General features: G+C 62.7%; 52 protein-coding genes, 1 tRNA gene and 1 pseudogene (2 of these 54 running past the window's edge). 33 read left to right on the top strand and 21 right to left on the bottom strand.

The genetic code is table 11. The features are described from left to right. The 4 genes from AC15MQ_RS06965 to AC15MQ_RS06950 all read right to left on the bottom strand — a co-directional run. Positions 1–550: the 5' portion of a hydrolase 1, exosortase A system-associated gene (locus AC15MQ_RS06965; RefSeq protein WP_483079735.1), read on the bottom strand. The gene continues 410 nt to the left of window position 1, outside the view; the window shows 550 of its 960 coding nt (coding positions 1–550); its start codon is at positions 548–550; its stop codon lies off the left edge, out of view. Further along, positions 547–1,368, bottom strand: a complete 822-nt coding sequence (locus AC15MQ_RS06960; RefSeq protein WP_483079734.1) for a hydrolase 2, exosortase A system-associated — start codon at positions 1,366–1,368, stop codon at positions 547–549. The genes AC15MQ_RS06965 and AC15MQ_RS06960 overlap by 4 nt, the downstream gene beginning before the upstream one ends. 14 nt (positions 1,369–1,382) lie before the next feature. Next, positions 1,383–1,634: an acyl carrier protein gene (locus AC15MQ_RS06955; protein WP_287667206.1), complete on the bottom strand. Its 252-nt coding sequence runs from the start codon at positions 1,632–1,634 to the stop codon at positions 1,383–1,385. 197 nt (positions 1,635–1,831) lie between these two features. Continuing rightward, on the bottom strand, positions 1,832–2,719 hold the full coding sequence (locus tag AC15MQ_RS06950; RefSeq protein WP_483079733.1) for an NHL repeat-containing protein: 888 nt from the start codon (positions 2,717–2,719) through the stop codon (positions 1,832–1,834). A gap of 232 nt (positions 2,720–2,951) precedes the next feature. Between AC15MQ_RS06950 and AC15MQ_RS06945 the strand changes: the two genes are divergently transcribed. Then, entirely contained in the window at positions 2,952–3,137 is a 186-nt protein-coding gene (locus AC15MQ_RS06945) for a hypothetical protein (RefSeq protein ID WP_483079732.1), read from the top strand. 14 nt (positions 3,138–3,151) lie between these two features. After that, a complete protein-coding gene (locus AC15MQ_RS06940; RefSeq protein WP_287652303.1) occupies positions 3,152–4,429 on the top strand; it encodes a glycerate kinase type-2 family protein in 1,278 nt (425 codons plus the stop codon). 38 nt (positions 4,430–4,467) lie between these two features. Here AC15MQ_RS06940 and rng read toward each other — a convergent pair whose 3' ends face one another. Next, complete coding sequence (gene rng / locus AC15MQ_RS06935) at positions 4,468–5,922, bottom strand: ribonuclease G (RefSeq protein WP_483079731.1); 1,455 nt, start codon at positions 5,920–5,922, stop codon at positions 4,468–4,470. Between the two features lie 18 nt (positions 5,923–5,940). Here rng and trhP point away from each other — a divergent pair, with 18 nt between their 5' ends. Together trhP and AC15MQ_RS06925 are read left to right on the top strand one after the other, a co-directional pair. Next, entirely contained in the window at positions 5,941–7,302 is a 1,362-nt protein-coding gene (trhP, locus tag AC15MQ_RS06930; RefSeq protein ID WP_483079730.1) for a prephenate-dependent tRNA uridine(34) hydroxylase TrhP, read from the top strand. Positions 7,303–7,316: 14 nt separating this feature from the next. Beyond that, positions 7,317–8,450 (top strand): hypothetical protein, encoded by a 1,134-nt coding sequence (locus tag AC15MQ_RS06925; RefSeq protein WP_483079729.1) that lies wholly within the window; start codon positions 7,317–7,319, stop codon positions 8,448–8,450. Positions 8,451–8,493: 43 nt separating this feature from the next. Here the strand turns inward: AC15MQ_RS06925 and AC15MQ_RS06920 are convergent, their stop codons facing one another. From AC15MQ_RS06920 to AC15MQ_RS06895, 6 genes are all read right to left on the bottom strand, one after another. Further along, on the bottom strand, positions 8,494–9,045 hold the full coding sequence (locus AC15MQ_RS06920; RefSeq protein WP_350497275.1) for a cache domain-containing protein: 552 nt from the start codon (positions 9,043–9,045) through the stop codon (positions 8,494–8,496). 92 nt (positions 9,046–9,137) lie between these two features. Continuing rightward, complete coding sequence (locus tag AC15MQ_RS06915) at positions 9,138–9,701, bottom strand: acetate uptake transporter (protein ID WP_287652307.1); 564 nt, start codon at positions 9,699–9,701, stop codon at positions 9,138–9,140. Between the two features lie 278 nt (positions 9,702–9,979). Beyond that, positions 9,980–11,323 (bottom strand): fused MFS/spermidine synthase, encoded by a 1,344-nt coding sequence (locus AC15MQ_RS06910; RefSeq protein ID WP_287667192.1) that lies wholly within the window; start codon positions 11,321–11,323, stop codon positions 9,980–9,982. A gap of 90 nt (positions 11,324–11,413) precedes the next feature. Then, entirely contained in the window at positions 11,414–12,244 is an 831-nt protein-coding gene (locus AC15MQ_RS06905; RefSeq protein WP_287654963.1) for an HDOD domain-containing protein, read from the bottom strand. Between the two features lie 403 nt (positions 12,245–12,647). Beyond that, the gene (locus AC15MQ_RS06900; RefSeq protein ID WP_483079728.1) at positions 12,648–13,790 is read right to left on the bottom strand and encodes a pseudouridine synthase; all 1,143 of its coding nucleotides are present in this window, start codon (positions 13,788–13,790) and stop codon (positions 12,648–12,650) included. A gap of 461 nt (positions 13,791–14,251) precedes the next feature. Further along, complete coding sequence (locus AC15MQ_RS06895; protein WP_332337752.1) at positions 14,252–14,722, bottom strand: glycine zipper family protein; 471 nt, start codon at positions 14,720–14,722, stop codon at positions 14,252–14,254. Between the two features lie 43 nt (positions 14,723–14,765). Here AC15MQ_RS06895 and AC15MQ_RS06890 point away from each other — a divergent pair, with 43 nt between their 5' ends. Both AC15MQ_RS06890 and AC15MQ_RS06885 read left to right on the top strand, forming a co-directional pair. Continuing rightward, positions 14,766–14,930: a hypothetical protein gene (locus AC15MQ_RS06890; protein WP_287667188.1), complete on the top strand. Its 165-nt coding sequence runs from the start codon at positions 14,766–14,768 to the stop codon at positions 14,928–14,930. A 377-nt stretch (positions 14,931–15,307) separates the two neighbouring features. After that, the gene (locus AC15MQ_RS06885) at positions 15,308–17,263 is read left to right on the top strand and encodes a flagellar assembly protein A (RefSeq protein ID WP_483079727.1); all 1,956 of its coding nucleotides are present in this window, start codon (positions 15,308–15,310) and stop codon (positions 17,261–17,263) included. Between the two features lie 42 nt (positions 17,264–17,305). Here the strand turns inward: AC15MQ_RS06885 and cphA are convergent, their stop codons facing one another. The 5 genes from cphA to AC15MQ_RS06860 all read right to left on the bottom strand — a co-directional run bounded on the left by cphA (position 17,306) and on the right by AC15MQ_RS06860 (position 26,023). Next, a complete protein-coding gene (gene cphA, locus AC15MQ_RS06880) occupies positions 17,306–19,888 on the bottom strand; it encodes a cyanophycin synthetase (protein ID WP_287654960.1) in 2,583 nt (860 codons plus the stop codon). Between the two features lie 68 nt (positions 19,889–19,956). Continuing rightward, positions 19,957–22,128 (bottom strand): cyanophycin synthetase, encoded by a 2,172-nt coding sequence (locus AC15MQ_RS06875; RefSeq protein WP_483079726.1) that lies wholly within the window; start codon positions 22,126–22,128, stop codon positions 19,957–19,959. A 151-nt stretch (positions 22,129–22,279) separates the two neighbouring features. After that, positions 22,280–22,753, bottom strand: a complete 474-nt coding sequence (locus AC15MQ_RS06870; protein ID WP_287654957.1) for a cyanophycin metabolism-associated DUF1854 family protein — start codon at positions 22,751–22,753, stop codon at positions 22,280–22,282. Next, positions 22,750–25,068 (bottom strand): cyanophycin metabolism-associated ABC transporter, encoded by a 2,319-nt coding sequence (locus tag AC15MQ_RS06865; protein ID WP_483079725.1) that lies wholly within the window; start codon positions 25,066–25,068, stop codon positions 22,750–22,752. Before AC15MQ_RS06865 ends, AC15MQ_RS06870 begins: the two co-directional genes overlap by 4 nt. Positions 25,069–25,267: 199 nt before the next feature. Then, the gene (locus AC15MQ_RS06860) at positions 25,268–26,023 is read right to left on the bottom strand and encodes a fused MFS/spermidine synthase (protein ID WP_287654955.1); all 756 of its coding nucleotides are present in this window, start codon (positions 26,021–26,023) and stop codon (positions 25,268–25,270) included. Positions 26,024–26,434: 411 nt separating this feature from the next. Between AC15MQ_RS06860 and secG the strand changes: the two genes are divergently transcribed. From secG to AC15MQ_RS06775, 17 genes are all read left to right on the top strand, one after another. Continuing rightward, a complete protein-coding gene (secG, locus tag AC15MQ_RS06855; protein WP_350497231.1) occupies positions 26,435–26,806 on the top strand; it encodes a preprotein translocase subunit SecG in 372 nt (123 codons plus the stop codon). A 67-nt stretch (positions 26,807–26,873) separates the two neighbouring features. Beyond that, positions 26,874–26,958, top strand: a tRNA-Leu gene (locus AC15MQ_RS06850). Positions 26,959–27,023: 65 nt separating this feature from the next. After that, on the top strand, positions 27,024–27,398 hold the full coding sequence (ndhC, locus tag AC15MQ_RS06845; RefSeq protein WP_287654954.1) for an NADH-quinone oxidoreductase subunit A: 375 nt from the start codon (positions 27,024–27,026) through the stop codon (positions 27,396–27,398). 3 nt (positions 27,399–27,401) lie between these two features. Next, positions 27,402–27,878 (top strand): NuoB/complex I 20 kDa subunit family protein, encoded by a 477-nt coding sequence (locus AC15MQ_RS06840; protein ID WP_287654953.1) that lies wholly within the window; start codon positions 27,402–27,404, stop codon positions 27,876–27,878. Between the two features lie 23 nt (positions 27,879–27,901). Then, positions 27,902–28,498 (top strand): NADH-quinone oxidoreductase subunit C, encoded by a 597-nt coding sequence (locus AC15MQ_RS06835; RefSeq protein ID WP_287654952.1) that lies wholly within the window; start codon positions 27,902–27,904, stop codon positions 28,496–28,498. Between the two features lies 1 nt (position 28,499). After that, positions 28,500–29,753, top strand: coding sequence for an NADH-quinone oxidoreductase subunit D (locus AC15MQ_RS06830; protein WP_483079724.1), 1,254 nt, complete (start codon positions 28,500–28,502; stop codon positions 29,751–29,753). Then, entirely contained in the window at positions 29,753–30,226 is a 474-nt protein-coding gene (gene nuoE, locus AC15MQ_RS06825) for an NADH-quinone oxidoreductase subunit NuoE (RefSeq protein ID WP_287654950.1), read from the top strand. The genes AC15MQ_RS06830 and nuoE overlap by 1 nt, the downstream gene beginning before the upstream one ends. A 26-nt stretch (positions 30,227–30,252) precedes the next feature. Continuing rightward, a complete protein-coding gene (nuoF, locus tag AC15MQ_RS06820; RefSeq protein ID WP_483080624.1) occupies positions 30,253–31,554 on the top strand; it encodes an NADH-quinone oxidoreductase subunit NuoF in 1,302 nt (433 codons plus the stop codon). Positions 31,555–31,565: 11 nt separating this feature from the next. Then, entirely contained in the window at positions 31,566–33,893 is a 2,328-nt protein-coding gene (nuoG, locus tag AC15MQ_RS06815) for an NADH-quinone oxidoreductase subunit NuoG (RefSeq protein ID WP_483079723.1), read from the top strand. After that, positions 33,893–34,942: an NADH-quinone oxidoreductase subunit NuoH gene (gene nuoH, locus AC15MQ_RS06810; RefSeq protein ID WP_434735626.1), complete on the top strand. Its 1,050-nt coding sequence runs from the start codon at positions 33,893–33,895 to the stop codon at positions 34,940–34,942. Before nuoG ends, nuoH begins: the two co-directional genes overlap by 1 nt. 10 nt (positions 34,943–34,952) lie before the next feature. Next, on the top strand, positions 34,953–35,441 hold the full coding sequence (gene nuoI / locus AC15MQ_RS06805) for an NADH-quinone oxidoreductase subunit NuoI (protein ID WP_287667174.1): 489 nt from the start codon (positions 34,953–34,955) through the stop codon (positions 35,439–35,441). Between the two features lie 12 nt (positions 35,442–35,453). Beyond that, the gene (locus AC15MQ_RS06800) at positions 35,454–36,056 is read left to right on the top strand and encodes an NADH-quinone oxidoreductase subunit J (protein WP_287654946.1); all 603 of its coding nucleotides are present in this window, start codon (positions 35,454–35,456) and stop codon (positions 36,054–36,056) included. Positions 36,057–36,147: 91 nt separating this feature from the next. Next, positions 36,148–36,453 carry an NADH-quinone oxidoreductase subunit NuoK gene (gene nuoK / locus AC15MQ_RS06795; RefSeq protein WP_015768187.1) on the top strand — a complete coding sequence of 102 codons (306 nt, stop codon included), beginning with the start codon at positions 36,148–36,150 and terminating at the stop codon, positions 36,451–36,453. Between the two features lie 2 nt (positions 36,454–36,455). Further along, positions 36,456–38,540 (top strand): NADH-quinone oxidoreductase subunit L, encoded by a 2,085-nt coding sequence (nuoL, locus tag AC15MQ_RS06790; protein WP_483079722.1) that lies wholly within the window; start codon positions 36,456–36,458, stop codon positions 38,538–38,540. Positions 38,541–38,563: 23 nt separating this feature from the next. After that, complete coding sequence (locus AC15MQ_RS06785) at positions 38,564–40,048, top strand: NADH-quinone oxidoreductase subunit M (RefSeq protein WP_287654942.1); 1,485 nt, start codon at positions 38,564–38,566, stop codon at positions 40,046–40,048. Positions 40,049–40,075: 27 nt separating this feature from the next. Beyond that, on the top strand, positions 40,076–41,548 hold the full coding sequence (gene nuoN, locus AC15MQ_RS06780; RefSeq protein ID WP_332337753.1) for an NADH-quinone oxidoreductase subunit NuoN: 1,473 nt from the start codon (positions 40,076–40,078) through the stop codon (positions 41,546–41,548). A 62-nt stretch (positions 41,549–41,610) separates the two neighbouring features. Further along, complete coding sequence (locus tag AC15MQ_RS06775; RefSeq protein WP_350496191.1) at positions 41,611–42,171, top strand: NUDIX domain-containing protein; 561 nt, start codon at positions 41,611–41,613, stop codon at positions 42,169–42,171. A gap of 56 nt (positions 42,172–42,227) precedes the next feature. On the opposite strand, the gene AC15MQ_RS06770 is transcribed toward AC15MQ_RS06775, so the two are convergent. Both AC15MQ_RS06770 and AC15MQ_RS06765 read right to left on the bottom strand, forming a co-directional pair. After that, the gene (locus AC15MQ_RS06770; RefSeq protein WP_483079721.1) at positions 42,228–42,878 is read right to left on the bottom strand and encodes a YceH family protein; all 651 of its coding nucleotides are present in this window, start codon (positions 42,876–42,878) and stop codon (positions 42,228–42,230) included. An 82-nt stretch (positions 42,879–42,960) separates the two neighbouring features. Then, a complete protein-coding gene (locus AC15MQ_RS06765; RefSeq protein WP_483079720.1) occupies positions 42,961–44,583 on the bottom strand; it encodes a peptide chain release factor 3 in 1,623 nt (540 codons plus the stop codon). 311 nt (positions 44,584–44,894) lie between these two features. Here AC15MQ_RS06765 and AC15MQ_RS06760 point away from each other — a divergent pair, with 311 nt between their 5' ends. The 6 genes and pseudogenes from AC15MQ_RS06760 (at position 44,895) to AC15MQ_RS06735 (ending at position 50,536) form a co-directional block, all read left to right on the top strand. Continuing rightward, a complete protein-coding gene (locus AC15MQ_RS06760) occupies positions 44,895–46,172 on the top strand; it encodes an adenylate/guanylate cyclase domain-containing protein (RefSeq protein WP_483079719.1) in 1,278 nt (425 codons plus the stop codon). A 316-nt stretch (positions 46,173–46,488) separates the two neighbouring features. Beyond that, positions 46,489–46,959, top strand: a complete 471-nt coding sequence (locus AC15MQ_RS06755) for a hypothetical protein (RefSeq protein ID WP_483079718.1) — start codon at positions 46,489–46,491, stop codon at positions 46,957–46,959. A 15-nt stretch (positions 46,960–46,974) separates the two neighbouring features. Continuing rightward, a pseudogene (locus tag AC15MQ_RS06750) lies at positions 46,975–47,082 on the top strand (Tudor-knot domain-containing protein); the annotation flags it as partial. Positions 47,083–47,161: 79 nt separating this feature from the next. Further along, positions 47,162–47,935, top strand: a complete 774-nt coding sequence (locus AC15MQ_RS06745) for a hypothetical protein (RefSeq protein ID WP_483079717.1) — start codon at positions 47,162–47,164, stop codon at positions 47,933–47,935. A gap of 40 nt (positions 47,936–47,975) precedes the next feature. After that, positions 47,976–48,476 carry a YkgJ family cysteine cluster protein gene (locus tag AC15MQ_RS06740; RefSeq protein WP_287654934.1) on the top strand — a complete coding sequence of 167 codons (501 nt, stop codon included), beginning with the start codon at positions 47,976–47,978 and terminating at the stop codon, positions 48,474–48,476. A 47-nt stretch (positions 48,477–48,523) separates the two neighbouring features. Further along, a complete protein-coding gene (locus AC15MQ_RS06735; RefSeq protein WP_483079716.1) occupies positions 48,524–50,536 on the top strand; it encodes a methyl-accepting chemotaxis protein in 2,013 nt (670 codons plus the stop codon). Positions 50,537–50,690: 154 nt separating this feature from the next. Here the strand turns inward: AC15MQ_RS06735 and AC15MQ_RS06730 are convergent, their stop codons facing one another. Together AC15MQ_RS06730 and glnK are read right to left on the bottom strand one after the other, a co-directional pair. Next, on the bottom strand, positions 50,691–52,172 hold the full coding sequence (locus tag AC15MQ_RS06730) for an ammonium transporter (protein ID WP_483079715.1): 1,482 nt from the start codon (positions 52,170–52,172) through the stop codon (positions 50,691–50,693). 10 nt (positions 52,173–52,182) lie between these two features. Further along, positions 52,183–52,521, bottom strand: coding sequence for a P-II family nitrogen regulator (gene glnK, locus AC15MQ_RS06725; protein WP_287654931.1), 339 nt, complete (start codon positions 52,519–52,521; stop codon positions 52,183–52,185). 449 nt (positions 52,522–52,970) lie between these two features. On the opposite strand from glnK, the gene AC15MQ_RS06720 reads away from it, so the two are divergent. The 4 genes from AC15MQ_RS06720 to AC15MQ_RS06705 all read left to right on the top strand — a co-directional run bounded on the left by AC15MQ_RS06720 (position 52,971) and on the right by AC15MQ_RS06705 (position 56,517). Beyond that, complete coding sequence (locus AC15MQ_RS06720) at positions 52,971–53,216, top strand: accessory factor UbiK family protein (RefSeq protein WP_287654929.1); 246 nt, start codon at positions 52,971–52,973, stop codon at positions 53,214–53,216. A 123-nt stretch (positions 53,217–53,339) separates the two neighbouring features. Next, on the top strand, positions 53,340–53,666 hold the full coding sequence (locus AC15MQ_RS06715; RefSeq protein ID WP_332337676.1) for a hypothetical protein: 327 nt from the start codon (positions 53,340–53,342) through the stop codon (positions 53,664–53,666). Positions 53,667–53,816: 150 nt separating this feature from the next. Then, a complete protein-coding gene (locus AC15MQ_RS06710; RefSeq protein ID WP_287667154.1) occupies positions 53,817–55,316 on the top strand; it encodes a YifB family Mg chelatase-like AAA ATPase in 1,500 nt (499 codons plus the stop codon). A gap of 1 nt (position 55,317) precedes the next feature. Continuing rightward, positions 55,318–56,517, top strand: a complete 1,200-nt coding sequence (locus AC15MQ_RS06705; RefSeq protein WP_483079714.1) for a multidrug effflux MFS transporter — start codon at positions 55,318–55,320, stop codon at positions 56,515–56,517. A gap of 3 nt (positions 56,518–56,520) precedes the next feature. Here the strand turns inward: AC15MQ_RS06705 and AC15MQ_RS06700 are convergent, their stop codons facing one another. Then, positions 56,521–57,244, bottom strand: partial view of an MFS transporter gene (locus AC15MQ_RS06700; protein ID WP_483079713.1) — the 3' portion only. It continues 557 nt past the right edge of the window; 724 of the gene's 1,281 nt are visible here — the last part of the coding sequence; its start codon lies off the right edge, out of view; its stop codon occupies positions 56,521–56,523.

The following is a 57,244-nucleotide window of genomic DNA, read 5'->3' as shown; positions in this document are numbered from 1 at the left end:
TGATGTGGGTCTGCGCCAGGCTCGCCTCCGAGCGTAGCCAGGGGTTCAGCAAGGCCAGACCCACGACCCGCCGGTCACGCGTCGCTTCGACGTACAGCAAGGTTGCAGAGGCCGCATCGCACAGCCCCCAGAGTACGATACGCTGCACCGACGGGCAGTGGTGCTGAAAGGCATCGATGGCGGCGCCGATGTCCGCGGAAACGTCCTCGAAGCTGCGCATCGTGCCGCCACCGTCACCCATGCCGCGATAGTCGAAGCGCATCACCGGGTAACCTGCGCTTGCCAATCGGCGCGAGAGCAACAGGAACTGCCGGTGGCTGCCGACACGATATTGCGGCCCGCCGACGACGATCAGGACGCCGCAACTGGACTCCTTTCCGGAGGTCACGGCGGCATCCGCCAATCTGGGGGGATGTTCCCGGCCGGCCTGCGCAGGGTTGGCACTGCCGACGGCAGTGCTTGCGGCGAGTAGGTGGGCGGGCCTGGCAATGATGCCCGGCAACACTTCGCCGGCGCAGGTAAACAGCAGTGCTTCCTCGACGATGTTCATGCCGGGACCGTTTCGGACAACGCCAGGAGACTGCTTTCAAGCAGCGCCGGGCTCTCGCTGATTTCGCTGGTCTGCCAGAAAGCCGGACCGTTGACGACCGTGCTGCGTGCCCGCTGGCCGGCAACCTGCCATTGTGTCAGGCGCGCCAGGGCGGCCGGCGACAGGCTGCCGTCGGGCCTGCCGGAGATCTCTATCCATTCCACCCGGCCTGAGCGGTGAGGCAGCAGAAGCTCTGCTTTCTCCAGACCGCCGGCGAGCGCCGGTGACAGCAGGTAGCCTGCCACTTCGACCGATTCTCCCTGTCGCAACTGGCCACGCACACGTTCCATCACACCCTTGGTCTCGTTGCCGAGGAGTTCGGCAGCCATCTTCAGTCGCAGGAACTGCTGCAGAAACTGTTTGCCCGCGAGGACTGGCTGCCAGAACAGCAGGTTGACCGGCAGCGCCATGCGGTTGGCGGCTTCATTGGCCAACAGGCAGCCGGTGCGCAGGCCCCACAGCCACAGCGGCGCGCCGAACCGCCGCTGCAGCCATTGACAGGCAAGCTCGACGTCGGCCAGCCAGACCTCCCAGGTGGCGTCGCCAAAATCGCCGGAACTGTCGCCACAACCCATGAGGTCGATCTGCAGCACCGCGTAGCCGGCCGTGGCCAGCGCGCGTGCCTGCAGGGCGGCCATGCGCCGGGATTTGTTGAGTTCTTCGGCAAAGGGATGGATGTACACCACCGCCCCTTGCAGCTTTACCGGGTCTTCAGGAGCATATAGCAGGGCAAAGCGCTGGCCTGGAGAGGCAGGCAGGAAAAAGGCTTCGATCGCCACCGGGGGAGGGCTGCTCAGGCGTCCAGTTTGCCCTGGACGAAGTCGATCAGGCTGCCCAGAGTGGTGAATACTGACCCGTCGATCTCGTCGTCGTCGACCGTAAATCCGAAGCGCTCTTCAATGGCCGTGATCAGGGCGACCACTGCCATCGAGTCGAGTTCTGGAATGGCGCCAAGCAAGGGGGTGTCCAATGCAAACCTGCTTGCCCGTCCTTTGAGGCTCAAGACCTCGTCAAGAACCGAAACCACCTCGCTGCTGATATCCATGTCGACTCCTGGTGATGGGATTTCCGCGCTGCAGCCTGCCCGACCGGCAGGGCTGAACGAATGAGCGGCGATTATACCGAGTCGTGTGACGGCGCTTCGTGTGATAGGTCACACCACTACCGTGTCGGCCAACCGTCGGCGACCTCGGCCCGATTGCCGTCGGCTCTGGCCTGGTACACGCGCCGGCGCTCCGATTGTCAGGGCTTGCTGTTGCGGGAGAAGAGCAACAAGCGCGAACGTCCCTGTTCAGCCAGCAGCAGCTCATGGTCGCTGCGGATCAGCACGGACTGCGGCGCATGCAGATGCTCGGCGATCACCTGTAGTCGTGCAAAATCCCAGAACAGCAGGCGCCCATCGTTGGTGCGGTCCTCGGTGATCCAGATGCCCTGGGACGTACAGAGCAGAAAACCGGGTGACTGCAAGCCACCGAACAGCGCCAGCTTGCCGCCCGCACGCGGGCCTTCGCCCGCCTGGTATTGGTACAGCGAGCTGTTGCGCTGCTTTTCGGTGAAGTAGATACGGCCGTCGGGCATCGCACACAAGCCTTCTCCCTTGTCCAGGCCGCTGAGCAAGATCCGGCTGCTGCCGGTATCGGGATTGAATTCGGTGAGTTCTCCATTCTTGCGGTCGGCGAGTATCACGATATTGCCATTGTTCAGCTTCGTGATGCCCTCCGCGTAGTCCGATCTGAACAGCGGGCGTGCCCCGGAAGGTGTCCAGTACATCACCCACATGTTCTGTTCTTCCTGGGCAATGAGTACGCCATCACGCCAGGGCAGCAGTCCTGCGGGCTTGGAGAGTCCGCTCAGCAGGGTCGTGACCTGCCAGTTGCGGTCGAAACGGACGAGTTCGCCCTTGCCGTGATTGTGTTGGGTCGTTCCCAGCAGTTCACCCGCAGGTGATACCGCCAGACTATCGATCATTTCGACGTCGTCGACCAGTACCGCGTACTGCCAGCCTGGGGCCGCCGCCACCGGTCGCCAGCGCAGATAGCCCAGCACAGCCATGGCCAGCACGGCCAACAGGCCGGTGGCCAGCAAACACCAGCGAAAGGCGCGGGCGGCAAGAAGTTCCTTGGCAGTCATGAGTATGGATCGTTGCGTGATCGAGGCCGCATGGTAACCCGCAAAATGGCCGCGCGCGAAGTCGCCGTCAAACCACCGAGCCGTCGTGCCGCAGTATCAGCAGAACCCTTCTGCCAGGCCGGAGAGCCGGGTGGGACAACGAACGGCCAGGAAGCGGCACGACAGGTCGGAACCGCATGTTGAATACTGGCTGAAGCCCTGCGCCGGCCAGGCTCCTGTCTCAGTTCGGACAGTGCATCCATTACACTATGGTGATCGCTCCCGCTGGGTCGGCCCGGTGGATCGGGAGCGTCTCGACCAGGTGCTCGACGGCAAGAGCGATCCTGAAGACCTGCAGGCCTTTTACCAGGGCGACGGCGCGGCCAGCAGCCCGGAAGAAACCGACTTGTTCACGCAGCGTCCGAAGCTGGCCGCCTGATCAGGAGACGAACGATGCAGACCCATGAAGCCCGCAGCCTGCTGCGCAAGATGTTCGAGGCGGCGATCGCCGCCGCTCAGCCGGCGCAATGCGTCCCGCAGCACCTGCCGGAACCACCGCGCGGACGACTGATCGTGATCGGCGCCGGCAAGGCCTCGGCGGCGATGGCCAGGGCCCTGGAGGAGACCTGGTCGGGCGAGCTGTCGGGAGTGGTGGTGACCCGCTATGGCTATGCCGTTCCCTGCCGGCGTATCGAGATCGTCGAGGCGGCCCACCCGGTACCGGACGCCGCCGGAGTCGCCGCAGCACAGCGCATCCACGCCCTGGTGCAGGGACTCGACGCCGACGATACCGTGCTCTGCCTGATCTCGGGCGGCGGCTCGTCGCTGCTCGCCCTGCCGCTCGCAGGGCTGACTCTGGCGGACAAGCAGGATGTAAACCGAGGCCTGCTCAAATCCGGCGCCTCGATCTCGGAGATGAACTGCGTTCGCCGCCACCTCTCGGCGATCAAGGGCGGGCGCCTGGCCGCGGCCTGCCATCCGGCGCGCGTGCTGAACCTGATGATCTCCGACGTACCGGGCGACAACCCGATCGACATCGCTTCCGGTCCGACGGTTGCCGACCCCAGCACCTGCGCCGACGCCCTGGCGATCATCCGCCGCTACGGCATCACCCTACCGCCGGCGGTACTCGACATCCTCGAAAGCGGCCGCGGCGAGTCGATCAAACCTGGCGACGCACATCTGGCCAGAGTGGAGACGCGCCTGATCGCGACACCCCAGCTGGCGCTCGAAGCCGCCGCCGGGGTGGCGCGCCAGGCCGGCGTGGCGGCGCACATTCTCGGCGACGCGATAGAAGGCGAGGCACGCGACGTCGGCAAGGTCATGGCCGGGATCGCAATGCAGGTCGCCGGCCGCGGCCAGCCGTTTACCACGCCCTGCGTCCTGCTCTCCGGCGGGGAAACGACCGTGACGGTGCGCGGCAACGGGCGTGGCGGACGCAACGTCGAGTTCCTGCTCGCACTCGCTGTCGCGCTGGGCGGCCATCGCGGCATTCACGCCATCGCCGGCGACACCGACGGCGTGGACGGGCAGGAGGAGATCGCGGGCGCCTGGCTCGCCCCGGACACCCTGGCTCGCGCCTGGGCCAAGGGCATCAGGCCGGTCGCCAGCCTGGACAACAACGACGGCCACGGTTTCTTCGAGGCCCTGGGCGATTCGGTCATCACCGGCCCGACGCTGACCAACGTTAACGACTTCCGGGCGATCCTGGTTACCAACGAACCTCCCTGATCGGCGTGCCGGAGGTCCGGCAATTCGCCGGTCACCGACTACATCAGCACGATGTCGTACTGCTCCTGCGAGTAGCTGGGCTCGGCCTGCAGCGAGATCGGTTTGCCGATGAAATCGGAGAGCATCGCCAGTCCTTGCGACTCCTCGTCGAGAAAGCGATCGATCACTGCCTGGTTGCCGAGCACGCGGTACTCGCGAGCGTTGAACTGACGCGCCTCGCGCAGGAGTTCGCGCAGGATCTCGTAGCATACCGTGCGCGCCGTCTTGACTTCGCCGCGGCCACCACAGGTCGGACATTCCTCGCACAGCACGTGTGCGAGCGACTCGCGCGTCCGCTTGCGGGTCATCTCGACCAGACCCAGCGCGGTGAAGCCGTTGACGGTCAGGCGCGTGTGGTCGCGTGCCAGCGCCTTGTTGAATTCGCTGAGAACGGCGCTGCGATGCTCTTCGTTCTCCATGTCGATGAAGTCGATGATGATGATGCCGCCGAGGTTGCGCAGGCGCAGTTGCCGGGCGATCGTCTGCGCGGCTTCGAGGTTGGTCTTGAAGATCGTGTCGTCGAAATTGCGTACCCCGACAAAGCCGCCGGTATTGACGTCGATGGTGGTCATCGCTTCGGTCTGGTCGATGATCAGGTAACCCCCGGACTTGAGATCGACCCGCCGGGCGAGCGCCTTCTGCAGTTCGTCTTCCACCCCATGCAGGTCGAATAGCGGGCGTTCACCGATATAGTGCTCAAGCAGAGGCGCGACTGTCGGCGTGTATTCGGCGGCGAAGACCGTCAGCCTCTGAAAGTTCTCGCGCGAATCGATGACGATGCGGGCGGTCTCGGGATTCACGAAATCGCGCAGCACACGCTGTGCCAACGACAGTTCCTGGTACAGCAGGGACGGTGGTGCGGCGGTGGTCGCCTGCGCCTGGATGTCGCGCCAGAGTTTGCGCAGGTACTCGATGTCCTTGGCCAACTCGGGTTCGGTGGCGCTCTCTGCCATCGTTCGCACGATGAAGCCGCCGGTTTCTTCACCGGGCACCAGCCGAGCGAGTTTTTCGCGCAGTGCTTCGCGATCGGACTCCCTCTCGATGCGCTGCGAAATGCCGATGTGTTTGTCCTGGGGCAGGTAGACCAGCATCCGTCCGGCGATCGAAACCTGCGTGGACAGGCGCGCGCCCTTGCTGCCCATCGGATCCTTGATCACCTGCACGAGGATGCTCTGTCCCTCGAACAGCAGTCGCTCGATCGGTCGCACCGGCTCGTCGCTGAGGCGTGGTTCGCGGATATCGGCAACATGCAGGAACGCGGTACGGCCCAGGCCGATGTCGATGAACGCCGATTGCATGCCCGGCAGGATGCGCACGATGCGTCCGATGTAGACGTTGCCGACGAAGCCGCGACTGGCGCTGCGTTCGATATGCAGTTCCTGCACGACGCCCTGATGCGTGACAGCGACGCGCGTTTCCTGTGGAGTAAAGTTGATCAGGATCTCTTCGGGCATGGCGGGGCGATCTGGAGAATGAGAGTAGAATTTCGCTTTACTGCATTCTACCCCGTCACGCCCCTTCCCCGGACTTCTGCCGCCTTGACCTGTGCCCCCGAGTTGCTCGCCCCCGCCGGTTCGCTGGCGATGTTGCGCACGGCTCTGGCGTTCGGTGCCGATGCGGTGTATGCCGGCCAGCCGCGCTACAGCCTGCGCGTGCGCAACAACGACTTCGGCGATCTCGAACTGCTAGCGCGCGCGGTCGACGAGGTGCATGCCGCTGGCCGCAAGCTCTACGTGGTCAGCAACGTCCTGCCGCACAACCGCAAGGTCCGCAGCTACCTGAACGACATGGCCCCGGTGGTCGCGCTGCAGCCTGACGCGCTGATCATGGCCGACCCCGGGCTGATCGACCTGGTTCGCGAAACCTGGCCGGAGATGCCCGTCCATCTGTCGGTGCAGGCCAACACGGTGAACTTTGCCGCGGTGCGTTTCTGGCGCAAGCTGGGCCTGACCCGGATCATCCTGTCACGCGAGCTGTCGCTGGACGAAGTTGCCGAGATGCGCCAGGAGTGCCCGGACACCGAACTCGAAGTCTTCGTGCACGGCGCGCTGTGCGTCGCCTATTCGGGACGTTGCCTGCTCTCCGGATACTTCAACCATCGGGACCCGAATCAGGGCACCTGCACCAACTCGTGTCGTTGGGAATACCAGCTGAAGGCGGCAGAGGCGGATGCGAGCGGCGATGTCCGTGCCGCCGCTCCATCGCCGGGCCGACCCGGCGACGTGTGGCTGCTCGAGGAAAAGGAGCGTCCCGGCGAACTGATGCCCATCGACGAGGACGAGCACGGCACCTACATCATGAATTCCAGGGATCTGCGCGCCGTCGAACACGTCCGGCGCCTGACCGAGATCGGTGTCGACTCGCTGAAGATCGAGGGGCGCACCAAGTCTCCCTACTACGTTGCGCGCACCGCGCAGGTCTATCGGCGCGCCATCGACGATGCGGTCGCCAGGCGTCCGTTCGACCCCGGCCTGCTTGGAGAACTCGAGGGACTGGCCAATCGCGGCTATACCGACGGTTTCTATCAGCGTCACCATGAACATGAAATGCAGAACTACCTGCGTGGCCATTCCGAATCGGGGCGCAGCCTCTACGTCGGCGACGTGCTGCAATGGGATGCGCCGCGCCGACGTGCGCTGATCGAGGTGAAGAATCGATTCGCGGTCGGCGATCGCCTCGAAGTGATCCATCCCTCGGGCAATCGTCGGTTGGCTCTCGCCGCCATGCAGAACCTCGACGGCGCTGAAATCCGCGTTGCCCCGGGCAATGGGCATCGGGTGTGGATTCCCCTGCCGGCAGAATTGCCTGGTGCGATGCTGGCGCGTTTTGTCTGAGCCGTCGCACGCCGATGCCAGAATCCTCCCCACGTCCGCACCTCTTCGTCGATATCTCGGCTCACGGTCTGGGTCATCTGGCACAGGTGGCGCCGGTGCTCAATGCGCTTTCCTGCCGTCTGGAAAATCTGCGGATGACCCTGCGCAGCGGTCTGCCGACAGCGACGCTGCAAGCGCGCATCAATGCGGAGTTTACCCATCTGGCGGCGAGCAGCGACTTCGGCTACGTGATGCACGATGCGATGCGCGTCGACCTGGAGGCTACCGCCCGCGCCTACCGCGCCCAGCATGCCGACTGGGATCTCCGGGTGGAGCATGAAGCGCGCCTGCTGGCCGGCCAGGCGCCGGACCTTCTGCTCAGTGATGTTGCCTACCTGCCGCTGGCCGGTGCGGCGCGCGCCGGCATTCCCGCAGTGGCGATGTGCTCGCTCAACTGGGCCGGTCTCCTGGGCCACTTCTTCGCCGCCGAGGGTTGGGCGACGGAGATTCGTCGCCAGATGCTGGCCGCCTACAACAGCGCGACTTGTTTCCTGCGACTGACCCCCGGAATGGCCATGGCCGAGCTGTCAGGGCGCCGAGACATCGGCCTGGTTGCCGCCCTGGGCCAGGACTGCCGCCAGGCGATCCGAGCGCGGTTGCGTTGTGCCGATGACGAGCGCCTGGTTTTGATCGCCTTTGGCGGCGTCAGCAAGCAACTGCCGCTGGCTGCCTGGCCACGTGTCGCGCGGGTGCGCTGGCTGGTGCCGCAAGCCTGGCAGCTTGCCCATCCGTGTGCCAGCGATTTCGAGTCGCTGGGCCGATCGTTTACCGACCTCATGTGCTCCGTCGATGCGGTGATTGCCAAACCCGGCTACGGCACCTTTGCCGAAGCCGCCTGCAACGGCACACCGGTTCTCTACGTGCGCCGCCAGGACTGGCCGGAACAGCACTGCCTGATCGACTGGCTGGAAAGGCATGGTCAGTGCCGGGAAATCAGCGAGGTCGAGCTGCTCGCTGGCCAGCTGGAGGCCGCTCTGGAAGCCTTGTGGCAGCAACCGGTGCCGCCGAGGCCGTTGCCCGTCGGCGCCGCAGAAGCGGCGGCGCACCTGTTGCCGTGGCTGCGGCGCGCTGGTCACCCGCTTGCCTTGCCCGGCAAGCACTCCCGATGATCTCGAAGAGGTCTTGCCGTCAGCACGGTAGCGGGGGGGGGGGTTACAGCGCCGGATACTTGGCGGGATCGGACATCCTTTCGAGAACCTTGCCCAGTTCGGCGATGGGTATCGATTCATCGTAGACCCCGGCGCTGACCTGGATGCCGGCGGCAAACGAAACGTCCGCCGCCAGGGCGTACGACACCTTGCGAGACAGTCGCCCGGCGCCCGGTTTCTGCCACATGTACTCGACCCAGCCGCCACGGGCTTCGTTGCCGGCCTTGCACAAATCCTTGAAGATCGGCTTGCCGGTGTTGTCGGTAATCTGCATGATCGGCTTGCCGACCAGATCAGGCCGCATCGGATGCGCGATCATCCGGTCCTTGCGACAGTCATACACGAAGACGTAGCTGTCCTTCCATACCCACTTGCTGTCCCGCTGGTTGAAGTCGGCATACGACGACGCGCCCCGGTCGTGCAGCAACCTGGCCGCGGCGCGGACCTTGGTGATCGCCTCTTCTGCCGTTGCCACTTCCGCCTCTGCCGGCGCGGCGCGGACCGCTCCGCACGCCAGCAAGAGTCCCATCCAACCCAGCATTCTCAATAATTTCATTACACTGCTCTCCTGTTGTCTCTGTTCAAAGGGATCGGGAGTGACCGCTGCAGTCACCGTTCAGTGGTGTTCGCCAGCAGCGGCAACCTCGCCTAACTGATCCAGGGCTTGCCGACCGGAAGGATATCCCGACCAAACAAATCGACGTAGATGATGTGCGCCATGATGTACCAGGCCATGGCTGCCGTTGCCATCAGCTCATAGCCAGCCACGACCGTCAGGTCGGGATAGCCGAAATGCGCCAGGTCGAGCAGAATGAAGCCGATCAGCAGCAGCGTGAACGTCAGCGCCAGCGCACTGCTTACGCGCATGGCACCAATCCACAGGATTGCAGTGAACAGCGTCCAGGCTACCAGAAACCAACCGACGTCGGTCTTGCTGGAGGGGTAGAGGTTGTAGTGGTTACCGATCAACAGCAGTGCCAGAGCGATCCAGAAACAACCGTAGGCGGTAAACGCGCAATAGCCGAAGTTGTTTCCGGTCTTCATTTCCTGGAGTCCGGCGATCATCTGTGCCAGTCCTCCGAAGATCAGCCCCAGCCAGACCACCGGGCCCAGCCCCATCCAGCCGACGTTGTGAAACTGCAGCACCATTGTCGTCAAGCCAAATCCTGCCAGACCAACAACGGCCGGATTTCCCAGCTTCTGCTCTGCCATGCACTACCCCCTGTATGATAACGGCAAATTCGGCGGCAAGCACTCCCTGCCGCCCGATGGAATTGACCTTCCCGGGCTCTGCCGGAGCGAACCCATGCCGAAGGCGAGGCGGATTGTACAGGGCGCCTTGCAGAACCGGCAAACCGGGGGCGGATGCGCGATTCCAGCCACTGCTGAAGGGAAAAGTCAATATCCTTGAGGTCTTCTTGCAGACACCGGGGCCGTGTGCCGGTCGGCCGATTGTTGGGCAGGCCTGGCCAGGCAGCGGCACGCGGCGCTCAGCGTGAACGCGCGAGATCGAAGTCGGCGCTGTTGCGTTCGTCGATGAACAGGCTGGCCGGCTCGGCGGGCTGACCATTGCGGCAGGTGACCACCACATTGGCCAGTACCTGTTTCTTCTGCAGAACCTCGACGGCGCAGCGACCATAGACGCTCTCGATGGTCGCCAGCAGATTGCGCGAGTAGGGTGTGCCGAGGGCGCTGTCGAGGATCAGGTTGGCAATCAGCAATCCCTCGGGTTCCAGCACCCGCCGCGTCGCCAGCCAGAATTCGCGAGTGACCAGATGGCCGGGGATCGAGGAGTGCGAGCCATAGACGTCCACGATCGCCGCGGCAAAGCGCTGTTCGCTGCGGATCACGAAACGGCGCGCGTCGTCGGCGATGAACTCGCCGCGCGCTGCTTCGCCAAGGAAATGTTTTTCGGCAATGCCGCGGACCGCCGGGTCAATGTCGACATAGGTGTAGTGATTACTGGGCTCGCGGTGTGAAAGCGTGAAGCCGCCGGCACCGAGAACCAGGATCCGGCGCTCACGGAAACCCAGTTCATCGAGCAGCAGGCTGCGGATGTGTCGGATATAACGGGCGTAGAGCGGCGGCTCGGAGTCGTCAATCAACGAGGCGAAGGAACTGTTGTTCTTCAAGGCGCGCCCGTTGATCGCTCCCTCGTATTGCACCGGCAACACCAGATAGCTGGCGTAGGCGGTTTCGATCTCGGGACGAAGCCAGGCATTGGCGACCCCGGTCAGACTGGCGACGGCCAGGCTGATCACCACCGTCCGCCAGCCAGGTCCGCGCAGCAGCGTGTATCCGATGACCAGCAACAGGGCGCAGAGCGCGACGGCTGCCGAAACGCCGAGCCATTGCATGACCAGCAGCGACAGCGACAGCGAACCGAGGAAGGAACCGAGGGTCGAGTAGTACAGCGCCTCGCCGCTGGCCTCGCCGGCGCGTTCGCGAAGCAGCAGGTTGGTCAGAATCGGCACGGTTTGCCCGAGCAACCAGGCGATCGGGCAGAGCACGCCGGCGACGAGGAGCAGGTACGCAAGTTCCGGCGGCCGCAGGGCCGTGAAGAGCAAATCAACGCCAATCCCTGCCAGTCCGATGCCGACGAGCAGCGCGGCGAGCAGGAAGTTCTTCGCCACCACCTCGATATACCCCTCGTCGATCTTCGCGCCGGCGTGGTAGCCCAGCGCCAGGGCGAGCAGAAAGAAGCCGATGGTTGGCGCGGTCACCACGATCGAACTGCCCAGGTGTGGAATGATCTGGCGTAGCGCGATGACCTCGGCGCCGAGCGAGCAGAACCCTTCAATGAAGACGATGGAAAAAAGCAAGAGGCGTGACATGGGCAAGGGTGGGCGTGGCGCCGGCGGAGGTGAGCCGGCACTATAACCCAGCACGGTCCCGGTCCGGAGCTCACCCGGACGCCGCAGCGCTTAGTGGCGGGGCTGCTCCAGCCAGCCGCCCTGGCCACCTGCCGCGTCTTCGCTGAGGCCTCCCGGCAGGACTTCCGGTGGCAATTGCAGGCGGTGCAGCAAGGTTTCGCGGCTGATGTGCAACAGATTCTGGACGGCGGTGAGGTCGTCCGGTATCGCCGGATCGGTCCAGCCACCGGTCGAATGGCGGGCCAGGTTTACGGCCAGCTTCACATTCTGCACTCTTTGCAGGTGGGCCTTGCCGTCGTCCATCAGGGTGGTCAGCAACTCCGGCAGGTGCCAGGCATGGCAGAGCGCCAACTGCAAGTCAGCCAGCGGAAAACCGAGGACCTCCTGTTGGGCACCGGCGCTGCGCAGCGTCCGGTCGGCCTGCAGCCGGCTGCGAATCTCGATGGCCAGATGCGGCGCGAAACACCACAGCAGGATCTCGGCGATGTCGTTCAGCAGTGCAGCGAGAGCCACCTCCTCGACGTTCATGTCGTGTCGCGCAAACGCCCACTCATGCGCATAGTGCGAAGCCCGCTGGGTGCGCAGAATCACCTGCACGACGCCAAGCAAGGCTTGCGGTTGACCACTGAGCATGGTTTCGAGCGTGCGCGGCTGGTCGAACTTGCGGAAAAACGGGTCGATGCCAAGCATCATGACCGCGCTGGCGATATTCGTGATGTCACTCTGCAGGCGGCGGTGGCTGGCTTCCTGGATGTAGGCCAGCACGCGAATGGCCAGCAGCGGATCCTGCAGCACGATATCGGTGATGTCGCGGCCGTTGACCCGGTCGATTTGCTGGCGGGCGTGGTCGAGGCGACGCGCAGTCTGGCGCAGAATCGGCATCTCCGCGCTGCTCAGGAATGTCACCCAGCCTGCGAGGTCTCTTGGCATTGGCTTGTCGCACATGGATGTCGCCTTCAAGAAGGGCGTCCGAAGAACGCGCCGGCCGGTACTTCCTGCCGTTGCACTGTGTCAAGCAAACGGGTATGGCGCTAAGAGCGCCCCAAATGGGCAAAGGTGTCGTCCTGCCATGACCGCTCACCCTGCTGACCTCTCTACCACCCGCACGCGAGGGCTGCATCGTGAGTCACTCCGCGACTCTCCTGGCAATGGTAGCCGCAGCCCCCAAACCCTGCAAGCGCAGTTCGTCACGGTCATCAGCATAATGGCCGGCCCCGGCGCCCCGTCAACGAGGGCCTCGCCCGGGATGATGCCATGGGTCCGCCGGTTAACGACTGCCAGCGGATCAGAAGCGTTCGTCCTCGCGCAGGTAGCGCCATAGGCCGGCGGGCAGCTTGCCCAGCGATACGCTGCCGATGCGTACGCGCTTGATGTCGGTCGCGCGCAAGCCCACCTGCTCGCACATGCCCTGGATTTGCCGTTTGCGGCTTTCGTGCAGAACGAAGCGCAGTTGTTGCTCGCTGAGCCAGGAAACCTGGGCACGCTGCAATTTGACCTGGTCCAGCGACAAGCCATGCCGCAGAAGTTCCAGTCCATCCGGAATCAGCGTACCCTGAACGCGTACGTGATATTCCTTCTCCAGAGGCAAATCCTTGCCCGTCAGGCGGCGCGCGACGCTACCTTCCTGGGTGAACACCAGCATGCCGCCTTCATCGTCGCCGAGCCTGCCGGCAAGTGCCAGGCCGCGCAGATGGGTGGCTTTGAAGGCCAGTGGGGTCGTGTCTTCCGCCCAGCGGTTGGCGGAACGGATCAGCGTCATCGCGGTGTCGGCGGCGTCTTCCGCCGGCCCTGCGGCCGGGTCGCAGGGTTTGTTGAACAGGATGGTGACGCTGTCGGTGTGGTGCTTGCCCGCTACTTCCCTGATCTCGATTTTCGCCCGCGGGTTGACGCGTGCCCCCAGCCTGTTGACGATCACTCCGTCCACGCTGACCCAGCCGTTTTCTATCCATTCGTCGGCTGCGCGTCGCGAGCACATGGCCAATTCACTCACCAGCTTCGACAACCGTGGCGACTCCTTGGGCAAGCCGCGCGGAGCACTGGCCGTCGTCAGCGGCGCGCTGGTCGATGTTGGCGATGCCGTTGCCGCTGGTACGGGCGCGGCCGGGGGCGTGTCCGGCAAGCGCGAGCGCAGCGGGACAGCCGGCGGCCCCTCGATCTCGGCACGTCGCGGCGCTGGCGGGGCGGCGCGAACGCCGGTACTGCGGGCAATGCCGCGCGCCGGATAAGTCTTCAGACGCTTTTCAGGGCGCTCGCCTGGCGGCCGCTCGTCGGCAGTTCCGTTCTCCAGGCGGCGGCCCGGCGAGTCGGCAGCCGTGCGTGCGGTGGCGCGGTCGGCGGTCTCACGCTGGCGTTCTCCAGGCGTTTTACGGAAGTTTGTGTTCTGGCCTGTCGGGGGCGCCTCGCCAGTCACTCTTTGAGACTGGCGCATTGTGCGTTCGCTGCTGCTCGGCACGCCGACTCTTGGCTTCGAGGTGCTTTCAGGTTTTCCGGTGGGCGAGGCCGGGGCGGCCCAACTCTCGTCGGCCCGCCGTGGAGTCCCGTGCCTGGCGGTCTGGGAGCCGCTGCGGAGTGGCTTGCGCGCGGGCGCCCTGGTGTCGCCGGGGCGCGTGGAGGGGGCAGGTTTCTTGGGCAGTTTCAGGGTCGAGCGGGGCATGGCGTGTTTTTCCCTTGCCGTGAAAGTCGGGTCAGCGACTCACGAATTGCCCCTCTCCACGGTCGTGGCAGAGGGGCTGGGGTGAGAGGGGCGATCACCAGTTGCGTGATCGGGAGTGTCTGGCGCAGTCGCGGGCGTTGCCGCGGATGCCTCTAGTTTACGCCAGAAAGCGCTGCTTTCCCGGTCGGAGTCGGCGCGTTGGGACGCTGGCGGACTCCGCCATGCCGGATTCGTCGTCAGCGCGGCGGCGGTGGCGGTGGCGCGCCGAACGGCGGTGGGGGTGGCGGCGGGGCGCCACGTGGCGGTGGAGGCACAAAGCCGGGCGCGACTGGCCTGGACACGTTGCCATCCCGCAAGGGGTAACCGGCGGGCAGCGGGACCTTGTGGCCGCGCGAGTACATGCACTGCAGGTAGTTCTGGTCGTAACGCCGCTGCAGGGTGTAACTCGATGCGTTGCCGGCAGCCACGCCGCTGGTGCTGCCAGCCAGAAGGCCAATGCCGGCACCGACGGCCGCGCCTCTTGATCCATCGACGGCCGCGCCGAGCGCTGCCCCGATCACCGTGCCGAGCGCAGCACTGGCGACACCGGCATCAACGGCGGCAGACTGCGGGGTTCTTGGCCCGATCGCCTGGCTGGCAAAATTTCTGCACATCGCGTCGTCGGCCCGGAACTGTTCGAAGCGCTGCCCTGACCCGGGCAGGACCATCACGCTGGGGCCCTCCGGCGGCAACACGATGCAGGCGCTGAGGATGAGCGCCAACAGCGGCATCGAGCGACATATAGCCGAGGCGTCGGCGCTCACGGCCGGCGCTGCGCGGCGGCCGCAGTATGGCTGGTCTGCTTCCGGAAGCCTGTTCATCGACGTCCTCACGGTAATGATTATGTCCTGCTCGGTTGCTGTGAAAGCCACCTGACTGCGCTCTCGGCATGGATAGATAAATAACGCAGCAGACGTGGAAAGGCTGACGCGGGTGGCACGGATCCCTGGCGCAGGGCGGACTCTTGCCGGTCGGCGACTAACCGCTGTTGGCCAGTTGTTTCATCAGCCAAAGCACATGCTGTTGCCGCCCGCTGTTTCTGGTACGCTGTTGTACGCAAAGGGTAGTGGTTCCAAGGGCAGGCGAAGTTCCGGCGAGGTTGCCTTTCTTCGAAGTTCTGGCCCTGACCGCTGCCCGGGCGTCACGATGTTATTGCCGTAAACTTGAATGGAGGGGGCTGCCGGGCGGCCCCTTGTACTTGCCGGACGCGGTTCCCCTGCCGCTCCGGAAATCGACCGGGAACTGACTGCCGCATGCCAAACTATCCGGAAAGCGCCGTCGGCAACCTTGCCGACCTTGAGGAGGGACAGGTCGCTCTGTCGCGATTTATCGTGCAGCGTGACACCGGTCTCTTTGTGAACCTTTCGCGCCTGGAGTCGGCCAGTGATCTGATCGATTTCGTCAATCGCGTGTTCGCGACAGATCTCTACTTCCGGGCTCTCGATTACCCGCGACTGATATCTCTGTGTTACGACGACGCGACCAGCCGGGGCCGGCCGGCCGGCGAAGAGTTCTTCCTGGCGGCCGACATCACGGCCTTTCGGCCGGAACGTCAGGCACTCTACAAGGCGTTGCGCATCGAGGGGGGGGAGGCGGCTTATCTCTTCGAACCGCTGTATCGTGCATCGGATCCCGAGCAAACCCTGTCCGGCGGCGCCGAAATGGGCCATGCGGCGCCCGTACCCGGTCGGCAGAAGTCATCCGAGACACGCATTGAACTCGATATCGATGAATTCATCGCCGCCGCCTGGACCAAGGGTGTGTGCTTTGGCATCGACCTCGCAGCGGTAGATGAAGGCATGCAACTCGACAAGCCGGAGTGGCGAGTGGTTGCCCGGAGCCGACCATACGTGCCGGGAAAGGATGCCGAAATCATCGAGCAGACTCCCGGCCTGCGTCGCAACAACGCGCCGCGTCGGCTGCTTGGCGATCGTGTCGATCTGCGCCAGTTCGAGACGCGTTATCCGCAGGTCGCGGGCGGCGTACGTCTGGTGAAGAAGACGCCGCGCACGCCTGGGGTGGATGGCTGCGCCATCACCGGCCAGCCGTTGCCGGCACCGCTGCCCAAGGATCTCGATCTGGAGTGCCTGGCCGGTCCCGGCACACGCGTCAGCCGAGAGGCGGACGGTGAATACCTGGTGGTGTCTTCGTCCGGTTTTCTGAATATCGACCGGGATACCAACCAGTTCTCCGTAGTTGACAAGATCGTCAGTCATGAAGGCGTCAGCGTGCGCACTACCGGCGATCTCTGGTTGACCGGCGAAGTTTACGAACAGCACGGCGAGATCCAGGAGAAACGCATCGTTCAGTGCCGCAGCATCACCGCTTACGCGGATGTCTTCGGCAGGATCGTCTCGACTGGCGGTACCGTCTGTCTGAAACGGAATCTGGTGGGTGGCAGCGCCAGCAATGAGGACGGGGACATCATCATCCAGGGCACGGCTTCCGGTGCGACGCTGATTGCCCACCAGGGTTCGATCGATGTGAAGCGGGCCGACAATTGCGTGATCATCGGCCGTCGGGTGGTCGTCGGGCAGGCCAGGAACTGCGATATCGTTGCCGATGAGGTGAGCCTCGACATCTCCGAAGCCTGCGCAATGGCAGGCAAGACGATACGCGTGCGTATTGCCCGTGCGCGGCGCGAACTCGACAGCGTTCTCCTGGTGTTGGTGCCCGACCTGTCGAGTTACGAGGTACAGATTACCGCACTGCACAAGAAACGTGCAGCGCTGGAGAAATCGATTGCCGGCTACCGCGCCCGGATCGACGCCTTGCGCGGCGAGAACGATGTTGCCAAGTATCTGTTGCTCGCCGGCAAACTGCGAAACCATGAACTGACCCTGAGTCCGGAACAGCAGGTGGGCTGGCGCAGGCTGGCGGCACTGGTCGCTCCTGTCGTGCGCACCCTGGTACAGCTCGGAGAAGTGGTCAACGAACTGTTGGCTGAGTCGAATGCGCTGAGCGAGCAAGTCAAGGCGGTCATCGACGCCAGGGAGGAGTCATGTAGCGGCGTGATGTGCGCCGTCGAGAAGGTTGAAGGCGAAACACGTGTCAGTGCCGTCATGGTGCGGCTTGCTGACTCCCCGCTGAGTGCCCTGCCGGGCAAAGACTTGAAGGTACGCTTGCGCCGCACCGACGCGACGACCAAGCTGCTCTTTGCCGGTGTGGGTGGGCACTTCGAGTGGTCCTATCGCACGCCGCCGAAATAGCGGCGGCACAGGCACGGCCGGCGGAGGTGACGCCCGCCGCCCTCAGCCTTCGGCCACGCGCCTGCCGATGTGTTCAAGGGCCTCCTCGATCTGGTCGATCAGGACCAGGCAAAGATCGCCGGGTTGCAATTCGGCCAGAGCCGTATCGATGGCCAGGAACTCGCCACGGATCTCCCGGATCTCCGTTGTTCGTTTGGCGTTCTTCAGGCCCTCCTGCAGCAGGGCAAGCACTTCCCCATCCGCTCGGCCTCGCTGGCACTGGTCCTGATAGAGCACGACCCGATCGAAGGCGTGCCCCAGAATTTCCGTCTGCTGGCGGATGTCCTCGTCGCGCCGGTCGCCGGCGCCGCTGATCACCACCGAGCGCTGGCTGCCCACGCTTGATGGCAGGTTGTCAATGGCGTCGACCAAAGCCTGAATGGCGTCCGGGTTGTGGCCGTAGTCGGCGATCAGCGTCGCGCCCCGATACGAAAAGACGTTGAAGCGCCCCGGCGCGTTTTGCGCGTCGTTCACGAAACTGCGCAGGCCGGCGTGCGTTGCCTCCCAGGAAACCCCGAGCGCCCAGGTGGTGGCAGTTGCCGCCATGGCGTTCTCGACCTGGAAACCGATGGCACCGTGTTGCGTGAGCGGAATGTCGGCCAATGCGATACGGTGTTCGACACCCCCTCCGGAAGCGACGATCGAGTCGCCGTCACGATACACGACACGCTTCCGCTGTGCGCGGTGCATGGCCATCACCGGGTGATGGCGGTCGGCAGCAAAAAAGGTGACGCTGCCCGGGCACGAATCGGCCATCCGGGCGACCATCGGATCGGCCGCATTGAGCACCGCAACGCCGGTCCCGGGCCGGACGTTCTGGACGATCACACGCTTGACTACCGACAGATCCTCGACGGTGCTGATGTAGGAAAGTCCCAGGTGGTCACCCAGACCGATGTTGGTGACCACCGCCACATCGCAGCGGTCGAAGCCAAGCCCCTCGCGCAGCACGCCGCCGCGTGCCGTCTCGAGCACGGCGGCGTCGACGTCGGGGTGGAGCAGGACATTCTTGGCGCTCTTCGGGCCGCTGCAGTCCCCGGTATCGATGCGTCGGCCCTGAATGTACACGCCGTCAGTCGTGGTCATCCCGACCCGCAGACCGCTCTGCCCAATAATGTGGGCGACCAGCCGGACCGTCGTCGTCTTGCCGTTGGTGCCGGCGACGGCCACCAAGGGGATGCGGGCGTCGTCGCCAGGCGCAAACATGTTGGCGACAATCGCTTCTCCCACCGGCCGCCCCTTGCCGAAGGACGGCTGCAGATGCATGCGCAGTCCCGGCGCGGCATTGATTTCGACGATGCCGCCACCCTGGGCCTCAAGCGGGCGAAGGACGCTGTCGCAAACGACATCGACGCCGGCGATATCGAGGCCGATGGTCTGTGCCGCGGCCACCGCCTGCGCCGCGAATTCGGGATGGACATCGGCGGTGACATCGGTTGCCGTGCCTCCCGTCGAGAGATTGGCGTTGTTGCGCAGTACCACGCGCTGACCTCTCGCTGGCACCGATTCCGGAGCCAGCCCCGCATTCGCCAGGCGCGCCAGGGCCAGGTCATCGAGTCGGATACGGGTCAGCGAGGTGGCGTGGCCTTCGCCGCGGCGGGGATCGCTGTTGACCCGCTCGACCAACTGGCCGATGCTGTGTACGCCATCACCGATGACCAGCGGCGGGTCGCGGCGGGCGGCGGCGATGAGTTTGTCGCCGACGACCAGCAAACGGTAGTCGTGGCCCGGCAGGAAACGCTCGACGAGCACTTCGTCGCTGACTTCGAAGGCGATCGCGTAGGCGGCTTCAATCTGTTCGCGGGTGCCCAGGTTGACGGCCACGCCCTTGCCCTGATTGCCGTCCTGCGGTTTGACGACCACCGGGCAGCCGATTTCGCAGGCCGCAGCCCATGCGTCCTCGGCACTGAGGACGGGCCGGCCGCAGGGAACCGGAACGCCGGCTGCGTGCAGGAGGATCTTGCTCAGTTCCTTGTCCTGAGCAATCGATTCGGCGACGGCGCTGGTGGCATCGGTCTCGGCAGCCTGGATGCGACGCTGCCGGCTGCCCCAGCCAAACTGCACCATGCTCCCTTCGGTCAGTCGTCGGTAGGGGATATTGCGTGCCGTCGCCGCATAAACGATGGCCCCGGTGCTTGGGCCCAAGCGCAGATCTTCGTCGAGTTCGCGCAGGCGGTCCAGCGCCTGGCCAAGTTCGAACGCCTTGCCTTCGACCGCAGCCTTGCAGAGATCCTGCGCGAGTTCGAACGCCAGGCGACCAACAGCTTCTTCGCTGTATTCGACGACCACCTGATAGATGCCCGTTTCAAGGGTTTGCGCCGTGCGGCTGAAAGTGACCGGACAGCCGGCCTGAGCCTGCAGGCCGAGCGCAGCGAACTCGAGCGCCTGCGCCATCGATACGGCTTCATCATGACCGGCAGGCCCGAGCATGGCCAACTCGGGAAAGCGCTCACGCAGACGGGTTTCGAAACCCGGGATGCTGTCGATGCTGCGTTCGTCCTCGGCGCAGTAGATAATGGCCTCGATCGCTGTGTGGCGGCTCCACAGATTGGGACCGCGCAGAGCGCGAATTCGCGATACTTGCATGGACAGTTTCCTCTTTCGGATTCAGTGCGGACGCCGGTTGGTGGCGCTGGCTCGTTGCGGTCCACGACTCAGGCGATGGTGAACGTCTGCAGCCCGGTACGTATGATTTCTGGTCCGATGCCCAGCGCCCACGCGGCGCCGCTGGCGGCAAGGACATTCTCGATCTGGTAATCGGTGCGCCCACCGTTGGTCAGCGGGATGCCCTTCAGGCTGGCGATCTCCGTTTCGTTGGCGCCGTTGGCCAGTACGACCCGCTCGTTGCGTACGAATACCGCCCGTTTGCCCTGGGCCAGGTGTTCGACAAGGGTGGGCAGAGCGTCGTCCAGGCCAAAGAAGATCACCTCGCCGTCGCACAAGGGCGCGATCTCGACCAGCATCGGCTGGCTTGCATTAAGTACCGCGGCACCCGTGGGCAATACCAGATCGACCTGCGTGCGCAGCACGGTGAACACCTGTTCCGGCGTTTCGACGTGGTAGCGCCCGAAATGCCTGGCCGCCTCGACGTTGGTGATCACGCCCACCTGACAGCGATCATAGGCCAGGCCTTCGCTGAGGATGCTGTCGGTCCCGTTCTCGAAAACGGCGGCTTCGACGGCGCGATTCATCAGCAGCCGGTGGGCGCCTCCCCAGTTGGCGTTGTCGCCCTGCGCGATACAACGCCGATGCACGAACAATCCGTCGCTGCTGGCCAGCCCCGTGTGCCTGCCGGACAGGGTCAGGAGGCTGGCGATCAGACGGGCGACGGTCGTCTTGCCGAAGCTGCCGGTCACGCCCACCACCGGGATACGTCCGTCGTCGCCGTTGGGGAAGAGTTCATCGACGATGGCGCGACCGACCGGGCGTGGCTGGCCGGTCTCGGGCTTGAGGTGCATCAGCAGGCCGGGACCGGCGTTAACTTCGACAATGCCGCCGCGTTGCCCGTCGAGAGGCTGCGAAATGTCTTCGCAGACCAGATCCACCCCGGCGATGTCGAGTCCGACGATACGTGCGGCGAGCGAGGCGGTGGCTGCAGTTTCCGGGTGTACCAGATCCGTGACGTCGTCCGTATGATTGCCGCTGCGGACGATCAGGACCTCACGACCGGCCGCCGGGACCGAGTCCGGGGCGAATCCCTGGCGCGAGACTTCGAGCCGAGCAACCGGGTTGTCGGCGAGGGCAATGATATCGAGCGGGAATTCCTCGGCGGCGCCGCGTCGCGGGTCGGAGTTGATCTGGCTATCGATCAGTTCGTCGATCGTTGACCGGCCATCGCCGACGACCTTGGCGGTTTCGCCACGCGCGGCCGCAGCGAGTTTGCCGCCAACGATCAGCAGTCGATGTTCCGAGCCGCGCACGTAACGTTCGACGATGACGCCGCTGCCTTCGACGACCGCCGCCGCATAGGCCGACTCGACCTCTTCGCGGGCCATCAGATTGGTGAACACGCCGCGCGCGTGGTTGCCGTCCGATGGTTTGACGACCACCGGCAAGCCGATGTCTTCGGCCGCATCCCAGGCATCCTCGGCACTATCGACCAGGCGTCCCTCAGGAACCGGTACGCCACAGGATTTGAGGAGCGTCTTGGTGAGATCCTTGTCGCGCGAGATCCCTTCGGCAATCGCGCTGGTACGGTCGGTTTCGGCAGTCCAGATGCGCCGGCTGCGGGCGCCGTAGCCGAGCTGCACGAGGTTGCCGGTGGCCAGCAGACGAATCGCCGGAATGCGACGGTCTTTGGCGGTTGCGGCTTCGACGATGCAGCCCGTGCTCGGACCAAGGAGCTTGCGTTCGGCCATGTCGGCCAGTCGTTCGACTGTGCCGGCAACGTCGAAGGTCTGGTCCTTGATGGCGGCCAGCAGCAGGTCGCGTCCCGCATAGAGACAGGAGCGTGTGACATCCTCATGCCAGGCGCGCACCACCACCCGGTATACGCCGCGCGTCGACGTTTCCCGCGCCTTGCCGAACCCGCCGGGCATACCGGCGAGGTTCTGCAGTTCAAGGGTGACGTGTTCGAGCATGTGCGCCGCCCAGGTGCCTTCCTCGACGCGCCGCAGGAAGCCGCCGCGCTCTCCGTAGCTGCAGCGGTGCTCGACCAGCGATGGCAACAGCGCGGTGAGCCGTTCGTAGAAACCCGGGATGGTATTGGAGGGAAAGTCCTCGAGTTCGCCGATATCGACCAGCGCTTCGATGACCGGACGGTAAGTCCAGATGTTTGGGCCGCGGAGGTAGCGGATCTCGAGGAACTTGATGTCTTTGCTTTTCATGGCGTCAGTCCAGGCACGGGAAGGTTGGCGCGCGGCGGCGCGGGACAGGCGGAAGGCCATCGGAGTACCGGCCCGGCCCGGATTATCTCGGGAATAACGCCGGCTGCGTCAATCGGCTGACCGCCGGGCAAGCGGATTGCTCCGGGGTTCGTCACAGGAAGCGGTCCAGGATCCGTCGGCTGTACTGATCGAGGGCATAGCGGTCGCGGATCAGGAAGTGGATGCCGTGGCTGTCAGCGATCAACAGCGCCGGCGAGGTGAGGCGGCGAATGTCTTCCTCGCCCTTCAGGACGAAACTCGCGGCACCGCGGTCGGTCTCGACCTGCCAGGTGCTCGGGGTGGCGAAACTCGCCACCCCGACGATGCGCGTGATTTCGGGCATGAACTCGCGCTGGGCGAGTTCCGACTCAACAAGGATGCGCAGATGGTCTGGTAGTGCGTCGAGCCGGTCGATCCACGCCAGTTCGTGGCCGTAAGGGTCTACCAGGCCGATGCCGTCGTCGGGGGCGGTGATCGGAAAAGCCCGCACGGGTACCACACCGGCATGGATTTCGCCGTCGGAGCCGATGAATTCGAGCTTGCCGAAGGCGTTACGGCGTAATTGGTAGGCGGGGGCGATGGTCATTGTCGGTCATCCTCGTCGTGTCGGGCGAGTTCCATCCGACGCAGTTCGTCTTCGGTGTCGACGTTGCGGGCCTGCGCCTGATACAGGCGGTAGTAATGACCCTCGCTAGCCATCAGTTCGTCGTGGCTGCCGACCTCGACGACACTGCCACGGTCGAGGACGACCAGTCGATTGGCGTCACGCAGCGTGGACAGGCGGTGCGCAATGGCAATCGTCGTACGTCCTCGGACCAGGTTGTCGAGTGCCTTCTGGATTTCCTTCTCGGTGGTGGTGTCGACCGACGAGGTCGCCTCGTCGAGGATCAGGATGCGCGGGTCGATCAGCAGCGCGCGGGAGATCGAGATCCGCTGTCGTTCACCGCCTGAAAGTGCCTGCCCGCGTTCGCCGACCAGCGAGTCGTAGCCGTGCGGCAGTCGAAGGATGAATTCGTGGGCGTGCGCGGCGCGCGCCGCGGCGACGATCTCCGCATGTGTCGCATCGGGTTTGCCATAGGCGATATTCTCGGCAATGGTTCCGAAGAACAGGAAGGGTTCCTGCAGTACCAGCCCGATGTGCTTGCGGTATTCGGCAACCGGCAACGACCGGATATCGACACCATCGATCAGGATGGCGCCTTCGGTGACGTCGTAGAAGCGGCAGATCAGGTTGACCAGGGTGCTCTTTCCGGAACCGCTGTGTCCGACCAGGCCGACCATTTCACCGGGCTTGATGACGATGTTGATGTCGCGGGTGACGCTGCGCGTGCCATAGCGGAAGCCGACGCCGCGCAATTCGATGCGCCCCGAAACCTTCGGCAGGTGCACCGGGTGCATCGGTTCGGGAACGCTCGAGACGTGGTCGAGAATGTCGAAGATGCGCTTGGCGCCGGCCGCAGCCTTCTGCGTGACCGAGACGATGCGGCTCATCGAGTCCAGGCGAAGATAGAAGCGACTGATATAGGCGAGGAAAGCGGTCAATACGCCAACGGTGATCTGGTCCTTGGCGATCTGCCAGATTCCGAAGGCCCAGACGATCAACAAACCGATTTCGGTGAGCAGCGTCACGGTCGGCGAGAACACCGACCATACCCTATTGACGCGGTCGTTGACATCCAGGTTGCGCACATTCGCCGCCCGGAAGCGTGCCGCCTCGCGGTTCTCCTGTGCGAATGCCTTGACCACGCGGATGCCGGGAATCGTATCGGCGAGGACATTGGTGACTTCCGCCCAGATGCGGTCTACGCGTTCGAAGCCGGTGCGCAGTTTCTCACGCACGACGTGTATCAACCAGCCGATGATCGGCAGCGGCAACAGCGTGACCGCTGCCAGCCAGGGGTCGATCGACACCAGAATCGCCGTGGTCATGACGATCATCAGCACGTCGGTGGCAAAATCCAGGAGGTGCAGTGAAATGAAGATGTTGATGCGATCGGTCTCCGAACCGATGCGCGCCATCAGGTCGCCGGTTCGCTTGCCGCCAAAATACTCCTGCGAGAGCTTGAGCAGGTGCTCGTAGGTGGTGGTACGCAGGTCGGCGCCGATCCGTTCCGATACCAGCGCCAGAATGTAAGTGCGTCCCCAACCGAGCACCCAGGCGAAAAGAGACGACCCGAGCAGGCCCGAAAGATAGAACGCGACCAGTTGCGGGTCGATGGGCTGGCCGTTCTGGTAGGGGATCAGCACCTTGTCCATCAGCGGCATCGTCAGGTAGGGTGCCACCAGCGTTGCCGCCGTGGTCAGCAAGGACAGCGCAAAGGCGGCCAGCAAGCGCCCTCTGTAGGGTCTGGCAAACCGCCCCAGGCGCAGCAGCGTCCAGGTCGACGGCGGCTCGTGGATCTCCTTGCTGCAGGCCGGGCACTCCTCCTGTCCGGCCAGCAGCGGCGTCTCGCACTTCGGGCAGAGTGCCACTGTCGAAGGGGGCGGCAGTTCTCCGGTGACGTGGTAGGCAAGTTGCCGTGTGAAGTGGTCGACCAGCCGGCCGGCGGCAACATCGGCACCGAGCGTGTAGCGCCAATGCGCCAGGAGGTGGTCGGCATCCGTCAGTTCCAGCGTTCCGACACCCGAATGATCGCGGCGGCTGAGGGAAAGTCCTGGGCGAAAAGTCCAGCTTGTCCAGCACTTGCCTTCGGCCGACAGCAGGCGCTCGCTGGTGACCACCAGCACGCCGGAAGAAAAATGCAGCCTGGCGTCGAGATCGATCTCGAGCCAGGCCAATATCCGTTCGTCGCCAGCGAGCTGCGTATCCAGTTGGGCCCGCCAGTGGGCCGGCAGCAAAAGTGCCGACGATCCGTCAGGCGGCGTGTCGCGAGCGGTGGCGGAGGGATGAGCTTGCGTCATGATTTGACCGGTCTTGCAACAAGGCTGCAAGTATACCTGCCATCTCCCCGGCATGGCGGTCCTTGCGCGACGGCGTCGTTGCGACCGCAGCCAGTAATACAGCCGCAATCGGGTCATGCCTGATGCCCTGTCGGGGTTGCTGGCGAGAGTGCATCCGGCCGGGGACGGGCAAACACGACCGGGGCCTCCTGATTCGTGTTCAGAGGCGCAGGCGGTCGTCGCTCAGATGGTGTTGCTGTTGCAGCCGGGCGACGGTCGGCAACAGGTTGAGGCCGGTGTCTTTCAGGTACTGCCTGGCGCGGTTGATCAATTCCACGCAGGGGATGTCGATGGGTTCGCCGGCGGTGGCGAAGGCGATGGTATTGCCGCTGTCACATGAAGGAAAGACCAGCGAACGGCCGTCGAAAGCCTTGCTGATTCTCTCGGCACTCGCCGCGAAGCCGCGTTCCCGCCCGAGCAGGTTGACTGCCAGCAGTCCGCCGTCGCTCAGGCGCGCACGACAGGCCTGGTAGAACGGCAGTGTGTCGAGCACACCGGCGCGGGCGTTGCGATCGAAGCCGTCTACCAGTATGTAGTCATGCAGGCTGTCGCCCTGGAGCATGTAGTCGGCACCGTCGGCGATGCACACGCGTAGCCGCAGCGGATCGTCGGGCAGTTTGAAGTGCAGCCGGGCGACGCTCTCGACCTGCGAATCGATCTCGATGACGGTGATCCTGGTTGCCGGCAACCGGTGGTAGATGAACTTCGCCAGTGATCCGGCGCCGAGCCCGATCAACAAGGCCTGGCGCGGCCAGGGCGGGTCACGCAGCAACACGCCGGCCATCATTTCGCGGGTATACGGCAGTTCCAGGGCATTGGGGCGCTGAATGCGCATCGCACCCTGCACCCAGTCGGACGAGAAATGCAGGTAGCGCACACCGGCCTTCTCGCTGATTTCAATCGCGTTGTTTGCCATCAGGTTGTGGGGAAGCAGTGGTTGCAGGAGCCGCAGAAGGTCTGGTGCGTGCAGCGCATTCCGGATTCGTTCCAGGAGGCTGTATCGAACCGCTCGCAAGGGGCCGCGGAGTCGCTGTGGTGTCATGCCGGCCTGAGCAGGCCGGCGGGATAAGCAGTGTGCAGGCCAAATTGACACGTGATCATTCTCCGCCCTCTGCGGCATTACCTACAGTCAGCAGGCCGTGTCCGACATTCTACCGCAGGCGGCGACGGCAGCCCCGGCTACTTGCGAGAGCTTCCCATGTCGGTGATCAAGGTGCCGGGAGCGGATCGTGAATTGACCAGCACGGTTCAAACTGGCTATACTCTACCGGTTTTTCGGCTTGGTCGAGGTGGCGACCCGCCGCATGCTGGTCGACCAAGAGGTAATATGGACTATCTTTTTTCTGCGGTTCTGGTGGTACACATTCTGGCCGCCATCGGCGTCATCGGTCTCGTTCTCGTGCAGCATGGAAAAGGGGCCGACATGGGGGCGGCTTTCGGTAGCGGCGCTTCCGGCAGCCTGTTCGGGGCGACCGGTTCCGCGAATTTCCTGAGCCGTGCTACCGCGGTCCTGGCTACGGTCTTCTTTGTGACCAGCCTGTCGCTCGCCTACATCGCTTCAAGCAAGCCAAAAACGGCTGGCAGTGTGATGCAGGATGCGATAAAATCCGAGCCTGTTCCAGCTTCGCCGGTAGGCGCTGTGGACAAGGGTGGAAGCCCTTCGGACACCGATTCGAAGGCGAAGGATATTCCCAGGTAATTTGCTGTGAAGGCGCGGGCGGGAAGTGCAGAACTCCTCGATCAACTCGTCTGCTGTCTGTGGTAGTGCCGACGTGGTGAAATTGGTATACACGCTATCTTGAGGGGGTAGTGACTTCGGTCGTATGAGTTCGAGTCTCATCGTCGGCACCAGAGGAGCCCTCCGGGTGGGGTGGCTGCAGTCTGTAGTGTGAATTGAAGCGCTTGTGGGGCGGATCATGCTGGAAAGCTATTTCCCGGTATTTGTCTTCATACTGATTGGCGTCGCTTTCGGTTTTGCGCCCGTCGTGGCTGGTCTGGTGGTTGCACCGCACCGCCCGGACAGCGAAAAACTTTCCCCTTACGAGTGTGGCTTCGAAGCCTTCGAAGATGCGCGCATGAAGTTCGATGTGCGCTACTACCTGATCGCCATCATCTTTATCCTGTTCGACCTCGAAGTGGCATTCCTGTTGCCCTGGGCGACGATCTTCAAGGAAATCGCGCAAACCGAGTCCGTGCGCTGGTTCGGTTTCATCGAGATGCTGGTTTTTATCGCCATCCTGGTCGTCGGCTACCTCTATGCCTGGGCCAAGGGCGCTCTGGATTGGGAGTGAGCGATGGGCATTGAAGGCATTCTGCAAGAAGGCTTCGTCACGACCACGGCTGACAAGCTGATCAACTATGTCCGCACGGGTTCGATGTGGCCAATGAGTTTCGGGCTCGCCTGCTGCGCCATCGAGATGATTCACGCGGGTTGCTCGCGGTACGATCTGGACCGCTTCGGCATCGTTTTTCGCCCAAGTCCTCGTCAATCCGACGTGATGATCGTTGCCGGCACGCTGACCAACAAGATGGCCCCGGCCCTGCGCAAGGTCTACGACCAGATGGCAGAGCCGCGCTGGGTGGTTTCGATGGGTTCCTGCGCCAATGGCGGCGGCTACTATCACTACGCTTACTCTGTGGTGCGTGGCTGTGACCGAATCGTTCCCGTCGATATCTACGTGCCCGGTTGTCCGCCGACCGCCGAGGCGCTGATTTATGGGCTCATTCAGTTGCAGAACAAGATCCGCCGTACAAACACCATCGCCCGCTGAACAAAACCAACCGAGAGTGAGCCATGTCCGCCAAGCTGGAAGCGCTTAGTCACAACCTGCAAAAGCATCTCGGCGATCGAGTGAAGTCCCTGAAGGAGGCGCTCGGTGAAGTGACCATCGAGGTTGATGCCGCCGACTATCTTGTCGTGATGCAGACGCTCCGTGATCAACCCGAGTTGTCCTTCGAAGAATTGATCGACCTTTGTGGTGTCGATTATTCCACGTACGGGAACGTACAGCGGGTGGGCGGGCGATTCGCGGTGGTCAGTCACCTGCTGTCGATCAGTCACAACTGGCGGCTGCGTGTGCGTTGCTTTGCGATGGATGACAACTTCCCCTCGCTACCGTCGGTTACCTCGGTCTGGAGCAGCGTTAACTGGTTCGAGCGCGAGGCCTTTGACCTGCTGGGCATCGTTTTCCCGGGGCACAACGACTTGCGCCGCATCCTTACCGATTACGGCTTCGTCGGGCATCCGTTCCGCAAGGATTTTCCGATCTCCGGCTACGTGGAAATGCGTTACGACCCCGAGCAGCAGCGGGTCATTTATCAGCCGGTGACCATTGAGCCCCGCGAAGTCACGCCGCGGATCGTTCGCGAAGCGACCTACGGGAACGTCTAACATGCCTGAACTTCGCAACTTCACCTTGAACTTCGGGCCGCAGCACCCGGCCGCGCATGGTGTTCTGCGCATGGTGCTCGAACTTGACGGCGAAGTGGTGATGCGTGCCGATCCGCATATCGGTCTGCTGCACCGGGCTACCGAGAAACTCGCCGAGAACAAGACCTGGATCCAGTCCTTGCCATACATGGACCGGCTTGACTATGTCTCGATGATGTGCAACGAGCACGCTTATTGTCTGGCAGTCGAGAAGCTCTTGCAGATCGAGGTGCCGATCCGCGCGCAGTACATTCGCGTGATGTTTGACGAAATCACACGCATCCTCAATCACTTGCTCTGGGTCGGCTGCCACGGTCTCGACGTCGGGGCAATGACGATGGTGCTCTACGCCTTCCGTGAACGCGAAGACCTGGTTGATGCCTACGAAGCGGTGTCGGGTGCGCGCATGCACGCTGCCTACTACCGACCGGGTGGCGTGTACCGTGATCTGCCCGACCGCCTGCCGCAGTACCAGGAATCGAAGTGGAAGAGTGCCGCGCAGATCAAGCCCTTCAACGAGGCGCGCAGCGGTTCCCTGCTCGATTTCCTTGACGATTTCGTCGGTCGGTTCCCGAAACTGCTCGACGAGTACGAAACACTCCTGACCGACAATCGGATCTGGAAACAGCGTCTGGTGAACGTGGGTATCGTCTCGCCGGAGCGCGCATTGCAGCGCGGCTTTAGCGGCCCGATGCTGCGCGGTTCCGGCATTGCCTGGGATCTGCGCAAGAAGCAGCCCTATGAAGTCTATGACCGGCTCGATTTCGATATCCCCGTGGGGGTCACCGGTGACTCCTACGATCGCTATCTGGTGCGCATGGAAGAGATGCGGCAGTCGAACCGGATTGTCCGGCAATGCATCGACTGGTTGCGCCAGAACCCCGGCCCGGTGATGTCCGACAATCACAAGGTGGCGCCGCCGGATCGCGAGGCCATGAAGTCCAATATGGAAGAGTTGATCCACCACTTCAAGTTGTGTACCGAAGGCATCCACGTGCCGGATGGCGAAGCCTACTCGGCAGTTGAGCACCCGAAGGGGGAATTCGGCATCTATCTGCTCTCCGACGGCGCCAACAAGCCGTATCGCCTGAAAATCCGCGCGCCTGGCTATGTGCACCTATCGGCAATGGACGAAATGGTGCGTGGGCACATGCTGGCCGACGTGGTGACGATCATTGGTTCCCAGGACGTTGTTTTTGGCGAGATAGACCGCTGATGCTGACTTCAGAATCCCTCAAGAGAATTGATCGCGAAATTGCCAAGTACCCGGCCGACCAGAAACAGTCGGCGGTGATGGCGGCTCTGGCGATCGCGCAGGAAGAGCAGGGCTGGCTACCCAGCGAGGCCATCGAGAGTGTGGCCAACTATCTCGGCATGGCGCCGATTGCCGCCTATGAAGTGGCCAGCTTCTACAACATGTATGACCTCAGGCCGGTCGGCAAGTACAAGGTGTCGGTGTGCACCAATCTGCCGTGCATGCTCTCCGGAGGCGTCGATGCCGGGGAATATCTGAAGCAGAAGCTGGGAATCGGTTATAACGAAACGACGCCGGATGGCCTGATCACGCTCAAGGAGAGCGAATGCATGGGTGCCTGCGGTGACGCGCCGGTGGTGATCATCAATAACCGTCGCATGTGCAGTTGGATGCAGCCCGAGCAAATCGACAAACTGCTGGCGGAGCTCAAGTAATGGCGATTCTCGGTGCAATCAACCCGATGCTCAGCGTCGGCCTGGATGGCGACAACGCCTGGCGCCTCGCGGATTACGTCAAACGCGGCGGCTACACGGCGCTGCGACGCATTCTCGAAGAGAAGGTGTCGCAGGGTGATGTCATCAACGAAGTCAAGAAATCGGTCCTGCGCGGCCGCGGTGGTGCCGGTTTCCCGACCGGTCTCAAGTGGAGTTTCATGCCGCGTTCGTTTCCCGGCGACAAGTACGTGGTGTGCAATTCGGATGAGGGCGAGCCGGGAACCTTCAAGGATCGTGACATCCTGCGCTACAACCCGCACTCGGTGATCGAGGGGATGGCCATCGCTGCCTACGCGATGGGCGCCGGGCGTGGATACAACTATATTCACGGTGAAGTATGGGAAATCTACCAGCGCTTCGAGGAAGCACTGGACGAAGCGCGGGCTGCGGGATTTATCGGCAACGATCTGCTGGGTTCGGGTTTCAGCTTCGAGCTCTTTGCGCATCACGGTTACGGGGCCTACATCTGCGGCGAAGAAACGGCGTTGCTGGAATCGATTGAGGGCAAGAAGGGGCAACCACGGTTCAAGCCGCCATTTCCCGCCTCTTTCGGCCTCTACGGGAAGCCGACGACGATCAACAATACCGAGACCTTTGCTTCCATCCCCTACATCATGAATCTCGGCGGCGAGAGCTATCTCGAAGCCGGCAAGGCGAACAATGGCGGGACCAAGCTTTTTTCGGTGTCCGGCCACGTCAATCGGCCCGGCAACTACGAGGTGCCGCTGGGCACGCCTTTCGCGACGCTGCTCGAAATGGCCGGTGGCATGCGCGCGGGCCGGAAACTGAAGGCCTGCATACCGGGGGGTTCTTCCGCGCCGGTGGTCCCGGCAGCCACGATGATGGACTGTACCATGGACTACGACTCGATCAGCAAGGCGGGCTCCATGCTTGGGTCGGGTGCGGTCATCGTCATGGACGAGACGACCTGCATGGTCAAGGCGCTGGAGCGCCTGTCGTTCTTTTACTACGAAGAATCGTGCGGACAGTGCACACCGTGTCGCGAAGGCACGAGTTGGCTGTACAAGGTAGTGCAGCGAATCGAAGGAGGGCGGGGGCGCTCCGATGACCTCGAACTGCTCGCGAGCGTCACCACGAACATCATGGGTCGCACCATTTGCGCGCTCGGCGATGCCGCCTCGATGCCGGTCCAGAGCTTCATCAAGCATTTTCGCGACGAATTCGCGTACCACATCGAACACAGGAAGTGCCTCGTGCCCGTTGATGTCCAGCGCGCCGGCAGCGGCTTCTTTACGGCAACGGCTTAGGGTACGAGACGATGGAAATCGAAATCGACGGCAAGGTGGCGCAAGTGCCCGACGGCAGCACGATCATGGATGCTGCGCAGCAGCTCGGCGCCTATATCCCGCATTTCTGCTATCACAAGAAGCTTTCGATCGCCGCCAACTGCCGCATGTGCCTGGTGCAGGTGGAGAAGGCGCCGAAGCCGTTGCCCGCCTGTGCCACACCAGTGACCAATGGCATGAAAGTGTTTACGCACTCCGAACTGGCCATCAAGGCGCAGAAGGGTGTAATGGAGTTTCTGCTGATCAATCACCCACTCGATTGTCCGATCTGTGATCAGGGGGGCGAGTGTCAACTGCAGGATCTGGCCGTGGGTTATGGTGGTAGTGCCTCACGCTTTCAGGAAGACAAGCGGGTTGTCTTTCACAAGGATGTGGGTTCGCTGATCTCGATGCAGGAGATGGCGCGGTGCATCCACTGCACGCGTTGCGTCCGCTTCGGACAGGAGATCGCTGGCGTCATGGAACTGGGCATGGCCAGCCGCAACATGCACTCCGAGATCATGACCTTTGTCGGTCGCTCAGTCGACTCCGAGCTTTCCGGCAACATGATCGATCTTTGCCCGGTTGGCGCGCTGACTTCCAAGCCCTTCCGCTATTCTGCCCGCAGCTGGGAGTTGTCGCGGCGTCGGTCGATCAGTCCGCACGATAGCATCGGCGCCAACCTGACCGTACAGATCAAGAACAATGTGGTCATGCGCGTGTTGCCGCGCGACAACGAAGAGGTCAACGAGTGCTGGATCTCGGACAAGGATCGCTTTTCCTACGAGGCGCTCAATTCACCGGCACGCCTGGGCAAGCCGATGGTCCGCGTGGATGGCGCACTGCGCGAGGTTGAGTGGAGCGTTGCTCTCGATTACGTCTCGCATGCGCTCAAGGATGTCGTCGGTAGCAGCGGTGCCGACTCGCTGGCGTCCCTGGCCTCGCCGCATGCGACCCTCGAGGAATTGTACCTGCTCCAGAAAATGACTCGCGCCCTCGGGTCAGGGAGCATTGACTTTCGTCCACGGCGACGCGACTTTTCAACTGACGGCAAGCTTGCCGGCGTGCCGTGGCTGGGCCTCAGACTCTCCGAAATCAAGGACCTCGACAGCGCTCTGGTGGTCGGCAGTTTCCTGCGCAAGGACCATCCACTGTTCGCGCAACGTCTGCGTCAGCTCGGCAAGAAGTGGGGAAAGGTCAGCCTGCTGTCTGTCGGTGGCGACGATCCGCTGATCAGGTTGCACGCACAGTTGACGGTGTCCCCGGCCGACCTGCCGCTGGCCCTTGCCGCGGTAGTCAAGTCTGCGGCGCAACTCAGGAGCGAGGCCGTGCCGGCGGGTCTCGATTCGGTGGAACCCTGCGCAAGCAGCCAGGCCATCGCCAAGAGCCTGGTCGAAGGTGAAAAGAGCGCCATTTTCCTGGGGAATGTCGCCGAGCAGCATCCGCACGCAGCTCAACTACACGCCCTGGCGCTTGAACTCGCGCGCCTGACCGGGGCCAGTTGCGGATTTATCGGGGAAGCGGCCAACAGTGTCGGGGGCTACGTTGCCAAGGCGCTGCCGACGGCGCTCAATGCCTACGAAATGTTCGCGCAGCCCCGCAAGGCCTACGTCCTGCTCGGCGTCGAACCGGACCTCGACTGCCACAATCCGCAACAGGCGGTGGCTGCGCTCAAAGCCGCAGCGCTGGTCGTTGCGTTGACCCCATTCAGCGACGGCGCGGTGCGTGAGTACGCCGATGTGCTGCTGCCGATTACCCCTTTCAGCGAAACTTCCGGGACCTTCGTCAACACCGAGGGTCGCGCGCAGAGTTTCAACGGAGTCGTGCGTCCCTTCGGCGATGCGCGCCCGGCGTGGAAAGTCCTGCGCGTGCTCGGCAATCTGCTGAACCTGCCGGGTTTCGACCAGGCGTCAAGCGAGCAGGTGCGAGACGAAATCATCCCTTCAGGTGAGTGCTTCGCCGGCGGCCTGAGCAATGCTCTCAACGGCGTTCCCCTGGCATTGCCTGTGACGGTTGGCGGCCTGCAACGCATCGCCGATGTGCCGATTCACTTCGCCGACGCTCTGGCTCGCCGCGCACCCGCGCTGCAGAAGACGCGCGATGCCGCTGCACCGACGGCACGCTTGAGTGCGCCGACCTTGGCCACCCTGGGTGTCACGGACGGCGCCCTGGTGCGTCTCAGGCAGGCGAATGGCGAAACCGTGCTCACCGCCAGAGTTGACGAGAGCGTTCCTGCAGGTTGTGTGCGGGTCGCCGCGGGCCACGCGTCGACTGCTACGCTCGGTGAAATGTTCGGTGCCATCAACGTGGAGCGTGCATGATGGTCGATGCGCTGCAGGGATTGTTGCAAGGCCTTTTCGGGTCGTTGTTTCCACTGGTGTGGACCGTTCTCAAGATCGTTCTGATCATCGCGCCGCTGCTTCTCGCCGTCGCATACCTGACATTCTGGGAGCGCAAGGTCATCGGCTGGATGCAGGTGCGGATCGGACCCAACCGGGTCGGTCCCTGGGGTTTGATACAGCCCATTGCCGACGGCCTGAAACTGCTGCTGAAGGAAGTCGTAATCCCCACCGGGTCGGACAAGAGTGTCTTCCTGCTGGCCCCGATGTTCGCCTTTGCGCCGGCACTCGCCGCCTGGGCGGTGATTCCGTTCAACGACACGCTGGTGCTGGCGAACGTCAACGCGAGTCTGCTCTACATCATGTCGATTACCTCGATCGGTGTGTATGGCATCATCCTTTCCGGATGGGCTTCGAACTCCAAATACGCGTTCCTCGGCGGCATGCGTTCCGCGGCCCAGATGATTTCCTATGAAGTGGCCATGGGTCTGGCGCTGGTCGTGGTACTGATGGTGTCCAACAGCCTCAACCTCGGCGATATCGTCAAGGGTCAAGGGCGGGGCTATTTCGCCGAGCACGGACTCGGATTCCTCTCCTGGAACTGGTTGCCGCTGCTGCCGATGTTCGTCGTCTATCTGGTGGCCATCGTCGCCGAGACCAACCGCGCGCCTTTCGACCTCGCTGAAGGCGAATCGGAGATCGTCGGCTTCCATGTCGAGTACTCGGGAATGGCTTTCGCGGTGTTCTTCCTGGCCGAGTACGCCAACATGATCCTGGTGTCGACGTTGACCTCGACGTTGTTCCTCGGCGGTTGGCTGTCGCCGGTGGGCTTCCTGCCCGATGGCATCCTGTGGCTGTTCCTGAAGATTTCTGCCGTGCTGTTCGTCTTCCTCTGGATCCGTGCCACATTTCCACGCTATCGCTACGACCAGATCATGCGTCTCGGCTGGAAAGTGTTCATCCCGCTGTGTCTGATCTGGCTGGTCGTCGTCGGCGGCTGGATGATGTCACCGCTGAACATCTGGAAGTGAGAGGCTAGCCATGGGTTCGATGAGGGAAATTTTCAACAGCCTCCTGCTCAGGGAGTTGTTCAAGGGGCTGTCGGTGACCGGGCGCTACATGTTCGCCCGCAAGATCACCGTACAGTATCCGGAAGAGAAGACGCCGCAGAGCTTCCGCTTTCGCGGTCTGCATGCGCTGCGGCGCTATCCGAATGGCGAGGAGCGCTGCATTGCCTGCAAGTTGTGTGAGGCGGTGTGTCCGGCGCTGGCCATTACCATTGAATCGGATCAGCGCGACGACGGTTCGCGGCGCACCACACGCTACGACATCGACCTGACCAAATGCATCTTCTGCGGCTTCTGTGAAGAGGCGTGCCCGGTCGATGCCATCGTCGAAACACGTATTTACGAGTACCACGGGGAAACGCGTGGCGACCTCTATTACACCAAGCCGATGTTGCTGGCCAATGGTGACCGCTACGAAGATCAGATCGCTGCGGACCGCGAACTCGACTCGAAATACCGCTGACAGGCCGACACGATGGAATTCAAGACCTTCGTTTTCTACTTTCTCTCGGCGATCCTGGTGTTCGCCGGATTGCGTGTGATTACTTCGCGTAACCCAGTACACGCGGCGCTGTATCTGGTGTTGGCGTTCTTTACCGCGAGTGGCGTCTGGATGCTGTTGCAGGCCGAATTCCTGGCCATTGCACTGGTTCTGGTTTATGTCGGTGCGGTGATGGTGCTGTTCCTGTTTGTGGTGATGATGCTCGACATCAATCTCGATCGCCTGCGTGAAGGATTCTGGAGTTACCTGCCGCTGGGCGCGATCATTGGACTGTTGATGGTCGCGGAGATGGGCCTGGTCCTTGGCGGCAACTACCTGGGGCTACTGGAGAGCAGCGTACGGCAGGCGACTACCGAAGATAGCAACGTGCAGGCCATTGGACGCCTGATGTTTACCGAATACGTTTATCCCTTCGAGCTGGCATCGGTGATCCTTCTCGTCGGAATCATTGCCGCAGTGGCCCTGACGCAGCGAGCGAAGAGAACGAACAAGTCGGTCAGCCCCTCGCAGCAGGTCTTCGTGAAAGCCAGGGACCGCGTGCGCGTGTTGCAGATGCCCGCCGAGAAGAGCGACTGACGAGACACGTGTCTGCGGCCGGACCCAGACCCAAACCAAGACCGGGTGGCGCCGAGCGCACCACCCCATGCAGAAGAATCAGGGAGGAACCTTGCTTACACTGTCCCATTTTTTGATCCTGGGCGCGATTCTCTTCGCGATCAGCGTCGTCGGCATCTTCCTCAACCGCAAGAACCTGATCATCATACTGATGTCGATCGAGTTGATGCTGCTGGCGGTGAACATGAACTTCATCGCCTTTTCTCACTACCTTCAGGACCTCGCCGGGCAGGTGTTCGTCTTCTTCATCTTGACTGTCGCTGCCGCCGAGTCGGCAATCGGGTTGGCGATTCTCGTGGTGCTGTTCCGCAACCTGAAAACCATCCATGTGGATGATCTGGACAGCCTGAAGGGTTGAACATGGAAATGCAAAAGCTCTACCTGCTGGTTCCCCTGGCGCCACTTGTCGGTGCCCTGATTGCCGGACTTTTCTGCCGCGTATTGCCGCGCTGGATAGCGCATACCGTGACCAGCGGCGGTGTGGCGATCGCCCTGCTCGCTTCCTGCCTGATCTTCAAGGACGTAATGGCAGGGAACACGTACAACGGTCCGGTGTACCAGTGGCTGACGTCCGGTGATTACCGTTTCGAGGTCGGCTTCCTGATCGACCAACTGACGGTGACCATGATGCTGGTGGTCACCTCGGTTTCACTGATGGTGCACATCTACACCATCGGCTACATGCAGGATGACCCGGGCTACAATCGTTTCTTCAGCTACATCGCGTTGTTTACCTTCTCGATGTTGATGCTGGTGATGAGCAACAACTTCATGCAGTTGTTTTTCGGCTGGGAAGCCGTGGGTCTGGTTTCCTATCTGCTGATCGGCTTCTGGTACACCCGACCGACCGCCATCTTTGCCAACCTGAAGGCCTTTCTGGTCAACCGGGTCGGCGACTTCGGATTCATCCTGGGCATCGGCCTGGTTCTGGCGCACTTTGGTACGCTCGATTACGTCGCCGTGTTTGCCAAGGCACCAGCGCTGGCAGCGAGCACCACGCTGCCGTTGTTTGGCGAAGGCCCGGGCGTTGCGCTGATGACCGCCATCTGCATTCTGCTGTTCATTGGCGCGATGGGCAAATCGGCACAGGTTCCCCTGCACGTCTGGCTGCCCGACTCGATGGAGGGCCCGACACCGATTTCGGCGTTGATCCACGCCGCGACAATGGTCACGGCCGGTATCTTCATGGTCGCGCGCATGTCGCCGCTGTTCGAGTTGTCGGATACGGCGCTGTCCTTCGTCATCGTCATCGGGGCGATCACCGCACTGTTCATGGGCTTCCTGGGCATCATCCAGAATGACATCAAACGTGTCGTGGCTTATTCGACGCTGTCACAACTCGGGTACATGACCGTGGCGCTGGGAGCATCGGCTTACTCGGTGGCGATCTTCCATCTGATGACGCACGCCTTCTTCAAGGCGTTGTTGTTCCTCGGGGCCGGCTCGGTGATCATCGGCATGCACCACGATCAGGACATTCGCAACATGGGTGGCCTGCGCAAGTACATGCCGATCACCTGGCTCACCTCGCTGATTGGTTCCCTGGCGCTGATCGGAACCCCGTTCTTTGCCGGCTTCTATTCCAAGGACTCGATCATCGAGGCGGTAGCCCTGTCGCATATCCCGGGCGCCGGATTTGCCTACTTTGCAGTCATGGCGGGAGTTTTCGTCACCGCCTTTTACTCGTTCCGGATGTATTTCCTGGTGTTTCACGGCCCGGAGCGCTTCGGCAAGCCGGCACACCCGCACGCCGCGCAAGCCAAACCCGCGCAGCCTGCGGCACATGCTGACCATTCGGCGCACGGCCATGATGACCTGCACGCGGACGACACGCATGCCGAGCACCACGGCCTTGCTCCAGGCCAGAAGCCGCACGAGACGCCCTGGGTGGTGACCTTGCCCCTGATCATGCTGGCCATACCGTCGGTGATCATCGGCTATATCGGCGTCGGCCCGATGCTCTTCGGCGACTACTTCAAGAGCGCGATCTTCGTCAATGCCGAGGCCCATCCAGTGATGGAAGAACTGGCCCATCACTTCCATGGCGCTTTTGCCATGGCCACGCATGCGGCGACGTCGCCGGTATTCTGGCTGGCGTTCCTGGGGGTGGCCCTGGCGTGGTTCCTGTACCTCAAGCGCCCCGACATTCCAGAGGCGATCAAGGCCCGTTCCAGTTTCCTCTACACGCTGCTGGACAACAAGTACTACTTCGACAAGTTCAACGAGGTCTTCTTCGCCGGTGGTGCGCGCCTGCTCGGCCGGGGTTTGTGGAAGGGTGGCGACGCTGGTCTGATCGACGGCATCATTGTCAACGGTGCTACACACCTCGTAGGCTGGTTTGCGACTCTGGCACGCTTGTTCCAGACCGGTCACATCTACCACTACGCTTTTACGATGATTATCGGCGTGTTCGTCTTGATGACCCTGTGGGTCACGCGCGCCTGAGCTAGAGAAAGACTGGGAACGATATGTCAGGCACGCCGCTTCTCTCTCTTGCCATCTGGGTTCCGATTCTCGCCGGCTTTGTTGTGCTGGCGACGGGCTCGGATCGCAATGCACCGCTGGCACGGATGCTCTCGCTGATTGGAGCTCTCGCCGGACTGCTGGTGACCCTTCCGCTGTATACGGGGTTTGACCTGCAAACCGCAGCGATGCAGTTCGTTGAGTTCAAGAGCTGGATTCCACGCTTCAACGTGAACTACCATCTCGGTGTGGACGGCATTTCGATGCCATTCGTGATTCTCAACAGCTTCATAACGGTGACGGTCGTGCTCGCCGGATGGCAGGTCATCGGCAACAAGGTGGCGCAGTACAACGCCGGCTTCCTGATCATGTCCGGGCTGTTGAACGGGATCTTCTCCGCCCTCGACGGTGTACTGTTCTACGTGTTCTTCGAGGCTTCGCTGATCCCCCTGTACCTGATCATCGGCGTCTGGGGTGGACCCAACCGCGTCTATGCGGCATTCAAGTTCTTCCTGTTCACGCTGTTTGGTTCGCTGCTCTTCCTGATCGCCCTGCTGTACCTGTTCGTGACCTCCGGGGGTAGCTTCTCTATTCTCGACTGGCAGCAGATGCCGATCGGCCTGAGCGCTCAGACCTGGCTGTTCCTCGCCTTCCTGGTGGCTTTTGCGGTCAAGGTTCCGATGTGGCCGGTGCATACCTGGTTACCGGACGCGCACGTCGAAGCTCCGACCGGTGGTTCGATCGTCCTGGCAGCCATCGCGTTGAAACTGGGTGCGTATGGTTTCCTGCGCTTCTCGTTGCCGATCGCCCCGGATGCGTCGCACGAATTGTCCGGACTGGTGATTGGCCTGTCGTTGATCGCCATCATCTACATCGGCTTCGTAGCGCTGGTTCAGGACGACATGAAGAAACTGGTCGCCTACTCGTCGATCGCTCACATGGGCTTCGTGACCCTGGGATTCTTCATGTTCAGCGCCATGGGTGTCGAAGGCGCACTGGTGCAGATGATCTCGCACGGATTCGTCTCGGGTGCGATGTTCTTCTCGATCGGTGTCATGTACGACCGAGCGCATTCGCGACAGATTGCCGACTACGGCGGGGTGGTCAACACCATGCCCAAGTTCGCGGCGTTCTTCATGCTGTTCGCCATGGCCAACGCCGGTTTGCCGGCGACATCCGGCTTCGTTGGGGAGTTCATGGTCATCCTCGCCGCTGTAGACCACAGCTTCTGGGTCGCCTTCGCTGCCGCATCGACGATGATCGTCGGCGCCGCCTATACCCTCTGGATGTACAAGCGAGTCGTCTTTGGCGCCGTGGCCAACCACCATGTGGCCGAACTGACCGACATCAACGCCCGCGAGTTCCTGATCTTCGTCCTGTTCGCCGTCGGCGCCCTGGGCATGGGTCTCTATCCGCAGCCCTTTACTGAAGTCATGCACAGCTCGGTCAATGAGTTGCTGCGTCACGTCGCCCTCAGCAAGATCCAATAATTGGTAGCCGCTATGACTCTTGCCGAAATGCAGTTCCTGACGCCCGATCTCCGCCTCGCAAGCGCGGAGATATTCATCGCGCTGATGGCATGCCTGATCCTGATGTTCGATCTCCTGGTCAAGGACAGGAAGCGAACCACCACTTTCGTCGCCACGCAATTGACTCTCGTCGGTGCGGCGGTAGTCACCTTTGCGACCAGTTCGGGTGAGATCAGCTACACCTTCAGCAACATGTACGTCGGGGACCTGATGGGCGACCTGCTGAAACTGCTGCTGTATCTGACGGTGATTGTGGTGTTGTTCTACTCGCGAGGCTACATCCTGGAGCGGGAACAGATGGCCAAGGGTGAATATTACGTCCTGGTGCTGTTTGCCACGCTCGGCATGATGGTCATGATATCCGCCAACCATTTCGTGACCATCTACGTCGGTCTCGAACTGCTGTCGCTCTCGCTGTATGCGATGGTGGCGATGAACCGCGATTCGGTCCCGGCGACCGAGGCGGCGATGAAGTATTTCGTGCTTGGCGCCCTGGCGTCCGGACTGCTGCTGTACGGCATGTCGATGATCTACGGCGCTACCGGTACCCTGGAGATCACGGCGATTGCCGAACGCCTTTACATGGGTCAGGCAGACAAGACGATCCTCGTTTTTGGCCTCGTCTTCCTGGTTTCCGGCCTGGCCTTCAAGCTGGGTGTCGTGCCCTTCCACATGTGGATTCCTGACGTCTATCACGGCGCCCCGACAGCGGTCACCCTGTTCATCGCCAGCGCTCCCAAACTGGCCGCATTTGCCATGGTGATGCGTCTCCTGGTCAATGGCCTGATCGTGCTGGCGCACGACTGGCAGACGATGCTGATCCTGCTCTCGGTGCTGTCGATGGCCATCGGCAACATAGCCGCGATCGCCCAGACCAACCTGAAACGCATGCTGGCCTATTCGGCAATCTCGCACATGGGTTTCATGCTCCTCGGAATGGTCACCGGCGTCGTCGGTGGCGATGCGAGGTTCGCACTCAACGCCTACAGTTCATCGATGTTCTATGTGATCACCTACGTGCTGACCAGTGCCGGCACCTTCGGGATGATCCTGCTGCTGGCGCGGGCGGGCCTGGAGTCCGACGAACTCGACGATTTCAAGGGTCTCAACAAGCGCAGCCCGTGGTTCGCCGGGATGATGATGATGATGATGTTCTCGATGGCCGGGATCCCGTTCTTCGTCGGTTTCTTTGCCAAGTTCTCGGTATTGCAGGCGGTGGTCGCCGCGGGCTATCTGTGGCTCGCCATCGTTGCCATTCTCTTCTCGCTGATCGGTTGTTTCTACTATCTGCGCGTGGTCAAGCTCATGTACTTCGATCAACCGACGAACACCTCAGCGATACAGGCACCGCTGGACGTCAAGATTCTGATGTCGGCCAACGGTCTGGCGGTTGCCTTGCTCGGTATCTTTCCGCAAGCCTTGATGTCGCTTTGCGCTTTCACGCTTCTGCGGTCGCTCTGACTACGCAGGCCATTTGACAGGAACGCCCCGCCAGCCGGGGCGTTTTCATTGGGAGTCCAGGATTGGAAAACGATTACCCGCATCTCCGCGAACAACAACTGGAGAGCACCCAGATCTTCCGCGGCAAGCTCCTCGACGTCCGGCGCGACCGCGTGCAACTGCCCGACGGCCAGGAGTGCCTGCGTGAGTACGTGCGGCACCAGGGAGCGGTGGTGATCATCGCGCTTCTCGACGACGGCCGACTGCTGTTCGTACGACAGTTTCGCTATCCGCTGGGTCGCTCGTTCCTCGAACTGCCGGCGGGAAAGATCGATCCCGGTGAGGACATCCGCGATACCGCCGCACGGGAGCTGCTCGAAGAAACCGGGCATTGCGCGGCGGAATGGCGGCACCTCGGGGTGATGCATCCCTGTGTCGGCTACTCGGACGAGCGCATCGAGATCTTTCTTGCCATCGGCCTGCATCAGGAAGCGGAACCGACGCCCGACAGCAGCGAGTTCCTCGATGTGCTCAGTCTGTCTCTGACGGAAGCCATGGCCGCTGTCCAGAGTGGCGCAATCACTGATGCCAAGACCCTCAGCGGGCTTCTCTGGGCTGAAAAGGTGGTCACCGCCGGCTGGTGACATTCGCAGACAACTGCTGGGGATCGCACAAGCAGACTCCCCCGCGATGCGGAAAGTCAGCCCTTTCGCGCGAGTTCGAGAACAGCCGCTCGGAGTTCGGCAACCTCGGTTTCGAGTCGCGCAACGCGAACCTCAAGATCCGATGGGACAGACGACGGCCCATCCGCTGGCAACCCCTTGCCTATGGGCAAGCTTGCCGCGCCGCACAGCAGATGCGCCCAGCGATGCTCGCGAGCGCCGGCCTGTCTCGGCAGCCTGGTCACCAGCGGGTCACTCGCGCGCGATGCCATTTCGTCGAGGTAGGCTTCAACGGACGACGTATCATCAAATCGGTACAGTCGCTCGGCGTTGGCGCGAAGTTCGCTGGCCGTCTGCGGGCCACGCAACATGAGAATGGCGAGCAAGGCGACACTGGCCGGAGGAAGGCCGTAGACTCTTCCGAAATTCTGTGCATACCGCAGCACACGTCCGGAAGCGCCGTAGGTCTCCAGCACCAGAACACGGCTACGCAGTTCATCGAGCGCCGCTTGCACTTCACTGTCCTTGACATTGATCACCGGATCCCTGGCCGACTTTTGATTACATCCGGAGGCCAGGCTGTTGAGGGTCAGCGGATAGATGTCCGGGGTGGTCCTTTCCTTCTCGACCAGTACGCCGAGTATGCGTGCTTCGAGAAAGGCAAGGGGCTTCTGCGCTGAGGGCTGCATGGTTTCTGTGGATCCCTTCCTAGCGTCGATCAAATTCGTTCAGTGACGATGCCGCCGAGTGATTGACCAACGCGGATGTTGCTCAGGCAAAAAGTTGCCCATGCTCACGCGAACTATGGAAACCGACCCGGCTCCACTTCTCGCTCGTCACTTCAAGGTTGTAGCGCGTGCTGGCCAGATAGACGGCATTGCCGTCGACGTCCCTGGCCAGTCGATGCAGTTGCTCGCGTTCAAAGCCGCGGCGTGTGACTTCATCGGGAAATGTCAGCCAGCGTGCCGTATAAATATCGGCCGACTCGAAGATGGCGTCGACCTTGTATTCCGTCTTCAGTCGCTGGGCGACAACCTCGAACTGCAGGTTGCCGACCGCGCCCAACAACAGCGCCCCACTGCCGAGGTTCTCGAAGACCTGGATCGCCCCCTCTTCACCGAGTTCCTGCAGTCCCTTCAACAACTGCTTGCTCTTCAGCGGGTCACGCAGGCGGGCAGCGCGGAACAGTTCGGGCGAGAAGTAGGGTATCCCCTTGAAGCCGAGCACCTCACCCTCGCTCAGGGTGTCGCCGATATGCAGGTTGCCGTGGTTGTGGATGCCGATGATGTCGCCAGCAACGGCGTCTTCCATCAGCAGTCGTTCGTTGGCCATGAACGTCAGCACGTTGGCGAGCTTCATATCCCGATCCAGTCGCAGATGCCGGATCTTCATGCCCGGGACGTAGCGGCCTGAACAGACGCGAAAAAAAGCGATCCGGTCGCGATGCTTGGGGTCCATGTTGGCCTGAATCTTGAACACGAATCCCGAGAAAGCCGGTTCCGCGGGCTGCACCATGCGCTGGCCCCCGTCACGCTCCTGCGGCGGTGGAGCCCAGTCGAGCAAGGCCTGCAGGATCTCCTGGACGCCGAAATTGTTGATCGCCGACCCGAAAAAGACGGGCGACTGCCGGCCGGCAAGAAAGCCGATCAGGTCGAACGGGCTGCTCGCGCTCTGGATCAGGTCAACATCCTCACGCAGTTTCCCGACCTCGCCGGGAAACTGGGCGTCGAGGATCGGATTGTCGAGACCGTCAAGCCGCTCGGATTCGCCACGTCTCTCCTCCCCGGCAGCGAAATGCAGCAAGCGGTCATTCAGGAGGTGATAGACGCCACGAAAGGTCTTGCCCATGCCGATCGGCCAGGTGATCGGAGCGCACTCGATGCCCAGCACCGATTCGATCTCCTCAAGCAGGTCGAAAGGCTCGCGGACCTCACGGTCGAGCTTGTTGACGAAGGTGATGATCGGCGTGTTGCGCATCCGGCAGACGTTGAGCAGCTTGATCGTCTGCGCCTCGACGCCCTTGGCCGCATCGATGACCATCACCGCCGCATCGACAGCGGTCAGCACGCGATAGGTATCCTCGGAAAAATCCTCGTGGCCCGGTGTGTCGAGAAGGTTGATGGTGTGCTGCTGATATTCGAACTGCATGACCGAGCTGGTCACCGAAATACCGCGTTGCTTTTCCACCTCCATCCAGTCCGAAGTGGCGTGCCGGGCACTCTTGCGGCCCTTCACCGTGCCGGCGAACTGGATCGCACCGCCGAAAAGCAGGAGCTTCTCGGTCAAGGTGGTCTTTCCCGCGTCAGGGTGTGAAATGATCGCGAAGGTGCGGCGTTTGGCGACGTCGCGGAGAATTTCGGGGGGAAACTGGCATTCGTTCCGGGAGTCGCTCATCGGGGTACTCGTCAGGAAGCTTGCGGCGGCATCGAAGCAGCCGCCGGGAGAAGGTTGCAAGTCACCTTACCGGCGCTACGCAGGCCGCACTATACCAAGACTCTGCGCAGGCTGAGAACACATCGCAACGTCGGTCACCGGAAACAGACCAAATCAGCCTGCAGGCACACTCGGAATCAGCTCGTTTGGCAGTAGAAACCCCAGCGAATAACCAGCCACCAGGGACGGTTGCTGGACAATTGACCGTAGAATCCGATCTGCGTACAACAGACCGGCCTCTCGACGCCGGAAGACGCGAGTCAGGAGAAGCGTTGATTGACAGGCGAGCCTTGGGTGATTTCGTCTACACGGACGTTGAATTTCGCCAATACCGGCGTCGCCGGGCCGAGCGTCTGCTGCGTACTGGCGTGGGTTTCCTGCTTGCTTATGTACTCGCCTGGGGTACGGTCGCGCTGACGCGCGGCGACTGGACAACGCTGCTCCTGCAAGGAGTCTCGATCATCGGAGCGGCCTGGGTCTGGTTCTGCCTGTCGCGCGGCCGGCTCGGGCTGGCCAGCCACAGTTACTTCTGGTTCGTGATGCCCGTCGTCGGCGCGTTGATCGCGCTCGAAGGCGTGTCGGGACCGTTTCTCAGCATGAGCCACTACCACCTGCTGCCACTGACCGTGGGTGCGTATCTGCTGTTTTTCGAGCACAGCGAGCGCGGCCGGCGAGTGTATGTGGGGGGCTGCCTGTTGATTTTCGCCGCCGTTGAACTGGGGCTGGTGACGCTGTCTCCCCTGGGTCTTTCCTACTCCCCCGATGCGCAGCGGACCGGGCGCTGGATTCTGTTTTTCGCGAACTTCACTTCGCTGATGTGGGTCGCCGGGCTCTTCGTGGCCGACCTGGCCGAGGTCGAGAGGCAACTCGCCAACGCCAATGCCCGTATGGAAGGTCTGCTCGAAAACATGTTGCCGCCGACGATCAGTCAGCGCCTGCGCCGGGAAGGACGAACCTTCGCCGATGCCTTCAGTGAATGCAGCGTGCTGTTTGCGGACATCGTCGGCTACACCTCGCTGTCGGAGTCGATTCCCAACGTGGTCAACCTGCTGGACGCCATCTTCACGCGCTTCGACGACCTCACCGAACAGTGCGGCCTTGAAAAGATCAAGACCATTGGGGATGCGTACATGGTTGCCTCCGGGATCCCCGAAGCGCGTCCCGATCACGCTGCCGCTGCGGCGGAACTGGCCCTGCGGATGCAACAGGCGATCAAGGATTTCCCCGGTCTGGAGATTCGCATCGGCATCAATTCGGGCGCGGTGGTGGCCGGTGTGATCGGCAAGAAGCGCTTCATCTACGACCTCTGGGGAGACACGGTCAATATCGCCGCGCGCATGGAATCGCAGGGGGTCTCCGGCGGGATCCAGATCAGCGAAGCGACGCGCGCCCTGCTGCCCCCCGACTTCGTGTGCGAGGATCGTGGTGAAATCGCGGTCAAAGGCAAGGGAGCGATGCGTGTGTATATGCTCAAGGGGCGCGCCACAGACACACCATCGGCCGCTTGCGATGCACCCGCAGAACCACTGATAGAACAGGGGCAAGATTGAATGCCGGGTTCGTCTCCAGCAAATGCTGCCGTCTCGAACAAGGCTGGCACGGGGTTCGCCTTGGCAGTTTGCCTTCGCCACCTTCGCCGGAAACGCCGGCACGACTTTCACGCTAAAATCGCTTCTCGAACGTATGCGTTGGCCAGAGGCTTGCCGCCTAGCCACGGACGAAAAAGCATCAAGTTCGCCGGGATCGCCGTCACGACTCCTCGTGGGCTGGTTGTTGTGTACAGTCGAAATGCTTTTCCAACCATGCGGCAGCGGACAAACGTGCGCGGGAGGCGTAACGCCATTGCCCACTTTCGGGGGATGCAAGGTGGTCACTTTCAAGAGTCATGCCGTAGCGCTGTTCGCTTCCTGGATGTTGTCATGGGCACCACAGGCGGCCGCGCAAATACCGACCTACAACCTGTTCAACGATACTACGGCGGACCTGTTCTTTCAGACCCTGGACCCGGCACGCGGCACCTGGAAAGACCAATCGCTCAAGGCGCATGAACAAAAAACCTACAACATGACGTCCGGGGATCCTGTCGGCAATATTCGCATCGCCACGCCGTCCCGCGGCTACAACGAGTACAAGGTCGGCGCCGGCGGTGTCTACCGCCTGACCTGGAGCGATCCAAAGCAAATGTGGGATGTGCGGACGGTCCAGCAGGGCCACGGCGCGCAGACCAACCCGGTGCAGCCGCTGGCGGCCAACAGCAACCCGGCGGCGAAAACGCAAGCCCCGGTACGCACCGCTGCACTCCCCTACCGCCTGGGTGATTCGGTGTTGGCCTTATGAAAGCAGTCATGGTACGCCGCCACGGTCATCCAGATGGACGGCAGCAAGCTGAAGATCCACTATGACGGTTATGGCAACGATTGGGACGAATGGGTTGACGGCTCACGTGTTCGCCCCCGCTAGGCGCCCGCTGCAGTTGCACCCGTGTGATCGGCAACAGCGGGCGAGCGCGCGATTTCCCCCACCAGAGCCGCAAACGCCAATGTCTGCGAACTGCCGACTGCCACTGCTTGCCTTCCTGCTGCTGCTCCCCATGCTGGCGAACGGCGCGTGTACGACCAATGACAAGCAGTGGCTGTGGAACTACTCGGGGAGCATCGCCGAAAAATACCGCATCGGAATGACGCTCGTGCTTGCCGGCAGCACTGTCAGCGGCAGCTACTTCTACGCCAGTCAACTGGCGGACATCAGGTTGCGGGGAAGGATTGCGCATGGGACGGACATCGTCCTCGACGAGCTGGACGCTGCGGACAGGGTCGTAGCCCGTTTCGAAGGCCGCTTTCTGACCAGCGACCCGAGCGGCCGCTATCAGGGTGACAAGCTGGAATGCGAGATCATCACCGGCACCTGGCACAAGCTCGATGCCAACCAAGGATTGCCCGTGCGCCTGACACTGGATAACGGAACCGCTGGAAGCCTGGCCAATCGTTACGCCGCTGCCGGAGCTACGGACGATGAACTCGTACACCGACAGGCCCTGCGCTTCTGGCATGCCGTCAAACGCACCGACAAGCCGACGGTCGCCGCGCTCGTTGCGTACCCGCTCAACGTCGTCGTTGCCGGTAGCCGCAAGCGCATCCACGACGCGAAGGAACTGGTCGCCAATTACGACGCGATCTTTACCCCGCAGCTACGCGCAGCGATCGCCAACGCCCTGCCGCGAAACATGTTCGTTCGCGACCAGGGAATCATGCTGGGCAACGGCGAGGTGTGGTTCGGTGCCGACGGCAAGGTGATCGCCCTGAACCCGCCGTGAAATCGACTGACCGCCGGCCGTTGGAGCCAGCACGCCGCTGATGAGCCCCCTGACCGAAATCCACGCCATGATCGACGCGCGCGTGCGCGCCATCCGTGAGGATCGCCCCGACTGGTGGTGCGGCAAGGGTTGCGACACCTGTTGTCGACGGCTCGCCGAACTCCCGCGACTGACGGCAGCGGAATGGGAACTGTTGCGCGACGGTCTGGCCGCGTTGTCGCCGCAACGGCTGGACGCAATCGGCCGCGACCTGGCCGCTCTGGCCAACGACCGTGCGCGCCCGCTGGTCTGCCCGCTGCTCGAACCATCCACCGGCAGCTGCCCGGTCTATACGCAACGCCCGGTGGCCTGCCGCAGCTACGGTTTCTACGTGCAGCGGCAACTCGGACTGTACTGCCCGGAAATCGAAGCGCGCGTTGCCAACGACAGCCTCGCCGACGTGGTGTGGGGCAACCACGATGCCATCGACCAGCGGCTCGCCGACCTGGGCGAAAGTCGTCCGCTGACTGAGTGGTTCGGAAATTGGCGGTGTGGTGAATAGCGCAGCCAGCAAGAATAAATAGAACGGATCATAAGGCAACCTCATTCATGAACATTTTTTCGAAATTCTCCAACCAGAAGATCTGGGTGCGCCTGATCGTCTCGATCAGCGTCATGACTATCGCGTCCTGGGCCGTGATGATCCTGTGGTCGGCGCACGTCAGTGAAGAGGCAGCAATCGAACAGGCGCAGGATTTCGCGCGGAGTGCCCACGACATGGTGCTCGCCGGGCTGACCGGAATGATGGTCACCGGCACGATTCCACAACGCGAGGTGTTCATTGACCAGATCAAGCAGTTGCCAAGCATTCGCGAGGTCAGGGTCCTGCGCGGCGAGGCGGTGACCAGGCAGTTTGGCCCCGGGATTGGGCAGGAAAGCGAACACGATGCTCTGGAAGGCGAGGTTCTTGCAACGGGTAAGGAGTATTCCGCGGTCGAAAGCACCGCGAATGGCGAGGAGGCCCTCAGGGTCATTCGGCCCGCGCTGGCGCACGAGAACTATCTGGGCAAGAACTGCATGACATGCCATGCCGTGCCGCTGGGCACCGTCCTGGGTGCGGTAAGCATGAAGGTTTCGCTGAAATCGACCAGGGATGCGGTGGCGCGCCAGCGCATGCAGACCATCGTGGCCGCGGTGTTGCTGACACTGCCGATGCTGTTGGTGATATTCGTATTCATCCGCAAGGTGGTCACGCGGCCGCTCGCGCACGGGGTGGATGTCGCGCATGCCGTGGCTGCCGGCAAGCTCGACAACGATATCGAGGTCGTTTCGAGCGACGAAGTCGGCGACCTGCTCAAGACGTTGAAGGTCATGCAGGAGGGCCTGAATGTCGTGCTGCAGGAAGTCGAGAACTGCGGGTTGAGCATGGGTCAGTCGTCCTACCAGATTTCGTCGATTTCGAACGAGATCTCGAAGGTCAGCCAGCAACAGCAAAGCCGTTCCGGCGAGGTGGACGGAGCGATGTCGCAGTTGGACGAAATCTCGCGGCAAGCGCTCGCGCAGGCTGTCGCCGCGGTCGAGCGCTCGAACCATGTGGAGGACATGGCGCGCGCGGGGATCGCCAACGTCGGGAGCAACATCGAGGCGATGAATGCGACTTCGGCCAGAGTCGAGCAGGTATCGAACGAAATTCGGGACCTGCAGCGGTCGGCACGAGAGATCGATGAGATCGCCAACACGATCAAGGAAATTGCCGGACAAACCAACCTGCTGGCGCTGAACGCGGCCATCGAGGCGGCCCGTGCCGGCGAACAGGGGCGGGGCTTTGCTGTCGTGGCGGACGAGGTTCGCAAGCTCGCCGAGCGTTCCGCCAGGTCTGCCGAGCGGGTCGGGATCATCATCGGGCATTTGTCGGGGCAGGTGGGGCAGGTCGTATCGACCATAGATGCCCTGGTCGCCTCGGTCGGCTCGACGCGCGAGGAATCGCGGCGCATGGCCGAGACCATGGAGCGCATTTCGAACAATGTCGCAGAGACCGTGCGAGCCAATCAGAACATTTCCACGGCCAGCACACAACAGCTCGATCAGTTCAGGCTGTTGCAGCAGACGCTCGATACGCTGTTCCAGACATTGCGCGAGTCGAGCAGCAAGGTCGAGGTCACCGCCGCGATCAGTGACGACCTGCGTTCGGTTGCTGCGCGTCTCAACGCCATCATGGCCAGGTTCTCATTTACCCATAGCACGGTCATCGACAAGGCGCAGAACGAGCAGCGTCGTGCGCCACGGTTGCAAAGCAACCTGCGTGTGCTTGTCGAGCAGCGGGGTGAGAGGTTTGAGGGCGTTACCAGCGACGTTTCGCTGGTCGGCGCGCGCCTGCGCCTGCGACGGTCCATCGCTTCCGATCAGGCGCTGACCGTGTTGATCTACCTGCCCGCTGAGGAGATGTCGCTATACGAGCAGCAGGCCCCGCTCAAGGTCAGCGGGCGTGTAGCTTGGAGCGAGGGGGGTAGCGGCGAAGATTGTGTTTGCGGTGTCGAGTTCTTCGAACTCGACGAACCACAACGGGCCGGCTTGGCGCGCTGCTTTGAGTATTTTGGCAAGAACCCCTTGTTCCACCGATAAGGCTTGCGCTCGACCGGCGTGATCTTGAAGCCGTTCACCTGGAAGAAAACCGACTTGCTGCAGGCAGGGAGAAGCGGTGGCCACGTATCCCCAGGCAAAAAAAGAGGGCGCCACGCGGGCGCCCTAAGGGGAGAGACTGAGAGGACAGGCTGAATCAGTAGTGGTAGGCCGATTCGCCGTGCGAGGTGATGTCCAGACCTTCGCGCTCTTCTTCTTCCGGCACGCGCAGTCCGATGACCATATCGACCAGCTTGAATGCGACCAGGGAAACGACGCCTGACCAGACGATTACCGTACCGACGCCCCAAAGCTGGCTGATCACCTGTGCGGTCATGTCGTAGTCGCCGACCTTGTTGAGCACATAGTCATAGACGCCGGTGCCGCCGAGTGCCGGATCAGCGAAGACACCGGTGAGAATCGCACCGAGAATCCCGCCGACGCCATGCACACCAAAGACGTCGAGTGAGTCGTCTGCGCCGAGCATCCGCTTCAGACCATTGACGCCCCAGAGGCAGACCACACCGGCCAGCAGGCCGATGGCGATGGCGCCGACCACTCCGACAAAACCGGCGGCCGGGGTGATGGCCACCAGGCCGGCGACCGCTCCGGAAGCTGCACCGAGCATCGAGGGCTTGCCCTTTAGCGCCCATTCAGCCAGCATCCAGGACATCGCCGCGCAGGCCGTTGCCACCCAGGTATTGACCATCGCCAGTGCAGCACCACCGCTCGCTTCGAGGGCCGAGCCGGCGTTGAAACCGAACCAGCCGAACCACAGCAGCGAAGCACCGATCATCGTGAAGGTCAGGCTGTGCGGGGCCATCGATTCGCGGCCATAACCAATCCGCTTGCCGATCAGCAGCGCCCCAACCAGACCGGCCATGGCCGCGTTGATGTGCACCACGGTTCCGCCGGCAAAGTCGAGAGCGCCCTTCTGGAACAGGAAGCCGGCCGTCTTGCCTGCCGCTTCGCCAGCCGCAGCGTCGACATAGGCATCAGGACCGGCCCAGTACCAGACCATGTGCGCCATCGGCAGGTACGAAAGGGTAAACCAGATCACCATGAAGACGAGAATCGCGGCAAACTTCGCACGCTCGGCAAAGGCGCCGACGATCAGGCCACAGGTAATCGCCGCGAAGGCACCCTGGAACACGACGTAGGCCAGTTCGGAGATGACCACGCCCTTGCTGAAGGTGGCCGCAACCGAGTCCACCGTGATGCCCTTGAGGAATATCTTGTCGAGCACGCCGAAGAAGCCCCCGCCTTCGGTAAAGGCCACCGAGTAGCCGTAGACCACCCACAGCACGCTGATCAGCGAGAAGGTCACGAACACCTGCATCAGCACCGAGAGCATGTTCTTGGTGCGGACCAGCCCTCCGTAGAACAGTGCCAGTCCGGGGATCGACATCAGGATGACCAGGGCGGCACTGGTCATCACCCAGGCGTTGTCTCCCTTGTTGGCAACCGGTGCCGGCGCCGCGGCGGCTGTGGCCGGTGCAGCACTAGCGGCATCGGTGGCGGCTGGTGCGGCCACCGCCGTTGTGGTTGCAGGCGCTGCTGCAGGTTTTTCTTCGGCCCAGGCCGGAGCGCCGATGCTTACGGCGCCGAGCAGGGCGAGGATGGCGAATATGCGTCTCATGATTTGCTCCTTACAGGGCTTCCTCACCGGTTTCGCCGGTGCGAATGCGGATGACTTGTTCAATTGCCGAGATAAAGATCTTGCCGTCGCCGATCTTTCCGGTACTGGCAGATTTTTCGATGGCCTCGATCACCTGATCGAGGAGACTGTCGCTGATCGCAGCCTCGACCTTGACCTTGGGCAGGAAGTCGACGACGTATTCGGCGCCGCGATACAACTCGGTGTGGCCCTTCTGGCGCCCGAAGCCCTTGACCTCGGTGACGGTGATCCCCTGTACGCCGATCGCCGACAGCGCTTCTCGTACTTCGTCAAGCTTGAAGGGCTTGATGATGGCGGTTACCAGTTTCATGTTGCTCTCCATGTCATGGGAAGGCGGCGCCTCCCCGGTTTAACCAATGTGTGCCTAAAAGCTCCGGCTGACTGAAACGACGGCGATTCCGCGACCCGAGTCCTTGGTATGCGAGCCGGTAGTGATCACCCCACCGCTGTCGGAGATCGAGTTGGTGAAGCAGCAGAGCGGGTAGCTGGAAGTACCAGAGCAAGCGAGATTTTTCATGGTTGAGCCCTTGGAAACGAAAGAAAGGAATGCTGAACACAACAAAGCATTTTGTGTGCCAGAACACTTCGCACGATAAATCAGTGCGCTGCGTTTCCTCTGCTGGAGCGCGGCGGTGGCTACTGCACTGCGATAGCGCAAGTACCGGTTACGGCGCACCGTTCTGGTGCGCCACCTGTCGAAGGGTTTGCCTGTGCTAAACTCTAAGCGTCCTCAACCACCTGCGCCAGCCGGCAAACACCATGCTCAACCCGAAGATCCTTGAAGAAATCGGCGCCCGCCTGAGCGCCGTCATCGCCGCCAGTCCGGCTGCCGACATCGAAAAGAACGCGCGCGCCCTGCTCTCCAGCGTCTTCGCCAAGCTCGATCTGGTCAGTCGTGAAGAATTTGACATCCAGACACAAGTCCTGCAGCGCACCCGGGAAAAACTGAAAGCACTCGAAGCGCGGCTCGACCGGCTGGAGAACGGCCCGGATCAGTCGGACTGAGCCGTCCCGCGCGCCTCGGACTCGGGGAGACCTTGCTCGCCGCATTCCGGACGGCGTCCGAAGTGATTCGGGATTACGGCCGCTGCCCTGCGAGGCCCCGGAAAGGGCCATAATGGACGTTCCATGGACGCCTCAACCTCGCCCCCGATCCCCAGCCGTGCGCAGACGCTGGAAGTAATGCGCCTGATGGGGAGGCAGCGGCCGATGCTGATGCTGCTGGGTGACGGCGATGGCTTTGGCACCCGTTGGGTACTGGATGGTCAGGAGGTGCCGCCTGGAATCGCCAAATACCTGATGGACGCTGGCTTCATCGCGGATAGCGGCGCCACCGAGTTTGCTGTCAGGAGGCTCACACTGACCGATTCCGGCTACCGCTTCCGGGAAAATGGTGTCCTCTGGTGGAGCAGCCTCGGTTTTCTGGAGCGTTTGAGAATCACGATCTTCGGTTGAAAGCAACGGGAAACATGGGATGACTTCAGGTGGAGAAAGCCCGTCGGTGAGTCCGCTTCGACGCTCATTCCACCACGGAAGGTTTGCCACCCCACCCCCTCCTTTTTTTCTCCGAATTGTTTAGACTGCGGTTTTCCCAGAGTCAGCGTCATGCCGCTCGCCATCGTCCACAGCCGTGGTCTCGACGGACTCTCTGCTCCGGAGGTCGCGGTCGAGGTGCATCTCGCGGGCGGCCTGCCGAGCCTCACCCTGGTCGGGCTGCCCGATACGGAAGTCAAGGAGGCACGCGATCGGGTACGTGCGGCACTGCAGAACTCGGGCTTCGATTTTCCCGGCAAGCGCATTACCGTCAACCTCGCGCCAGCCGAGTTGCCCAAGGAATCGGGGCGCTTCGATCTGCCGATCGCGCTCGGCATTCTCGCCGCCTCCGGTCAAATTCCGAGTGCGGCGCTGGCCAACCATGAATTTGCCGGTGAACTGTCGCTCTCCGGTGAATTGCGGCCGATCCGCGGCGCGTTGGCCATGGTCCTCGCCGCCGGTGGCGTGGGACGCAGCTTCGTTCTCCCGACCAGCAGTGCCCGCGAAGCGGCTTTGGCCAGCAAGGTGCGGGTGCTGACGGCGCGCACGCTGCTCGACGTCTGCGCACACCTGACCGGGCAAGGAGCGCTGGACGAATGCCAGGCCACCGATGCGACAGCCGATGACGGCAGCGATTACCCTGACCTCGGCGAGGTACGCGGACAGGTACAGGCCAAGCGGGGGCTGGAAATCGCTGCCGCCGGCGCGCACTCGCTCCTCCTCGCCGGCCCTCCGGGTACCGGCAAGTCGATGCTCGCCAGCCGCCTGCCAGGCCTGCTGCCGCCAATGACGCTGACCGCCGCGCTCGAATCGGCGGCCGTGTTGTCGCTGGCCGGGCAGTTTCGCCCCGAGGTCTTTCGCCGCCATCCCTACCGTGCACCGCACCATACGGCGTCATCGGCGGCGCTGGTCGGTGGCGGCAGCATACCCCGTCCCGGCGAGATCTCTCTGGCGCATCAGGGCGTCCTGTTTCTCGACGAAATTCCCGAGTTCGATCGGCGGGTACTCGAAGCTCTGCGCGAACCGCTGGATTCGGGGCGTATCCACATCTCACGTGCGGCAAGGCAAGCGGAGTTTCCCGCCCAGTTCCAGCTCGTCGCGGCGATGAACCCCTGTCCCTGCGGTTATCACGGCGATTCGCGCGGCCGCTGCCGATGTACACCGGACCAGGTGCTGCGTTATCGCAGCCGGATCTCGGGGCCGCTGCTCGACCGCATCGACCTGCAGATCGAAGTGCCCGCGGTGCCGGCGGAGGTCCTGCAACAGCCACCTGACGGCGAAGCGTCGGCTACCGTTCGGGCACGTGTCACGCAGGCGCGGGAAAGGCAGATGCAGCGACAGGGAAAACCCAATGCGCGCCTGACCGGCAAGGAGATCGACCAGTACTGCCAGCCGCAGGCGGACGCGGCAGCGCTGCTCAAGCACGCCATCAGTCGCTTCGAACTCTCCGCGCGCGCTTTCCACCGCCTGCTCAAGGTGGCGCGGACGATCGCCGATCTGGGAGGGGGCGAATCCATCGCGGCCGCGCATGTGGCGGAAGCCGTGCAGTTCCGCCGTTTCGCGAAGGACTGATTTGCCGAACAGGACCATTCCACCGGCGGCGCGCGGCATTACCGTGGTCCTGGGCGCTCTGGCCTCACTCGGTCCCTTCTCGATCGACACCTACCTGCCATCATTCAACGACATCGGTACTTCCCTGCTCGCCACACCGCTCGAAGTCCAGCAGACCCTGACCGCCTACCTGCTGCCCTACGCGCTGATGACACTGTGGCATGGTGCGCTCTCGGATGCGCTCGGTCGCCGTCGGGTGATTCTGGTATCGGTGGCCCTCTTTGCCCTTGCCTCGGCCGGCTGCATGTTTGCGACCCGGATCGAACACCTGTGGCTGATGCGCGCACTGCAGGGCATTACCGCCGGCGCCGGCATGGTCGTCGCCCGGGCGATCGTCCGCGATCTCTACGATGGGGCGCCGGCACAGCGACTGATCGCACACATCACCATGGTTTTCGCCCTCGCGCCGGCGATCGCGCCGGTGCTCGGCGGCTGGCTGCAGTCCTGGTTCGGCTGGCGCTCGGTGTTTGCCTTTCTGGTACTGCTCGGTTTCGCGCTCTGGCTGGCGTGCTGGTACCTGCTTCCGGAAACCTTGCCACGCGACCAGCGCCACTCCCTGCACGCCCGTTATCTGGCGCGAGCCTACTGGAAAGTGCTGACTTCATCCGCGTTCCTGTTGACTTGCGGCGCGCTGGCGCTGAACTTCGCGGCCTTCTTCATCTATGTGCTGTCGGCACCAGTCTTCCTGATGCGTCATCTGGGCGTTTCGGCCACGGGATTCCTGTGGCTGTTCGGCCCGGCCATGAGCGGTCTGATGATCGGGGCGTGGCTGTCCGGCAGGCTCGCCGGCAAGTGGTCGGCGGCGCGCACGATTGCCGCCGGCTACCTGCTGATGGGCACGGCGGCGGTACTCAACATCGGCCTCAACCTGGCGCTGCCGCCGGCGCTGCCGTGGAGCGTGCTGCCGCTCTTCGGATTCACCCTCGGCATGTCGCTGGCCATGCCGACCCTGACCCTGCAGGCGCTTGACCTGTTCCCCGAACAACGTGGCCTGGCCGCGTCCTGCCAGACTTTCCTGCAATCCGGCGGCAACGCCTTTGCTGCGGCGGTGATTGCCCCGGCGCTCTGGGGCTCGCTGACCAGGCTGGCGCTGGGCATGGGCGGTCTGTTACTGCTGGGCGCCGGCGCCACCTTGATCCAGCGCCGACGCAGCGCGGCCTGAGGGTCACCGCATCTGCCGGGCATGGGTCTCGCGGGCAAACGGGATCAGGCACAAGGACACGAAGATGCACGCCACCAGCAGGCTGAAGCCGGCCTGATAGGCCGCGGCATTGTAAAGGCGGGCGCCGCCTGCCGTGGCACCCAGCCAGTAACGGTCGAGCACCCAGCCCACGCCCGGTTGCAGCAGCATGCCGCCCAACAGTGGACCCATGTTGCAGATCCCCGAGGCCGTGCCCATCAGCCGCGCCGGCACCGACTCCTTGGCAAAGGCAAAACCGATGATCAGGTTTCCCGAGACAAAACCGGTAAACAACAGGGTGGCGATCAACAGCCACACGGGCAATGGCAGGAAGATGATCAGCGCCCAGCCGGCCAACGCCGCAGCGGTGGTGGCGACGTACAGCGGCCGGCGGCGGCCCAGGCGTTCGGACAGGGAACCGAGGACCGGCCCGCCAACGGCCCAGGCGATGAGCAGCAGCGAAGTGATGGCCGCCGCGGTCTTGGTCTCCAGGCCATGCACCTGCTGCAGGTAGGGTACCCCCCACAGGCCGGCGAAGGTGAGCACCGCGCCGGCAATGCCGATCGGGGTGATCAACAGGATCCAGGTGTTCCGGAATGAGAGCACCTCGGCCATGCCGCGCAGGATCGAAGCATGCGCTCCCCCCGGATGGTTCGTCGTCGCATGGCTGCGATAGCCGCGCTCAGCGGGATCGTCGCGAACGCGCAGC

It is taken from the genome of Candidatus Accumulibacter propinquus, from assembly GCF_056856495.1.
Note: the sequence above shows the minus strand (reverse complement) of the source record. Positions and strands in the feature narration are given on the sequence as shown.

Coding starts and splice junctions, on each gene's coding strand:
- AC15MQ_RS06730 (WP_483079715.1), bottom strand. CDS start 52,172: ATGAGACGCATATTCGCCATCCTCGCCCTGCTCGGCGCCGTAAGCATC.
- secG (WP_350497231.1), top strand. CDS start 26,435: ATGGACTATCTTTTTTCTGCGGTTCTGGTGGTACACATTCTGGCCGCC.
- AC15MQ_RS06895 (WP_332337752.1), bottom strand. CDS start 14,722: ATGGTCCTGCCCGGGTCAGGGCAGCGCTTCGAACAGTTCCGGGCCGAC.
- AC15MQ_RS06900 (WP_483079728.1), bottom strand. CDS start 13,790: ATGCGCCAGTCTCAAAGAGTGACTGGCGAGGCGCCCCCGACAGGCCAG.
- ndhC (WP_287654954.1), top strand. CDS start 27,024: ATGCTGGAAAGCTATTTCCCGGTATTTGTCTTCATACTGATTGGCGTC.
- nuoN (WP_332337753.1), top strand. CDS start 40,076: ATGCAGTTCCTGACGCCCGATCTCCGCCTCGCAAGCGCGGAGATATTC.
- AC15MQ_RS06865 (WP_483079725.1), bottom strand. CDS start 25,068: ATGACGCAAGCTCATCCCTCCGCCACCGCTCGCGACACGCCGCCTGAC.
- nuoG (WP_483079723.1), top strand. CDS start 31,566: ATGGAAATCGAAATCGACGGCAAGGTGGCGCAAGTGCCCGACGGCAGC.
- rng (WP_483079731.1), bottom strand. CDS start 5,922: ATGCCCGAAGAGATCCTGATCAACTTTACTCCACAGGAAACGCGCGTC.
- AC15MQ_RS06905 (WP_287654963.1), bottom strand. CDS start 12,244: ATGCCGATTCTGCGCCAGACTGCGCGTCGCCTCGACCACGCCCGCCAG.
- AC15MQ_RS06840 (WP_287654953.1), top strand. CDS start 27,402: ATGGGCATTGAAGGCATTCTGCAAGAAGGCTTCGTCACGACCACGGCT.
- AC15MQ_RS06955 (WP_287667206.1), bottom strand. CDS start 1,634: ATGGATATCAGCAGCGAGGTGGTTTCGGTTCTTGACGAGGTCTTGAGC.
- AC15MQ_RS06740 (WP_287654934.1), top strand. CDS start 47,976: ATGAGCCCCCTGACCGAAATCCACGCCATGATCGACGCGCGCGTGCGC.
- AC15MQ_RS06915 (WP_287652307.1), bottom strand. CDS start 9,701: ATGGCAGAGCAGAAGCTGGGAAATCCGGCCGTTGTTGGTCTGGCAGGA.
- AC15MQ_RS06830 (WP_483079724.1), top strand. CDS start 28,500: ATGCCTGAACTTCGCAACTTCACCTTGAACTTCGGGCCGCAGCACCCG.
- AC15MQ_RS06770 (WP_483079721.1), bottom strand. CDS start 42,878: ATGCAGCCCTCAGCGCAGAAGCCCCTTGCCTTTCTCGAAGCACGCATA.
- AC15MQ_RS06765 (WP_483079720.1), bottom strand. CDS start 44,583: ATGAGCGACTCCCGGAACGAATGCCAGTTTCCCCCCGAAATTCTCCGC.
- nuoL (WP_483079722.1), top strand. CDS start 36,456: ATGGAAATGCAAAAGCTCTACCTGCTGGTTCCCCTGGCGCCACTTGTC.
- AC15MQ_RS06835 (WP_287654952.1), top strand. CDS start 27,902: ATGTCCGCCAAGCTGGAAGCGCTTAGTCACAACCTGCAAAAGCATCTC.
- AC15MQ_RS06735 (WP_483079716.1), top strand. CDS start 48,524: ATGAACATTTTTTCGAAATTCTCCAACCAGAAGATCTGGGTGCGCCTG.
- AC15MQ_RS06925 (WP_483079729.1), top strand. CDS start 7,317: ATGCCAGAATCCTCCCCACGTCCGCACCTCTTCGTCGATATCTCGGCT.
- AC15MQ_RS06950 (WP_483079733.1), bottom strand. CDS start 2,719: ATGACTGCCAAGGAACTTCTTGCCGCCCGCGCCTTTCGCTGGTGTTTG.
- glnK (WP_287654931.1), bottom strand. CDS start 52,521: ATGAAACTGGTAACCGCCATCATCAAGCCCTTCAAGCTTGACGAAGTA.
- AC15MQ_RS06940 (WP_287652303.1), top strand. CDS start 3,152: ATGCAGACCCATGAAGCCCGCAGCCTGCTGCGCAAGATGTTCGAGGCG.
- AC15MQ_RS06870 (WP_287654957.1), bottom strand. CDS start 22,753: ATGACCATCGCCCCCGCCTACCAATTACGCCGTAACGCCTTCGGCAAG.
- AC15MQ_RS06875 (WP_483079726.1), bottom strand. CDS start 22,128: ATGAAAAGCAAAGACATCAAGTTCCTCGAGATCCGCTACCTCCGCGGC.
- AC15MQ_RS06745 (WP_483079717.1), top strand. CDS start 47,162: ATGTCTGCGAACTGCCGACTGCCACTGCTTGCCTTCCTGCTGCTGCTC.
- AC15MQ_RS06860 (WP_287654955.1), bottom strand. CDS start 26,023: ATGGCAAACAACGCGATTGAAATCAGCGAGAAGGCCGGTGTGCGCTAC.
- nuoF (WP_483080624.1), top strand. CDS start 30,253: ATGCTCAGCGTCGGCCTGGATGGCGACAACGCCTGGCGCCTCGCGGAT.
- AC15MQ_RS06715 (WP_332337676.1), top strand. CDS start 53,340: ATGGACGCCTCAACCTCGCCCCCGATCCCCAGCCGTGCGCAGACGCTG.
- cphA (WP_287654960.1), bottom strand. CDS start 19,888: ATGCAAGTATCGCGAATTCGCGCTCTGCGCGGTCCCAATCTGTGGAGC.
- AC15MQ_RS06885 (WP_483079727.1), top strand. CDS start 15,308: ATGCCAAACTATCCGGAAAGCGCCGTCGGCAACCTTGCCGACCTTGAG.
- trhP (WP_483079730.1), top strand. CDS start 5,941: ATGAGAGTAGAATTTCGCTTTACTGCATTCTACCCCGTCACGCCCCTT.
- AC15MQ_RS06710 (WP_287667154.1), top strand. CDS start 53,817: ATGCCGCTCGCCATCGTCCACAGCCGTGGTCTCGACGGACTCTCTGCT.
- nuoH (WP_434735626.1), top strand. CDS start 33,893: ATGGTCGATGCGCTGCAGGGATTGTTGCAAGGCCTTTTCGGGTCGTTG.
- AC15MQ_RS06720 (WP_287654929.1), top strand. CDS start 52,971: ATGCTCAACCCGAAGATCCTTGAAGAAATCGGCGCCCGCCTGAGCGCC.
- nuoI (WP_287667174.1), top strand. CDS start 34,953: ATGGGTTCGATGAGGGAAATTTTCAACAGCCTCCTGCTCAGGGAGTTG.
- nuoE (WP_287654950.1), top strand. CDS start 29,753: ATGCTGACTTCAGAATCCCTCAAGAGAATTGATCGCGAAATTGCCAAG.
- AC15MQ_RS06785 (WP_287654942.1), top strand. CDS start 38,564: ATGTCAGGCACGCCGCTTCTCTCTCTTGCCATCTGGGTTCCGATTCTC.
- AC15MQ_RS06800 (WP_287654946.1), top strand. CDS start 35,454: ATGGAATTCAAGACCTTCGTTTTCTACTTTCTCTCGGCGATCCTGGTG.
- AC15MQ_RS06910 (WP_287667192.1), bottom strand. CDS start 11,323: ATGTCACGCCTCTTGCTTTTTTCCATCGTCTTCATTGAAGGGTTCTGC.
- AC15MQ_RS06920 (WP_350497275.1), bottom strand. CDS start 9,045: ATGAAATTATTGAGAATGCTGGGTTGGATGGGACTCTTGCTGGCGTGC.
- AC15MQ_RS06890 (WP_287667188.1), top strand. CDS start 14,766: ATGAGCGCCAACAGCGGCATCGAGCGACATATAGCCGAGGCGTCGGCG.